The 56,270-nt window shown below is 69.1% G+C and carries 53 protein-coding genes and 1 pseudogene (2 of these 54 cut by a window edge); 28 read left to right on the forward strand and 26 right to left on the reverse strand.

What is annotated here, in order from left to right; all coding sequences use genetic code 11:
• Positions 1–415 (reverse strand): annotated as a pseudogene (locus tag NO931_RS16380) (zinc-binding dehydrogenase) (its annotated part extends 98 nt beyond the left edge of the window); the annotation flags it as partial.
• Positions 416–468: 53 nt separating this feature from the next.
• On the opposite strand from NO931_RS16380, the gene NO931_RS16385 reads away from it, so the two are divergent.
• The 4 genes from NO931_RS16385 to NO931_RS16400 all read left to right on the forward strand — a co-directional run bounded on the left by NO931_RS16385 (position 469) and on the right by NO931_RS16400 (position 3,807).
• A complete protein-coding gene (locus tag NO931_RS16385) occupies positions 469–1,143 on the forward strand; it encodes a MogA/MoaB family molybdenum cofactor biosynthesis protein (protein WP_256393432.1) in 675 nt (224 codons plus the stop codon).
• A 296-nt stretch (positions 1,144–1,439) separates the two neighbouring features.
• Positions 1,440–2,384, forward strand: a complete 945-nt coding sequence (locus tag NO931_RS16390) for a beta propeller repeat protein (protein ID WP_256393433.1) — start codon at positions 1,440–1,442, stop codon at positions 2,382–2,384.
• A 159-nt stretch (positions 2,385–2,543) separates the two neighbouring features.
• On the forward strand, positions 2,544–2,684 hold the full coding sequence (locus tag NO931_RS16395; protein ID WP_256393434.1) for a hypothetical protein: 141 nt from the start codon (positions 2,544–2,546) through the stop codon (positions 2,682–2,684).
• 175 nt (positions 2,685–2,859) lie between these two features.
• A complete protein-coding gene (locus NO931_RS16400) occupies positions 2,860–3,807 on the forward strand; it encodes a M48 family metallopeptidase (RefSeq protein ID WP_256393435.1) in 948 nt (315 codons plus the stop codon).
• Between the two features lie 24 nt (positions 3,808–3,831).
• Here NO931_RS16400 and NO931_RS16405 read toward each other — a convergent pair whose 3' ends face one another.
• The 3 genes from NO931_RS16405 to pyrG are packed head-to-tail and all read right to left on the reverse strand — an operon-like array spanning position 3,832 to position 6,736.
• Complete coding sequence (locus NO931_RS16405) at positions 3,832–4,155, reverse strand: DUF7126 family protein (RefSeq protein WP_256393436.1); 324 nt, start codon at positions 4,153–4,155, stop codon at positions 3,832–3,834.
• Complete coding sequence (gene guaA, locus NO931_RS16410; RefSeq protein WP_256393437.1) at positions 4,155–5,072, reverse strand: glutamine-hydrolyzing GMP synthase; 918 nt, start codon at positions 5,070–5,072, stop codon at positions 4,155–4,157. Before guaA ends, NO931_RS16405 begins: the two co-directional genes overlap by 1 nt.
• Positions 5,072–6,736, reverse strand: a complete 1,665-nt coding sequence (pyrG, locus tag NO931_RS16415) for a glutamine hydrolyzing CTP synthase (RefSeq protein ID WP_256393438.1) — start codon at positions 6,734–6,736, stop codon at positions 5,072–5,074. The genes guaA and pyrG overlap by 1 nt, the downstream gene beginning before the upstream one ends.
• Before the next feature lie 306 nt (positions 6,737–7,042).
• On the opposite strand from pyrG, the gene NO931_RS16420 reads away from it, so the two are divergent.
• Positions 7,043–8,488, forward strand: a complete 1,446-nt coding sequence (locus tag NO931_RS16420) for a PAS domain-containing sensor histidine kinase (protein WP_256393439.1) — start codon at positions 7,043–7,045, stop codon at positions 8,486–8,488.
• A complete protein-coding gene (locus NO931_RS16425) occupies positions 8,485–9,912 on the forward strand; it encodes a PAS domain-containing sensor histidine kinase (RefSeq protein ID WP_256393440.1) in 1,428 nt (475 codons plus the stop codon). The genes NO931_RS16420 and NO931_RS16425 overlap by 4 nt, the downstream gene beginning before the upstream one ends.
• 10 nt (positions 9,913–9,922) lie before the next feature.
• Here the strand turns inward: NO931_RS16425 and NO931_RS16430 are convergent, their stop codons facing one another.
• Positions 9,923–10,537, reverse strand: a complete 615-nt coding sequence (locus tag NO931_RS16430) for an alpha/beta hydrolase (RefSeq protein ID WP_256393441.1) — start codon at positions 10,535–10,537, stop codon at positions 9,923–9,925.
• Between the two features lie 106 nt (positions 10,538–10,643).
• Here NO931_RS16430 and NO931_RS16435 point away from each other — a divergent pair, with 106 nt between their 5' ends.
• The 4 genes from NO931_RS16435 (at position 10,644) to NO931_RS16450 (ending at position 15,034) form a co-directional block, all read left to right on the forward strand.
• Positions 10,644–11,513, forward strand: a complete 870-nt coding sequence (locus NO931_RS16435; protein WP_256393442.1) for a PspA/IM30 family protein — start codon at positions 10,644–10,646, stop codon at positions 11,511–11,513.
• Between the two features lie 151 nt (positions 11,514–11,664).
• Positions 11,665–12,711 carry a DUF7972 family membrane protein gene (locus tag NO931_RS16440; protein WP_256393443.1) on the forward strand — a complete coding sequence of 349 codons (1,047 nt, stop codon included), beginning with the start codon at positions 11,665–11,667 and terminating at the stop codon, positions 12,709–12,711.
• Between the two features lie 42 nt (positions 12,712–12,753).
• The gene (locus NO931_RS16445) at positions 12,754–14,487 is read left to right on the forward strand and encodes a threonyl-tRNA synthetase editing domain-containing protein (RefSeq protein WP_256393444.1); all 1,734 of its coding nucleotides are present in this window, start codon (positions 12,754–12,756) and stop codon (positions 14,485–14,487) included.
• A gap of 145 nt (positions 14,488–14,632) precedes the next feature.
• Positions 14,633–15,034, forward strand: coding sequence for a hypothetical protein (locus NO931_RS16450; protein WP_256393445.1), 402 nt, complete (start codon positions 14,633–14,635; stop codon positions 15,032–15,034).
• A gap of 25 nt (positions 15,035–15,059) precedes the next feature.
• Here NO931_RS16450 and NO931_RS16455 read toward each other — a convergent pair whose 3' ends face one another.
• Entirely contained in the window at positions 15,060–16,043 is a 984-nt protein-coding gene (locus NO931_RS16455; protein WP_256393446.1) for an aldo/keto reductase, read from the reverse strand.
• A 167-nt stretch (positions 16,044–16,210) separates the two neighbouring features.
• Here NO931_RS16455 and NO931_RS16460 point away from each other — a divergent pair, with 167 nt between their 5' ends.
• The gene (locus tag NO931_RS16460; RefSeq protein ID WP_256393447.1) at positions 16,211–19,102 is read left to right on the forward strand and encodes a G8 domain-containing protein; all 2,892 of its coding nucleotides are present in this window, start codon (positions 16,211–16,213) and stop codon (positions 19,100–19,102) included.
• A gap of 286 nt (positions 19,103–19,388) precedes the next feature.
• On the forward strand, positions 19,389–20,678 hold the full coding sequence (hflX, locus tag NO931_RS16465) for a GTPase HflX (protein ID WP_256393448.1): 1,290 nt from the start codon (positions 19,389–19,391) through the stop codon (positions 20,676–20,678).
• A gap of 8 nt (positions 20,679–20,686) precedes the next feature.
• Here the strand turns inward: hflX and NO931_RS16470 are convergent, their stop codons facing one another.
• Both NO931_RS16470 and NO931_RS16475 read right to left on the reverse strand, forming a co-directional pair.
• On the reverse strand, positions 20,687–21,727 hold the full coding sequence (locus NO931_RS16470; RefSeq protein ID WP_256393449.1) for a dipeptide epimerase: 1,041 nt from the start codon (positions 21,725–21,727) through the stop codon (positions 20,687–20,689).
• Positions 21,724–22,737, reverse strand: coding sequence for an N-acetyltransferase DgcN family protein (locus tag NO931_RS16475; RefSeq protein ID WP_256393450.1), 1,014 nt, complete (start codon positions 22,735–22,737; stop codon positions 21,724–21,726). Before NO931_RS16475 ends, NO931_RS16470 begins: the two co-directional genes overlap by 4 nt.
• Before the next feature lie 242 nt (positions 22,738–22,979).
• Between NO931_RS16475 and NO931_RS16480 the strand changes: the two genes are divergently transcribed.
• Complete coding sequence (locus tag NO931_RS16480) at positions 22,980–23,555, forward strand: DoxX family membrane protein (RefSeq protein WP_256393451.1); 576 nt, start codon at positions 22,980–22,982, stop codon at positions 23,553–23,555.
• A gap of 158 nt (positions 23,556–23,713) precedes the next feature.
• Positions 23,714–24,148 carry a universal stress protein gene (locus NO931_RS16485; protein ID WP_256393452.1) on the forward strand — a complete coding sequence of 145 codons (435 nt, stop codon included), beginning with the start codon at positions 23,714–23,716 and terminating at the stop codon, positions 24,146–24,148.
• A gap of 76 nt (positions 24,149–24,224) precedes the next feature.
• Here NO931_RS16485 and NO931_RS16490 read toward each other — a convergent pair whose 3' ends face one another.
• Both NO931_RS16490 and phoU read right to left on the reverse strand, forming a co-directional pair.
• Positions 24,225–25,271 carry a phosphate uptake regulator PhoU gene (locus NO931_RS16490; RefSeq protein WP_256393453.1) on the reverse strand — a complete coding sequence of 349 codons (1,047 nt, stop codon included), beginning with the start codon at positions 25,269–25,271 and terminating at the stop codon, positions 24,225–24,227.
• A 22-nt stretch (positions 25,272–25,293) separates the two neighbouring features.
• The gene (gene phoU, locus NO931_RS16495) at positions 25,294–25,965 is read right to left on the reverse strand and encodes a phosphate signaling complex protein PhoU (protein WP_256393454.1); all 672 of its coding nucleotides are present in this window, start codon (positions 25,963–25,965) and stop codon (positions 25,294–25,296) included.
• Positions 25,966–26,254: 289 nt separating this feature from the next.
• Between phoU and NO931_RS16500 the strand changes: the two genes are divergently transcribed.
• The 4 genes from NO931_RS16500 to NO931_RS16515 all read left to right on the forward strand — a co-directional run bounded on the left by NO931_RS16500 (position 26,255) and on the right by NO931_RS16515 (position 30,058).
• Positions 26,255–27,010 (forward strand): DUF7260 family protein, encoded by a 756-nt coding sequence (locus NO931_RS16500; protein WP_256393455.1) that lies wholly within the window; start codon positions 26,255–26,257, stop codon positions 27,008–27,010.
• 68 nt (positions 27,011–27,078) lie between these two features.
• Complete coding sequence (locus tag NO931_RS16505) at positions 27,079–27,612, forward strand: gamma carbonic anhydrase family protein (protein WP_256393456.1); 534 nt, start codon at positions 27,079–27,081, stop codon at positions 27,610–27,612.
• Between the two features lie 70 nt (positions 27,613–27,682).
• Positions 27,683–28,714, forward strand: coding sequence for an NAD(P)/FAD-dependent oxidoreductase (locus NO931_RS16510; protein ID WP_256393457.1), 1,032 nt, complete (start codon positions 27,683–27,685; stop codon positions 28,712–28,714).
• Between the two features lie 108 nt (positions 28,715–28,822).
• A complete protein-coding gene (locus NO931_RS16515) occupies positions 28,823–30,058 on the forward strand; it encodes an ornithine cyclodeaminase, nickel-pincer nucleotide-dependent (protein WP_256393458.1) in 1,236 nt (411 codons plus the stop codon).
• Positions 30,059–30,078: 20 nt separating this feature from the next.
• Here the strand turns inward: NO931_RS16515 and NO931_RS16520 are convergent, their stop codons facing one another.
• Complete coding sequence (locus NO931_RS16520) at positions 30,079–30,507, reverse strand: universal stress protein (RefSeq protein ID WP_256393459.1); 429 nt, start codon at positions 30,505–30,507, stop codon at positions 30,079–30,081.
• Positions 30,508–30,798: 291 nt separating this feature from the next.
• Here NO931_RS16520 and NO931_RS16525 point away from each other — a divergent pair, with 291 nt between their 5' ends.
• Positions 30,799–31,755 carry a phytoene/squalene synthase family protein gene (locus NO931_RS16525; protein WP_256393460.1) on the forward strand — a complete coding sequence of 319 codons (957 nt, stop codon included), beginning with the start codon at positions 30,799–30,801 and terminating at the stop codon, positions 31,753–31,755.
• 34 nt (positions 31,756–31,789) lie between these two features.
• Here the strand turns inward: NO931_RS16525 and cruF are convergent, their stop codons facing one another.
• From cruF to crtID, 3 genes are read right to left on the reverse strand one after another with little or no spacing between them, the layout of a single operon-like run.
• Complete coding sequence (cruF, locus tag NO931_RS16530; RefSeq protein WP_256393461.1) at positions 31,790–32,698, reverse strand: bisanhydrobacterioruberin hydratase; 909 nt, start codon at positions 32,696–32,698, stop codon at positions 31,790–31,792.
• A 58-nt stretch (positions 32,699–32,756) separates the two neighbouring features.
• Positions 32,757–33,653: a prenyltransferase gene (locus tag NO931_RS16535; RefSeq protein ID WP_256393462.1), complete on the reverse strand. Its 897-nt coding sequence runs from the start codon at positions 33,651–33,653 to the stop codon at positions 32,757–32,759.
• A gap of 10 nt (positions 33,654–33,663) precedes the next feature.
• Entirely contained in the window at positions 33,664–35,148 is a 1,485-nt protein-coding gene (gene crtID / locus NO931_RS16540) for a bifunctional phytoene desaturase/3,4-desaturase (RefSeq protein WP_256393463.1), read from the reverse strand.
• 108 nt (positions 35,149–35,256) lie between these two features.
• Between crtID and NO931_RS16545 the strand changes: the two genes are divergently transcribed.
• Positions 35,257–35,949 carry an SDR family NAD(P)-dependent oxidoreductase gene (locus NO931_RS16545; protein ID WP_256393464.1) on the forward strand — a complete coding sequence of 231 codons (693 nt, stop codon included), beginning with the start codon at positions 35,257–35,259 and terminating at the stop codon, positions 35,947–35,949.
• A gap of 26 nt (positions 35,950–35,975) precedes the next feature.
• Here NO931_RS16545 and NO931_RS16550 read toward each other — a convergent pair whose 3' ends face one another.
• A complete protein-coding gene (locus NO931_RS16550) occupies positions 35,976–36,221 on the reverse strand; it encodes a DUF8593 domain-containing protein (RefSeq protein ID WP_256393465.1) in 246 nt (81 codons plus the stop codon).
• A 171-nt stretch (positions 36,222–36,392) separates the two neighbouring features.
• Positions 36,393–36,938 (reverse strand): hypothetical protein, encoded by a 546-nt coding sequence (locus NO931_RS16555; protein WP_375142073.1) that lies wholly within the window; start codon positions 36,936–36,938, stop codon positions 36,393–36,395.
• Between the two features lie 180 nt (positions 36,939–37,118).
• Between NO931_RS16555 and NO931_RS16560 the strand changes: the two genes are divergently transcribed.
• Positions 37,119–37,304, forward strand: a complete 186-nt coding sequence (locus tag NO931_RS16560) for a DUF7501 family protein (protein ID WP_256393467.1) — start codon at positions 37,119–37,121, stop codon at positions 37,302–37,304.
• Positions 37,301–37,531 carry a TrmB family transcriptional regulator gene (locus tag NO931_RS16565; protein WP_256393468.1) on the forward strand — a complete coding sequence of 77 codons (231 nt, stop codon included), beginning with the start codon at positions 37,301–37,303 and terminating at the stop codon, positions 37,529–37,531. The genes NO931_RS16560 and NO931_RS16565 overlap by 4 nt, the downstream gene beginning before the upstream one ends.
• A gap of 225 nt (positions 37,532–37,756) precedes the next feature.
• Here NO931_RS16565 and ppc read toward each other — a convergent pair whose 3' ends face one another.
• From ppc to NO931_RS16610, 9 genes are all read right to left on the reverse strand, one after another.
• Positions 37,757–40,447 (reverse strand): phosphoenolpyruvate carboxylase, encoded by a 2,691-nt coding sequence (ppc, locus tag NO931_RS16570; RefSeq protein WP_256393469.1) that lies wholly within the window; start codon positions 40,445–40,447, stop codon positions 37,757–37,759.
• 246 nt (positions 40,448–40,693) lie between these two features.
• On the reverse strand, positions 40,694–40,945 hold the full coding sequence (locus NO931_RS16575; RefSeq protein ID WP_256393470.1) for a HalOD1 output domain-containing protein: 252 nt from the start codon (positions 40,943–40,945) through the stop codon (positions 40,694–40,696).
• 207 nt (positions 40,946–41,152) lie between these two features.
• A complete protein-coding gene (locus tag NO931_RS16580) occupies positions 41,153–41,344 on the reverse strand; it encodes a hypothetical protein (RefSeq protein WP_256393471.1) in 192 nt (63 codons plus the stop codon).
• Between the two features lie 82 nt (positions 41,345–41,426).
• Positions 41,427–41,756: a transcription factor S gene (locus NO931_RS16585; RefSeq protein ID WP_097010103.1), complete on the reverse strand. Its 330-nt coding sequence runs from the start codon at positions 41,754–41,756 to the stop codon at positions 41,427–41,429.
• Between the two features lie 178 nt (positions 41,757–41,934).
• Positions 41,935–42,492, reverse strand: a complete 558-nt coding sequence (locus NO931_RS16590; protein ID WP_256393472.1) for a DUF8135 domain-containing protein — start codon at positions 42,490–42,492, stop codon at positions 41,935–41,937.
• Positions 42,489–43,394, reverse strand: coding sequence for a hypothetical protein (locus NO931_RS16595; RefSeq protein ID WP_256393473.1), 906 nt, complete (start codon positions 43,392–43,394; stop codon positions 42,489–42,491). The genes NO931_RS16590 and NO931_RS16595 overlap by 4 nt, the downstream gene beginning before the upstream one ends.
• A gap of 115 nt (positions 43,395–43,509) precedes the next feature.
• Positions 43,510–44,343, reverse strand: coding sequence for an RAD55 family ATPase (locus tag NO931_RS16600; RefSeq protein ID WP_256393474.1), 834 nt, complete (start codon positions 44,341–44,343; stop codon positions 43,510–43,512).
• A gap of 134 nt (positions 44,344–44,477) precedes the next feature.
• Complete coding sequence (locus NO931_RS16605) at positions 44,478–46,880, reverse strand: methyl-accepting chemotaxis protein (protein ID WP_256393475.1); 2,403 nt, start codon at positions 46,878–46,880, stop codon at positions 44,478–44,480.
• Positions 46,881–47,066: 186 nt separating this feature from the next.
• A complete protein-coding gene (locus tag NO931_RS16610) occupies positions 47,067–48,065 on the reverse strand; it encodes a beta-ribofuranosylaminobenzene 5'-phosphate synthase family protein (protein WP_256393476.1) in 999 nt (332 codons plus the stop codon).
• 161 nt (positions 48,066–48,226) lie between these two features.
• Here NO931_RS16610 and ilvD point away from each other — a divergent pair, with 161 nt between their 5' ends.
• Entirely contained in the window at positions 48,227–49,969 is a 1,743-nt protein-coding gene (ilvD, locus tag NO931_RS16615) for a dihydroxy-acid dehydratase (RefSeq protein ID WP_256393477.1), read from the forward strand.
• A 286-nt stretch (positions 49,970–50,255) separates the two neighbouring features.
• Here ilvD and NO931_RS16620 read toward each other — a convergent pair whose 3' ends face one another.
• On the reverse strand, positions 50,256–50,939 hold the full coding sequence (locus NO931_RS16620; RefSeq protein WP_256393478.1) for a DUF7504 family protein: 684 nt from the start codon (positions 50,937–50,939) through the stop codon (positions 50,256–50,258).
• A 204-nt stretch (positions 50,940–51,143) separates the two neighbouring features.
• Between NO931_RS16620 and NO931_RS16625 the strand changes: the two genes are divergently transcribed.
• The 5 genes from NO931_RS16625 to NO931_RS16645 form a co-directional block, all read left to right on the forward strand.
• On the forward strand, positions 51,144–52,625 hold the full coding sequence (locus NO931_RS16625) for a sulfatase family protein (protein WP_256393479.1): 1,482 nt from the start codon (positions 51,144–51,146) through the stop codon (positions 52,623–52,625).
• A 317-nt stretch (positions 52,626–52,942) separates the two neighbouring features.
• Positions 52,943–54,073, forward strand: a complete 1,131-nt coding sequence (locus tag NO931_RS16630) for a 60S ribosomal export protein NMD3 (RefSeq protein WP_256393480.1) — start codon at positions 52,943–52,945, stop codon at positions 54,071–54,073.
• Positions 54,066–55,148, forward strand: a complete 1,083-nt coding sequence (locus NO931_RS16635; RefSeq protein WP_256393481.1) for a class I SAM-dependent methyltransferase — start codon at positions 54,066–54,068, stop codon at positions 55,146–55,148. Before NO931_RS16630 ends, NO931_RS16635 begins: the two co-directional genes overlap by 8 nt.
• 30 nt (positions 55,149–55,178) lie before the next feature.
• On the forward strand, positions 55,179–55,517 hold the full coding sequence (locus tag NO931_RS16640; protein ID WP_256393482.1) for a DUF6176 family protein: 339 nt from the start codon (positions 55,179–55,181) through the stop codon (positions 55,515–55,517).
• Between the two features lie 55 nt (positions 55,518–55,572).
• Positions 55,573–56,270 carry the beginning of a carotenoid oxygenase family protein gene (locus tag NO931_RS16645; RefSeq protein WP_256393483.1) on the forward strand. The gene runs 841 nt beyond the window's last position, so 698 of the gene's 1,539 nt are visible here — the first part of the coding sequence; its start codon is at positions 55,573–55,575; the stop codon falls past the right edge of the window.

Genomic DNA, 56,270 nt, shown 5'->3' on the forward strand with positions numbered 1-56,270 from the left:
CGCGGATCTGCACCTCGAACGTGCCGTCCCAGACGCGTTCGAGCGCGTCGTCGATCTCACCGGGCGACGCCATCGTCGAGCCGAGCACGCTGAGCTGGTTCCAGAAGATCCGGTTGATGTTCGTCTCGGGCGCGTGGCCGGTCGTCGCGCCGCAGGTGACCAGCCGACCGCCCTTCGCGAGGCTGGAAAGCGAGTCGGTCCACGTGTCGGCGCCGACGTGGTCGACGACGACGTCGACGCCGCGCTTGCCGGTCAAGTCGCGGATTTCGTCGGCGAAGTCGTCTTCTTCGTAGTTGATCGCCGCCTCGGCGCCGATCTCCTCGGCGTACTCGCACTTCTCGTCGGAGCCGCCGGTCGCGTACACCGTCGCGCCGGCGCAGTCGGCGACCTGGACGGCGGCGTGGCCGGCGACGCCGAACGTCCGACAGCGGCACAAGCGGTTTCAGGATCTCGCCCGAAACGCCGTTCATGGTCGACTTTCAGCAGCGCGACACCCGGCGTGACCTGCGAAACGGCGGCGATGACGACGACGCCGAAGCGGCGTCCGACGGGGAGACCGGAGACGCCGCCGACGAACCGGCGTCTCACGACGCGGACGCCGACGACGACGAACTCCACGACGCAGACGAGCCCGACGAACTCGACCCGGACGCGCTCGGCACCGCGGTCGTAACCGTCTCCTCGGAGCGGTCGCTCTCGGACGACCCGGCGGGCGACGCCGTCGTCGAGGGGATGGAGGCGGCCGGCCACGAGATCGTCACCCGCGAGCTGATCGAGGACAAGTACGACAACATCCAGCAGGCGATCAACCGGCTGGCCGACCGGGGCGACGTCGACGTCGTGGTCGCGACCGGCGGGACGGGGATCACGCCCGACGACGTGACGATCGAGGCCGTCGAGCCGCTGTTCGACAAGGAGCTGCCGGGCTTCGGCGAGCTGTTCCGCCTGCTATCGTACGACGAGGTCGCGACGAAAGTGGTCGCGACGCGCGCGACGGCCGGCATCGTCACGGACGTGCCGGTGTTCTGCATGCCGGGTAGCGAACGCGCAGCGCGCCTCGGAACCGAGAGCATCGTCGTCGAGGAGGCCGGCCACCTCGCGGGGCTGGCGTGCGCGGGCGACCCTGACAAGCATCCACGGTAACCGAGCGATCGTCGTCGTTTCAAGACCGTTTACGCGCGCCGAAGCGTCGTTTTCGACGGGTCTCATCGTGTGTGATCGACCGGTGTTGCCGAACCGAGCCGCCGCCGCTCGCGACTCGTCATCGATAGGACGTTCGAGGTGCTGAATTAACCGTTCAAAGCCGGCTCGAAACTGTCGGTTCTGAGCGACGGAAAATATGACCGCTCACCGCTATTTCAACCGGTTTTGAAGCGTCGTAAACGTCGTCAAACGTCTCCGGGCCTTACATGACAAGCGCAGAAAGCAACGACTGCGTCATGTCAGAACGCACCCGACGTTCGGTGTTGAAGGCTGCAGGCGCATCGCTTGCCGCGACCACCGTCGCCGCGGGCGCGGGAGCGGCCGCATCCGACAGCGAGTGGGCGGTCGCCGAGACCCCCGTCGACGGTGCCCTCCACGACGTGCAGTACACCGCGCGCGGCGCCCACGCGGTGGGCGGCGGCGGCGTCGTGCTTCGCCGGACCGACAGAGGGTGGCGCAAGCTGCTCGACGGCGGCCCCACCGGCAACGGAAACAACCTCTACGGCGCGGCCGCGACGGACGACGGGAAACGCCTCTGGTTCGTCGGTGCCAGCGGCGCGATCGGCGAGTACGACGTCGAGACGGGCAACCTGGAGGACCGCTCGGCGCCGATGGACGTCACGAACAACTTCAACGACGTCGCGGTCGTCGGATCGGCCGGCGACGCCGAGGTGTACGTCGCCGGCGACTCGGGCAAGATCTACTACAGCTTCGCGAACGGCGAGGAAGGCACCTGGGACTACGTCACGCCCGGGAGCGGATCGGCGCTGCCCGCGATCGAGACGTTCGGCGCGCGCTCGGCCCACGCGATCGACACGAACGGGCGCGTGTTCGAGACGACCGACGGCGTCACCTGGGAGCCGATCGGCATCGAGGACGCCGACGTGACGTTCTACGGGCTCGACAGCGACGGCCGATCGGACGTGACGGTCAGCGGCGGCAACGCCAGCGTGTTCGAGTGGAACGGAAGCCGGTGGACCTCCGAGAGCCTCAGCGACGCCGATCTGCTCGACGTCGAGACGGCGGGCGGCGACGGCGTCGCGGTCGGCGGCGGCGGCACTATCTTCGAGCAGTCCGGCGGGCGCTGGTCGCTGGTAGACACCCCGACCGGCGCGAACCTGAAGGCGGTCGCCGGTGACGATGTCGCGGTCGGTGCCGGCGGCGTCGTTCTGGAGCGATAAGCGCCCGACGACAACCGGTCCCCTGACCGCGGCCTAATCTTTTAGACCGGGAGCTTTTTTGGGGTACTGACGTACTCCGGGGCAGATGTACGTCGATGAGGAGTCTCCTGAGGGGATCGTAGGGGGAACGAACCGAACGGCGGCGCGGGGTGTTGGTCGATGAGCGAGCCCGGGCTCTCGGACGAGGACCGCGAGCGGATCGAACAGTTCCTCGATACGCCGGCCTACGAGCGCGACCCCGAGCAGCTGACGCCCGGGGAGCGCGACGACGAAGAGAAAGACGACGAGAGCGGCGACTAGTCGATCACCGATTCGCGTGCGGTTAGCGAGGCCCTTTTGTTCCTGCGGACGGTCGCGAAAGGTAGCTGTGGCTCGGATGAGTTGGACGCGCGATCGGGGGTTGGTTGTCCGGATAGCACTCTCGTTTGCAGTGCTGTCGGCCATCACCGGCGTGTTCGCCCTCTCTATCGCAAGCATGGCGAGGCTCGTAACGCTCGTCCTGCTCGGCGGCGTCCAGAACGATGTCGTCGGTGCCGTCCTATCGTATCGCCCGCGGGGACTGTCGCCGTGGCTCACGATCGCTCTCCCCGCGATGCTCACCGTCGGGCTCTTCGCAGGACTCGTGGCGCTCGATCGCTGGCGTCGAGGGCTACTCCGTCGTCGGTTCGAGGCGGGGTTACGGGACCCGCCGGACGACGTCGAACGCGCGCTCGCGAACATCTCCCAGATCGCGAACGTCCCGACGCCGACGGTGCGGGTCGCCGAGACCGCAGTTCCGACGGCGTTCACGACGGGCGCTCGACCCGGCTCGGCCCGGATCACGGTTACGAGAGGGCTGCTCGAACGGCTGAGCGACGAGGAGCTCAGAGCCGTACTGGCACACGAGCTAAGTCACATCAAGAACCGCGACGTGAGCGCGATGACGGTCGCGATGGCACCCGTCGTCGTCGCTGAGGGGCTCTGGACGATCGCGACGGAAGACGAACGATCGGATCGGCGCTCGGCGGACGGGCGCGCGTCCCGAACCCCCGGGCGATTCAACGGTGTTTTGTCGGCGATCCTCGGCGTCACCGCGGGCCTGTTCTGGATCGCCGCTCGGCTGGCGACGGCGCGGTTGGCGCGGTACCGAGAACTCGCCGCCGACAGGGGCGCTGCGGCCGTCACCGGCGAGCCGTCGTCGGTCGCCGCGACCCTCCAGCGGCTCGACGGCGGCCCGGCCGCGACCGACCTCCGCGCCGTCGGGGTCGAAGCGTTCGCCGTCGCCCCGCTTTCGGAGGGCCCGAACTCGTGGGCGACGGGCTGGGAGACGCCGATGGCACTGCTGCCCGAGACCGTACGGAAGCGGCTGGCACCGGCGTTTCGATACCATCCGGAGATGGAAGCCCGAATCCGGCAGCTGCAAGCGCTCGAAGGGGACTCGTAGAACCGCGACGGCAGAAGCGGATCGTTACTCCGCTGCCAGTTCTTCCGCGACGGCGTCGGCCCCGAGCAGTTCGGGGTCGACCGCGAGGTCGGTCTGGCTCGCGACGAAATCGGGCAGCGAGTTGCGGTCGTAGACGACCGCACGGATGTCGTCGTTGAGATCCTTCACGATCGGGATCGCGGTCGCCTGACCGACGTCGGTCAGCACGAACAGGTCGGCGTCGTGGGCGCCCGCCTCTTCGAGCTTCGGGCGCGTGGCGACGTCCTCGATCGGCGTCACGTCGACGCCGTTCTCGCCGAGTCGCTCGCCGAGGTCGTCCGCGTCGGGGCCGGCGAGGATGGCCTTCATCACTCGTACTCGATGGTCGCGGGCGGTTTGTGGGTGACGTCGTAGACGACCCGCGCGACGTTCTCGTGAGAGCCGGTAATCCGCGACTGGATGCGCTGGAGCGTCTCCCAGTCGATCTCCTGGGCGCGGGCGGTCATCCCGTCGCGCGATTCGACCGAGCGCACGGAGACGACCCAGCCGTGGACGCGGTTGTCGCCCTTGACGCCGGTGGCCTTCCCGATGACGGCCGCGAGCGCCTGCCACGGCTCGTACTCCTCGAGTTCCTCCTCGACGACGTGGTTAGCCTCGCGGGCGACCTCGAGTTTCTCCTCGGTGACGGGCCCGATGATCCGCACCGCGAGCCCCGGGCCGGGGAACGGCATCCGCTCGGCGATGATCTCTTCGAGGTCGAGCTCGCGGGCGACCTCGCGGACCTCGTCCTTGTAGAGGTCGCGCATCGGCTCGACGATGCCGTCGAAGTCGATGCGTTCGGGCAAGCCGCCGACGTTGTGGTGGGACTTGATCGTCCCTTCGGACTCGATGCGGTCGGGGTAGATCGTCCCCTGAACGAGGTAGTCGGCGTCGACCTCGCGGGCGACGGTCTCGAACTCCCGGATGAACTGCTCGCCGATGATGTGGCGCTTCTCCTCGGGGTCGGTGACGCCCTCCAGCTCGTCGAGGAACCGGTCTTTGGCGTCGACGATCCGCAGGCTCTCCATGTAGTCGAACGTCTCGCGGATCTCCTCGGTCTCGCCCTTGCGCATGAGGCCGGTGTCGACGTACACCGCGGTCAGCTGGGTGCCGATGGCCTCGTAGGCCAGCGCGGCGGCCGTCGAAGAGTCGACGCCGCCCGAAAGGCCGATCACGGCGTTGGCGTCGCCGACTTCCTCGGCGATCTCGTCGATCTTCTCGGGGATGAAGGAGTCGACGTCGACCATCAGACCTCCACCTCCTTGTGGTCCTCGACCGCTCCGTCGACGCCGGTCAGGTCGAGCACCGCGTCGAGGAAGCCGACGAACGGCGGGCTCGCGCGGGTCGGTCGCGACCGGAACTCGGGGTGGAACTGCGTCCCGAGGAAGTAGGGGTGGTCGTCGAGTTCGACGATCTCCATCCGGTTGTTGGACTTGCCGGAGAAGACGAGGCCCGCCTCCTCCAGTCGCTCGATGTACTCGGGGTTGACCTCGTAGCGGTGGCGGTGGCGCTCGGTGCAGGACGTCGACCCGTACACCTCGTGGGCGAGAGTCCCGGTCTCGATGTCGGTCTCGTGGGCGCCCAGCCGCATCGTCCCGCCCATGTCCTCGACCTCGTACTGCTCGGGCAGGATGTCGATGACGGGGTAGGGAGTGTCCTCGTTGATCTCGGCGGAGTGGGCGTCCTCGAGACCCAGCACGTTGCGGGCGTACTCGACGACGGCCATCTGGAAGCCGAGACAGAGCCCGAGGTAGGGCACCTCGTTCTCGCGGGCGTACCGGACGGCCTCGATCTTGCCCTCGGTGCCGCGCGAGCCGAAGCCGCCGGGGACGACGATCCCGTCGACGTCGTCGAGCTGGCCGTCGTGACCGCCGGCGAGCTCCTCGGAGTGGATCCACGTCGTTTCGACGTCGACGCCGGCTTCGAGGCCAGCGTGCTTGAGCGACTCGTGGATCGACATGTAGGCGTCTTCGAGACCGTACTTTCCGACCAGCGCGATCTCGACTTCGCCGGTGCGCTCCTTGGTGACGAGGTCGCGCCAGTCGTTGTCGCGCTCGCTCTTGGGGAGCGCGTCGTCGGCGAGGTCGAGGCGTTCCATCACGTACTCGTCGAGGCCTTCCTCCTCGACGACCAGCGGGACGTGATACACGTCCTCGACGTCGGGGTTCGAGAACACGGCGTCGGTCGGCACGTCACAGAACAGCGCGATCTTCTCCTTCGTTTCGGGGTCGAGGTGGTCGTCGCAGCGCCCGACGAGGATGTCGGGCTGGAGCCCGATCGAGCGCAGCTCCTTGACGCTGTGCTGGGTGGGCTTGGTCTTCTGTTCGCCGTTCTTCGAGTAGGGGACGAGCGTGACGTGGGTAAAGAGAATGTCGCCCTCGTCTTCCTCGTGGGCGAACTGGCGGAGCGCTTCGAGGTACGGCATCCCCTCGATGTCGCCGACGGTGCCGCCGACCTCGATGAGACAGACGTCGGTGCCCTCGGCGGCCTCGCGGATGCGCCGCTTGATGTCGTTGGTGATGTGGGGGATGATCTGGACCGTCTTACCCAGGTAGTCGCCCGAGCGCTCCTTCTCGATGACGTGCTGGTAGGTCTTGCCCGTCGTGATGTTGTGATCGAAGGTCATGTCCTCGTCGAGGAACCGCTCGTAGTTCCCCAGGTCGAGGTCGACCTCGCCGCCGTCCTTGAGGACGTACACTTCCCCGTGCTGGTAGGGGTTCATCGTCCCGGCGTCGACGTTGAGATACGGGTCGATCTTGACCGCGGTCACGTCGAACCCGGCGTTCTTGAGGAGTCGGCCGGTGCTGGCGGCCGTGATCCCCTTGCCGAGTCCTGACATCACGCCCCCGGTGACGAAAATGAACTTGTTCCCGAGGGTCGGGTCGTAGTCGGTGTCCGATTCGGTCGGCATACCGACTTTCCGCGAGCGTTCGTCAAAACGATTTCGGAGAGCGCGCGGCGCGTGAAACGATGCCACGCGCGATCAGAACGTCGCACGGGGCGCTATCGTCGTAGACCGTGAGGGCCGCGGCGACGTCACGTCGACTCGGCGGACGAGCGTACGGGGGACCGCTTCCGCCGCCCGAACGTTTACTACGGATAACTCGCTGTAGTTCGATAACATGAGGCGCGCAGGACCGATCGGTCGAGCGGAGTCGCTCCGAGCGGCCGCGTCGCGATCGACGCTCTCCCGGCAGTTCCCCGGCCGCGTGGTACCGTGAGCGCCGGGCGCGGGAGCGACCGGTCGCTCTCGGACGCGTTCGCGACGGCCGTCGACGCCGCGCCGGGAACGGTGTACCGGCGGGACGCCGACGGCGACCAGCCGATCCGGGCGGCGAGCGACGGGATCGCCGACCTGACGGGGTACGACGCCGACGCGCTGACGAGCGAGGGCCGGGGCTGGCTGGAACTCGTTCACCCCGACGACCGCGAGGACGTCCGCACGGCGGTCGCCGACGCCGACGACGAGGCCCGCGAGACGACCTACCGGATCGAGCGAGCGGACGGCGGCGTCCGGTTCGTCCGCGACCGGTTTCTCGCCGCGCCCGACGATTCGGCCGCGGTGGAGGGGGTCGCCCTCGACGTGACCGAGACCGAACGGCGGCGGCGCGAACTGGCCGACGACGCCGAGCTGCTGGAGACGATCTTCGAGCATATCCCGATCCACGTCTTCGTGAAGGACTGCGAGGGACGCCACGTCCACCGGAGCGACTACCTCGATTTTCCCGAGACCGTGATCGGCAAGCGCGACATCGACGTCGACTTCATCAACGAGGAGTCGGCGCGGGCCGCCTACGAGGACGACATGCGGGTGATCGAGGCGGGCGAGACGGTGCTCGACCAGGAGGAACACTACCCGGCGGTCGGCGAGTGGGACCTCACCTCGAAGGTGCCGCTGTACGACGAGGACGGCGAGGTGATGGGCCTGCTCGGCGCCACCAGACGGATCACCGAGCGCAAGCGCGCCGAGCAGGAGCTCCGGCGCAAGACCGAGCGGCTCGACAGCTTCGCCGACGTGGTCGCCAACGACATCCGGCAGCCGCTGAGCGAGGCCCAACGCCGCGCCCGGCAGGTCGACGATCCCGCCGCCGACGACGCGCACGTCGAGGCGGCCCGCGAGGCGATCCAGCGCGCGGGCGCCGTCGTCGACGACGTGCTCGCGCTCTCGCGCGACGGCGAGCTCTCGCTCGATCCCGAACCGGTGTCGCTTCGGGAGGTGGTCGACGACGCCTGGAACCGCGTGGCCGACGACGGGGACGCGCTCGCGGCGCCCGAGGACGTCGAACTCCGCGCCGACCGCCCGCACCTCCGGCGGGCGTTCGAGAACCTGTTCCGGCGCGGCGTAGCCCCGGCGGCCGTCGAGGCGATCGACGAGGGGTTCGCCGTCGAACTCGCCGGCTGGACGGACACCTCGCGAGAGCGGCCGACCGGGAGCGATCCGCAGACGGCTGAGGCAGGACGGCGGAGCGACGGCGCCGGGCTCGAACTGGGGCTCGTCGAGGAGATCGTCACGGGCCACGGATGGTCGATCCGGGTGGCGAGCGGAGCGTCCCCGACGGACCCGACGCCCGAGGCCGCCGAGGCGCCGACCGACGGGACGCGAATCGAAGTCACGGGCATCGAACTGCGGGGACCGACCGACGACACGGAGCGATCGGAATGACCGGAGACCGGACGTTCGACGACGTGCTCGACAGGGTCGCCGGCGCCGCGTCAGGGGCGACCTACCGGCGGCGGCGCGACGGCGACCAGCCGCTGCGCTCGGCCTGCGAGGGCTGGTGCGAGCTACTCGGCGTCGAGCCCGAGGCGCTCGATGGGACTGATCGCGGCTGGCTCGACATCGTTCATCCCGACGACCGCAAGGACGTTCGCGACGCCGTTGCGAACCTGTCGTCGGGGGAGCGCGTCGACGCGACCTACCGCGTCCGACACGATGGAGGCGACGACCGCCCCCGATGCGAGGGCGGGGAGTACCGATGGATCCGCGACAGGGGAATCGTCCCCGAGGACGATCCCGACACGATCGAGGGCGTCCTGTTCGACGTGACCGACGAGCGAGAGGAGATCGCCGACCTCGAAGAGGACTCGCAGCTGCTCGACGGCATCTTCGAGAGCATCCCCGTCCACCTGTTCGTCAAGGACGACGACGGCGTCCACCTGCGGGTGAGCGACCAGCGGGAGATGGGCGAGTCGCTCGTCGGGAAGACCGACCTGGAGGTCGAGGGACGGCACGAAGATGCCAAGCGGAGGGCCTACGAGGACGACCTGCAGGTGATCGAGGCGGGCGAACCGATCCTCGATCAGGAGGAGTACCTCTCCGAGTTCGACCAGTGGAATCTCACCTCGAAGGTACCCTGGACGGACGACGACGGCGAGGTTGTGGGCCTGATCGGCGTCGCGCGGGACATCACCGAGCGCAAGCGCGCCGAACAGGAACTGGAGCGAAAGACCGAGCGGCTCGCCGAGTTCGCCGACGTGGTCAGCCACGATATCAAGAACCCGCTGACGGTGGCCAACGGTCGCCTCGAACTCGCCGCCGCGACCGGCGAGTCCGAGCACGTCGAGGAAGTCGTCGAGGCGCTGAACCGGGCCGACGCCATCGTCGACGACGTGCTCGCGCTCTCGCGGCACGGCGACGCCGAGCTCGACCCCGGCCCCGTCTCGCTGCGCGCGATCAGCCGCGGCGCCGGCCACTCGGTCTCGGCGCCCAGAGCAGATATCTCGCTGCCGCCCGACATCGATGTCGTGGCCGACCGCTCCCAGCTCCGGCGGCTGCTGGAGAACCTGTTCACGAACGCGGTCCAGCACGGCTGCCCGGACGTCTCGATCGACGTCGCCGTCACCAACGACGGGTTCACGGTCGCCGACGACGGCCCCGGCATCCCGCCCGAGGAGCGCGAGCGGGTGTTCGAGACGGCCTACACGACCCACGAGGACGGCACCGGGTTTGGCCTGTCGATCGTTCGGGAGGTCGCCGACGCCCACGGGTGGTCGGTGTCGATCGGGGAGAGCGAGGCCGGGGGTGCGCGCTTGGATATCAGCGGCGTCGAACGCGCGGACGCCGACGATCAGAAGCCGGACGCCTGAGCGGCGCTACTCACGAGTTCTCGCCCAGTTCGGATGCCAGGAACGCCGCGGCGAGTTCGCCGACGCGGTCGTGCCGGCCCACGAAAAAGTGATCCGCCGGCAGCCGCTCGACCTCGCGGCCCAGTTCGGCGGCGCGCTCGGCGATCGGCGCCCAGTCGACGGTGTCGTCGCGCTCGCCGACGGCGATCTGGATCGGACAGTCGATCCGGTCGAGCACGGCGACGGCGTCGAGGTCGGGGCCGAGGCGCGCGGTCGGCGCGAGCGCCGAGAGCGCCCGCAGGTCGAGATCGGTCGCCGCGCACAGCGCGACCGAGGCGCCGAAGCTGTAGCCGAACAGGCCGACGGCGTCGTACTGGTCGGCCGCCCACGCGGCGGCGTCGCGTGCGTCCGCACGCTCGCCGACGCCCTCGTCCCACGGACCGTAGTCGAACCGTAGACAGTCGACGCCCCGCTCGCCGAGCGCGTCCGCGACGGAGCGCAGGCGGGCGTCCGATCGACTGCCGCCGTGCTGTGGGTGGGGCGGGCACGCGACGACGACGGCGTCGCTCTCGGCGCCGTCCGCGCTCGCTTCGTCCAGTCGGCCCCGAACGTCGCGCGCGCCGGGGACGATCACGGGGCGGGTCATAGTTCGGGAGTGTTCGCCGGTCGTGGCATGGTTCAGGTGGGTTCGGTGCGGAAATATTCGATACTCGTCGGTGGTGTTTTTACTCGCCGGGTGTTCAAGAGTTTGTATGGGAGTACTCTCGCGCGCCTCGTACGTCATCCGGTCGAAGATCAACGCCGTCCTCAACAGGGCTGAAGATCCCTCTGAGACGCTCGACTACTCCTACGAGCAGTTGCGCGACGAGCTGCAGGACGTCAAGAAGGGGATCGCCGACCTGACGACCCAGAAGAAACGTCTGGAAATGCAGAAGCGACGGCTCGAGGAGAACGTCGAGAAGCACAACGAGCAGGCCCGGCAGGCCGTCTCGCAGGACCGCGAGGATCTGGCCCGGCAGGCGCTGGAAAAGAAGAAGACGAAGATGACCCAGATCGAGGAACTGGAGAGTCAGATCGCCGACCTCCAGAAGACGCAGGACGGGCTCGTCGAACAGAAAGAGACCCTCCAGCAGCGCATCGAGGAGTTCCGCACGAAAAAGGAGACGATCAAGGCGCGCCACGAGGCCGCCGAGGCCAGCGCGCGCGTCTCGGAGGCGGTCACCGGTGCCGGCGACCAGTTCCAGGACGTCAACCGCGCCATCGAGCGCGCCGAGGAGAACACCGAGGAGTTGGAAGCCCGTTCGGCCGCGCTCGACGAACTTCAAGAGGAGGGCGTCCTCGAAGACCAGCTCTCGGACAAGAGTGATCTCGAACGCGAGCTCGAAGACGTCACCACGCAGGGGCAGGTCGACGCCGAACTGGAGACGCTGAAGGCCGACATGGGCGAGGAGACCGAGTCCAGCACCGACGGCGGTTCGGTCGACGAGGAGCCGTCGGCGACCGACGAAACGACGGCCGACCTCGAAGCCGAGCTCAGCGAGAGCGACGGCGGCGCCGACGTCTCCGACGAGGAGATCGAGTCCGAGTTGAGCGACCTCAAAGAGCAGAACGACGACGCCTGAGCGGAGCCGGCGGTCGGCTGCGATCTCTTGTCCACCCACGCTTTTGTGGCGCGTCGCTGACACCCGTACGTACCGTGTCCGGGCAGGACAGCGGCAGGTGCGGATCGGACGAAGCTGACGGCGACGAGCCGAGAGCGGAGGCGCCACTCGCGTGAGCCGAGCCGACATCGACTCGCCGCCGGCGGATACGATGCGCGAGCGGGCCGACGCCGGGCGGCTGAAGATGTGGTTCCTGCTCACCGGCAACCGGCTCGCGGTCGCCGCGGTAATCTTGCTGGTCGGGTGGGCGATCCTCGTCGCGCTCGCGGTCGTGGGCCCGAGTTCGATGCGAAAGCTCGTGACCACCCAACTGGCCGGCGGGCTGTTCAGCTCGGTGCTCATCGCCGTCGTCACGACCGTCACGCTCGTACTGACGGTGTCCCAGCTGATCCTCTCGGAGGAGATCCGACCGCTGGGCGAGGAGCGCGCGGAGATGGACGAGGAGTTGTCGTTCAAAGGATACGTCGAGGAGGTCATCGCTGCACCGGTGAGCCCGCCCGGCCCGGCGTCGTTCGCGCAGGAACTGGTCGAGGCGGTGCGTGCGAACGTCCGCGAACTCGAAGCCGCAGTCGAGGAGAGTCCGAGCGACGAGGGCGTCGCGGAGATCAGGCGGTTCGCCGAGACCGTCGAGGCCCACAGCGACGCGGTGGCCGAGCGTCTGGAGGATCGAGAGTTCGGCGGGTTTCAGGTGCTCGAACCGGTGCTGGACTACAACTACGCCTGGAAGCTGTTCGCCGCGCGGGATCTCAGAAACACCTACGCCGACGCCCACGGCGACGACGTCGAGGCGGCGTTCGCGGGCGTCGTCGGCGCACTGGGGCTGTTCGGGCCGGCCCGCGAGTTCTTCAAATCGCTGTACTTCCAGTGGGAGATCATCGACGTCTCGCGGACGGTGCTGTACAGCTCGATCCCGCCGCTGGCGATCGTCTCCTACATGAACCTCGCGTTCGACCCCAGCGCCGTCCCCGGCTGGTGGTTCGGACTCAGCGGCGCCTTCCTCTTTACCAGCCTCGCCTTCGGCGTCGCGCTGTCGCCGTTCGCGGTGCTTTTGGCGTACTTGCTGCGCGTACTGACCGTCGTCCGCCGGACGCTCGCGGTCGGCCCCTTCATCCTGCGAGACACCGAGCAGGCGGTGCGTGCCGACCGCGAGGAGCGATAGCCGCTCCGTGCGATTTTTTGCGATCCGCGGCGAGGATCGGCTATGCGATTGCTCGCGGTCCACGCCGACAGCCTGTCCTTCGAGGCGGTCCAGCCCGCGAGCGAGGGCGACGCCGCTCCGGCCGAAACTTCCGGCCCGGACGGGAACGCTCCGAAATCGGGATCGATCGGCGAGTGCGTCGTCGGCGTCGTCGCGATCGATCGGGGCGATCGGGCCGACCTCGACGCGGTCGCGGCCGACGCCGCCGCCGAGCTGGACGCCGTCGCCGACCGGCTGAGCGTCGAGCGGATCGGACTGATCCCTCGCGAGGAACTCGTCGACGATCCCGCGGACGCGGCCGTCGCGGCGACGGCGCTGGAAGCCATTGCCGACCGGCTGGACGCCGAGCGCGAACTGCCCCGGGCGCCAGTGGGCTGGCGGCTCGCCAGCCAGATCGAGCGGAAGGGGCACCCGTTTGCCGAACAGGCGATTCGGGTCGTGCCGCGGCGGCAAAGCGGCGACGAGACGCCGCGCGGGAGCGGCGAGACGCCGAATCGAAGCGCCGAGACGCCGAGCCCGAGCGCCGAGACGACGACCGAAGCGCTCTCGGCGCTCGGGTTGGCGACGCCGGACCCGGCGGCCGACGGCGACGCCGTGCGCTGGCTCCCGCGGGGCCAGTTCCTCCGTGACGCGCTCCGCGAGTACGCCGAGGACGCGCTGGCGGGCACCGGAGCGGCGCCGGCGTCGACGCCGTCGATCGACGTCCACGCGGCCGCGGATCGGCGAGCGGCGGCCGAAGCGACCGGCCCGATCGTCGGCCCCGCCGACCATCACCAGATCCTCCGACCCGGCGATCACGGCGGACTGCTGTCGTTTTTTGCGGACGCTGCTCTCGATGGCGCGCCCGTTCGGGTCGCCGAGACCGCTCGCTGGTCGACCGAGTCGGCCGCGAACCGGCCGCCGGCGACGTTCGACCGACGCGTCAGGCCCGAGTACCACGCCGCCCTGCCGGACGACGCCGCGGCGGTCGACGAGTTCGAGCGCCTCGCGGGCGTCGCCGCGGAGGCGTCGGCGGCGCTCGGCGCCGATGCGGCGACGCTGACGCTCGCCGAGGGGTTCGCCACGGACCGGCCGGCGTTCGGCGATCGGATCGCCGCCGCGCTGGACGATCCGGTGGCAGTCGAAACGGTGCCGGACGAGGGCCGATACTGGGCGGCCCGGCTATCGTTCGTCGTGACTGACGGGGATGGCCGGGAGCGCACGCTGGGGAGCGTCGAACTCGACGCCGCGACGCCGAAGCGATTCGACATCGGAGGCGACGACGACGACGAGACGCCGACGCTCGTCCACGCCGCGCCGATCGGCGACGTCGAAGGCGCGACCGCAGCGCTGGCCGCCCGCGCAGCGGCGTCCGACCGGAGTGAACTGCCGATCTGGCTGGCGCCGACGCAGGTTCGGCTGGTGCCGATCGACGACCGCCACGTCGAGCGCTGCGACGACGCCGCAGCCGAGTTGCGTGCGGCGGGCGTGCGCGCCGACGTCGACGCCCGCGAGGTGACCGTCGGCGAGCGCCTCGACCGGGCCGACCGGGAGCGGGTGCCGTACGTCGCCGTCGTCGGGGACCGGGAACTTGACGGGGCGGCGCTCGCGGTTCGGCGTCTGGAACCCGGTCGCGAGGACGAACTGTCCGTGGGGGCGCTCGGCGAGCGCGTGCTGGCCGACTGCGGAGAGCGGTCCGCCCCGGTCGGACGGCTACCGACCCGAATCGAACGCGTCCCGGCAGACAGCGATGTGTAGCGACTCACGGTTGTCGGTCTCAACAGTTTTGCAGCACGCGACGTCGCAGAACCGAACCCCGTAGCACCGGTCCTTGGTCGTTCGTCGAGGAGACGTTGGCAATCAAATACATAAGACTCCGGACTGCTCATAGTAACAGCCCCACATGACGCAAGCGCGATATCGAAACGGACGGCGGGTCATCGATCGCTGGGACGACGTTTTCGCGGCGCTCTCGGCCGAACCGCGTCGCCAGATCGTCCTATCACTGCTCGACGCCGCGCCCTCAGAGTCGGTGCCGCTGCCCGAGAGCGCGGTGAATCCCAACGTCCCGCCGGATCCCGAGAAGCTGCGCCGGGAGCTGCATCACCGCCATCTGCCGATGCTGTCCGATCTGGAGTTCGTTACGTGGGATCAGGATCCGCTGGTCGCCGTTCGGGGCCCCCGATTCGAGCAGGTGGCCGCGGTGTTCGACGCGCTGCAGTCGGCGGCGACCGACGTGCCGGACTCGCTGGTCGTGGGCTGCCAGCGACTCGAACGGGAGCGACGAGACAGCTGCGACGGGTAGCGGACCCGCCCGCGAACGCGCGGCGCTACCAGCGCTGGTGGACGTGCTCGCGAACGTGCTCGTCGTAGATGTCCCGCACCGCGCCGTGGGTCTCGTGGGAGAGCGAGTCGAAGCCGGCGGCCGCGACGTTCTGGGCGACGTGATCGGGGTCGGTCGAGCCGGGGATCACGGTCGAGACCGCGTCGTGGTCCAGGATCCACCGGAGCGTGAACTGAGCCATCGTCATCTCCTCGGGGACGTGGGGGCGAAGCTCGTCGACGGCGTCGAGCCCGACCTCGTAGGGGACGCCCGCGAACGTCTCGCCGACGTCGAACGCGTCGCCGTCGCGGTTGTAGTTGCGGTGGTCGTCCTCGGGGAACTCGGTGTCGCGATCGAGCTTGCCCGTCAGCAGCCCCGACGCGAGCGGGACGCGCACGATGACGCCGATGTCGCGCCGTTTCGCCTCCTCGAAGAACAGCTCGGCGGGGCGCTGGCGGAACGGGTTGAAGATGATCTGGACGGTCTCGACGCCGGGGTACTCGATGGCCTTGAGCGCCTCCTCGACGCGCTCGACGCTGACGCCGTACTGGTCGATCTTGCCCGCGTCCGCGAGGTCGGCCAGCGCGTCGAACGTCTCGGGCTGATAGTAGACGTCGGTCGGCGGGCAGTGCAACTGCAGCAGATCCAGCGTCTCGACGCCGAGATTCTCCCGGCTACGGTCGACGAACCGCTCGATGTGCTCGCGGTCGTAGTCTGCGGCGACGTGGGGGTCGAGGCGGCGGCCCGCCTTCGTCGCCACGGTCGGCTGCTCGTCGCGCTCGTCGAGGACCTCCCGGATCAGGCGCTCGCTGCGGCCGTCGCCGTACACGTCGGCGGTGTCGACGAAGTCGACGCCCTCGTCCAGTGCCGCGCTGATGGCCGCGCGACCCTCCTCTTCCGAAACGTCGCCCCAGTCCGAGCCGACGTTCCACGTTCCGAGACCGATCTCCGTCACGTCCCAGCCGGTGTCGCCGAGTCGTCGCCGTTGCATACCCGAATCGGTGGGCCGGCAGCCTCGTTACCGTTTGGGTAGCGTCAGGCTATCTTGTCGGGATCACTGCACAAAATATACGGACTACGGGCCAGTTGGTTGCGGCAACGAACACTCGAACTGCGGCCGGTTTCACGGGAACCACCGGCCGCGGTCGATACCGAAACATGACAGGAGACGACGGCGGCGCGGACGGCGATCGGGGGACAGAGCGACTGCCGGACGTCGAGACCCTCCGAACCGTCGATCGGCGGACGCTACTGCGAGCGACCGGCGCGACGGCCGGGGCAGGGCTGCTGGGCGCCGCCGCGTCGCAACTGCTCGACGGCGACGGCGGGACGGCGGCGGCCGAAGGGATGACCGACCGCGAGGCCGCGATGGAACTGGTCGAAGAGGGGGCCGTGACCCACCGGGCCGTCGCGGACGGCGCGTGGACCGAGCGCACGACCTGGGACGCCGACGAGGCGCCCGACGACGGTGCGCGCGTCCACGTCCCCGAGGGGACGACGGTCAAAATCGGGGCGGAGCTATCAGCGCGGGTCGAGAGCGTCCGCGTCGACGGTAGCTTGCGCGTCGATCCGGCGACGGACACCCGCCTCGGCGTCCAGACGCTCGTCGTCGCCGAGACGGGGACGCTGGAGGTGGGGGCGCCGGAGACGCCCGTCGGACCGGCCGCGACGGCGACGATCGAGTTCCTCGACGGCGGGCCGATCGACGAGGACGACGACCCCCGTCGAGTCGGCCGCGGGCTGATCGCGATGGGACGGACCCGAATCTGCGGGAGCGAGCGGACGTCGTGGACCGCCGCGGCGACCGCGCCCGAGGCCGGCGACGCGACGCTCGAACTCGACGCGGCGCCGACCGGCTGGTCGGCCGGCGACCGGATCGTCGTCGCCGGGCTCTCGACCCGGTCGGACGAGGACGAGAAGCGGACGATCGCGGCGGTCGACGGCGATCGGGTAGAACTGGACGAGCCGCTGCGCTTCGATCACGTCCCGCCCGCCGAGGACCTGTCGGCGTACGTCGGCCATCTCGACCGGAACGTTCGCCTGCGATCGGAGACCGACGAGACGCCGCGGCGCGGCCACGTCATGTTCGCGACGCCGGACGTCGAGGTGCGACACGCCGGCTTCTACGATCTCGGACGGACGGAGAAGCGCCGGCCGTTCACTAACCCCGCCAACGGCGTCCCGCCGCGGGACGTGGAGCCGAACCCGAAGGCTCGCTACGCCGTCCATTTCCACCACGTCGGGGTCGACATCGAAGACCCAGCCCGGATCGTCGGCTGCGCGGTCTGGGGGAGCCCCGGCTGGGGCTACGTCAACCACGGCAGCCACGTCGTCGTCGAGGACAGCGTGAGCTACGAGGTGACGGGCGCGGGGTTCGTCGCGGAGGCCGGCAACGAGATCGGCGCGTTCCGGCGGAACCTCGCGCTGCGCTCGCGGGGGTCGGGCCAGCGCGTCGACGCGCGCCAGTTCCGCGAGGACGCGGAGCCCGATCCGGAGAGCCGGCGAGCGTCGATCGACGACTTCGGCCACGGCGGCCACGGCTTCTGGCTGCAGAGCCCCGCCGTCGCCGTCGAGGAAAACGTCGCGGCCGGCCACCGCCACTACGGCATCGTCTTCTGGAATCGGGCGCTGGCCGAGACGCCGACCGATCCCGAGAACATCGGCGGCGTCGTCGGGGAGCGCCCGAACTTCCCGATCGAGAACCTGGAGGGGCAGGCCGACCTGGCGACCTCCGACCGCGTCGTCGACGGCAAGGTCCCCTCCAGTTTCGTGGCGCTGCGCTCGTTCCGGGACAACGTCGTGTTCGCCTGCGGCGGGGGCGTCGAGATCTCGCGGCACATGTTCACCGAACCCCACCGACGCTACGACGAGTACGCGGTCGTCGAGAGGCTGACGGTCCACAGCGTCGGCGACTTCGTCACGCAGTGGAACCGGGCGCTGGAGGACTCGGGCAACCTCGGGCTGAAAGTGCGCTACAGCGCGAACCTCCTGTTGCGGGACTGCCGCCTGCTGGGCGTCGACGGGACCGGGACGGGGATCGAGCGCAACCACGCCGTCGAGAACCTCACGATCGAGAACTCGACGATCGACGGGTGGGACCTGGGCCAGCGCGCGCCGACGCGTGGCGTCGCCCACCTCCGTGACTGCGCGTTCGACAACGATCGGAACGTGCTCGTCGAGACGGGGGCGACGAGCAAGTGGAACCCCGCCCAGCGCCTGCGGATCGAGGGGACGACGCTCGCGGGCGGCGAGGACGGAAACGTCGAACTGACGCTCGACGACGATCCGGAGTTCTGGGGGCTGCTCGGCGACGAGAGCCGGATCGCGATCGAGGACCGGGAAGCGTACCTCCGCGGGCAGGCGTCCGACGCCGTCCCGTTCCCCGACGAGAGCGCGCTCGAAGAGATCGACGGCGCGGACAAGCTCGGCGAGCTGACGGGCGAGGAGGGCCTCGATCCAGCTGCGCTCGTCGGGAAGTCGAACCGCGAGCTACAGTCGGCCTACGGCGTCTCGCTGCGGGGTGAGTTGCTCCCCGACGACGCCGTCGAAGACGAGCGACTCCGGGGCGCCCTGCTCGGGCCGGCGGGCGAGACGCCCGAGACCGTCGTGGTGCAGGCCGACGCCGGCGCGGTGAGCGACCCGCTCTCGGTCGGCGAGGACGAGACGGCGTCGAACGGCCGCTACGTCGCGCCGGGCGGCGCGAGCAGCGTCGACTACCCGCCGCGGTCGGGCCAGACCCGCGTCGCCTTCGAGGCGCCCGCGGGCGAGTACGCGCTGTGGGCCCGGGTCGTCACCCCGCGGAAGGACGCCGACTCGTTCTGGGTGACGATCGACGATCGCGACTGGCTGCGCTGGGACTGGATCGGCCGCGGGCACACCTGGCACTGGGAGCGCGTCCATGACAGCGACGACGACCACCGGCCGGCGACGTTCGATCTCGATGCGGGCGAGCACGAACTGCTGGTCGCCCACCGCGAGGCCGACACGAAACTCGACCAGTTGCTGCTGGCCGACGGCGACTACCGGCCGTTCGGCCCCGACCCGTTCTGAGTCGACCCGCGGCCACGTGGAGAACTTTTTTGTGGGATCGACGACAACTATCGAGCGAGATGGAGACCCTTTCTCCTCGCCCGTGACCGCGACCGGCGCGGCTCCCGCGTAGCGGAGCCAGGACGGACAGCGGTGCGGTCACGATTCGACCGGACGGACCCGACAGCCGCCGGTCCGTCCGCGGGATCGAGGACGACTGCAGTCGCAGCGACGCCGACCGCGGGTCCGTCCGCCGCGGCCCGGCAGCTGCGACCCTCAGCGGGCCGACGCGAGCGCCCGACGACACGTGATACGACAAGCGATCATCGCAGCACGAGAGACGAACGAGCGACCGGACACGGCGGAGATCCGCGGCCTCGCCGAAGCGGCCGAGTACCGGATCGTCGGCGAGATCGACCAGCGCCGACGCGAGGACCCGAGCTACTATTTCGGACGGGGAAAGGCCGAAGAACTGGCGGCACTCGCCGACAGGACCGAGGCCGACGCCGTCGTCGTCGACGGAGAACTCTCGCCGGGACAGACGGCGTCGCTCGGGGAGTTACTTCCCGACGGCGTCGAGGTGGTCGACCGCCATCGGCTGGTGCTCGGCATCTTCGCCGACCGAGCCGGCTCTCGGGCGGCCCGGCTGCAGGTTGAACTGGCTCAGTTGCGGTACTGGAAGCCGCGGCTGGAGGCGATCGTCGGGCAGGACGCCGCCGCCGAGGTGCGGTACCACAACGAGAACGACCGCCGGGTGCTGGACGTCGAGCGCCGGATCGAGACGCTCCAGCGGACTCTGGAAGACGTGTCCGACGCTCGCTCGGACCGCCGCGAGCGGCGTCGATCGGAGGGGTTCGACCACGTCGCGCTCGCGGGCTACACGAACGCCGGCAAGTCGACGCTGCTGCACCGGCTGGCCGACGAACTCTCGGTCGACGAGCGCGCGCCCGACCACGAGGACCTGACGGCAACGGCGAGCGTCGAAGACCAGCTGTTCGAGACGCTGGAGACGACGACCCGTCGGGCGACCGTCGGAGGCCGCCGCGCCCTGCTGACCGACACCGTCGGCTTCGTCGAGGGGTTACCCCACGATGCGGTCCGGTCCTTCGAGACGACGCTCAGGACGATCCGCGACGCCGACGCGACGCTGCTCGTGGTCGACGCCTGCGATCCGCCCGACGCCGTCGCAGAGAAGGTCGCAGTGACGCTCTCGACGCTCGGCGAGACGAGCGGCCCGGTAGTGCCGGTGTTGAACAAGGTCGACGCCGCGGCGGATCTCTCGGCGAGCCGCGCGGCGCTGCGCGACGCCGCGAGCGAGCGGGGCGGAGCAGGTCGCGATCCGATTCCGGCGAGCGCGCTGACCGGCGAGGGCGTCGACGACCTCCGGGCGGCCCTGCGCGACGCGCTGCCGACCGCCGAGACGGCGATCGAGGTGCCGAACTGCAGCGGGGCGCAGGCGCTGCTCTCGTGGGCGTACGACAGCGGACGCGTCTCCGCGGTCGCCTACGAGGGAGCGCGGCTATCGTTCCGCTTCGCGGCGCGGCCGGACGTCGTCGAGAAAGCGGAGCGAAAGGCGGCGACCGTCGGCGAACGATAGTTGGTGGGCTAGCGCTCGCGGACGCCGGTGCCCGGCCGGCCGACCCCGGCGAGGTCGATCTCGCCGCCGGGCATCGGGACGCCCTCGAAGGGGTCGTCGGCCAGCAGCAGAGAGCCGTCCAGGTCGACGTAGTCGGAAAGCGGCGCGAGGTGGGCCATCGCGGCGATCGAGGGCTGAGCCTCGACCATACAGCCCAGCATCACGTCCAGCCCCTGGGCGTCGGCGGCGTGGATCATCCGCCGGGCCTCGCGCAAACTCGCGCACTTCGAGAGCTTGATGACGATCACGTCGGCGCGATCGGCGACCGCGGGCACGTCCGGCAGCCGGACGCAGCTCTCGTCGGCGGCGATCGGGAGCGAAGCGCGCTCGTACACCCGGCGCAGGGCCTCGGGCTCGTCTGCGGGGACGGGCTGTTCGAGCAGCTCGACGCCGAAATCCGCCAGAAAGTCGGCCATCCGAACCGCCTCGGCGCGCGACCAGGCCTCGTTGGCGTCGACCCGCAGCGCGGCGTCCGGCGCGGCCGAGCGGATAGTTCGAACGATCTCGCGGTCCCGGTCGGTGCCGAGCTTGACCTTCAGCGTCGAGAACCCCCTGTCGACGGCCTCACGGGCGTGCTCGGCCATCGCCTCGACGTCGTCGAGACCGATCGTGTAGCAGGTCTCGGGCGCCCGGTCGGGATCGAGCCCCCACAGGCGGTACAGCGGGAGATCGGCGCGCTTCGCCGCGAGGTCGTGGAGCGCGACGCTAACGGCGCCGCGTGCGGCGGGGTTCCGGCGGAAGAGCTCGCCGAGTCGGCGCTCGATCCGGTCGAGCGCGTGAGGGTCGCCGATCTCCTCGACGGCGTCGAGCAGGTCCGGAAGGGCGGCTGTCGCCGTCGCCGCGGTCTCGCCGTAGTGGCGCGTCGGCGCGGCGCCGCCGATCCCCTCGTTGCCGTCGCCGTCGCGGATCCTGACCAGCGGGTACTCGACGGTACGAGTCGTCCCGCGGGCGATGGTGAACGGCCGTTCCGTGTCGAGCGAGAGCGTCTCGAACTCGGCGTCGAGCGTCACAGCAGCGCCTCCAGCAGTTCGTCGGTGCCCTGTCGGATCGGGTCGGCGGCGGGCGCGTCGAGGGCCTCCGAATAGTCGGCGACGGCGTCGACCGCGGCCGTCTCGGGGTACTCCGAGGTGTTGAGCGCGCCCGCGGCGACGTCCGTCTCGCGGACCGGCGCCGCCAGCCCCTCGTACAGGTCGACGTACGTCTCGATCGGCGGAATGTCGAACGACTCGTAGCCGTGGATCGCCTCGCGGCCGGCCTCGTGACACAGCACGAGCTTGTCGGGCATCGCGCCGTGGAGGATGCCGCAGGTCACCGCGGAGTACGCCGGGTGGACGATGCTGCCCTGGCCCTCGACGAACAGGTAGTCGTGATCGTCGCCGACCTCTCGGATCATACGCTCGACCGCGCCGGCGGTGAAATCCGAGATCGTCCGGTCGATCGGGATCCCCCAGCCCTCGATCATGATCCCGGTCTGGCCCGTGGGAACGACGGCGGCGTCGTGCCCGGCCTCGGCGGCGGCGCGGGCGAGTTCCATCGTCGTCGTCATCTTCCCGGTGTTGCAGTCGGTGCCGACGGTGAGAATCACCTCGGCGTCGACCTCGTCGGTCCGCCCCTGACTGACCGTCAGGTCGTCGGGCGGCTTGCGCACGTCTCGAAGCTCGCCGCCGTGTTCCTCGGCGAGGCGGGCGAACTCCTCGTCCTCCGAGAGGAAGTAGTGCAGGCCGGCGATCACGTCGCAGCCACGTTCGAGGGCGGTGACGACGTCTGCGCGCCAGGACTCGTCGAAGCCGCCGCCGATCGGCGCGACGCCGATTATCAGCGCGTCGATCGAGGCGTCGACCGCGCTCATCCCCGAGACGATCGGAGCGTCCTGCACGTCGTCAACGTGATCGTCGACCTGCGTCCCGGCGCTGTCCCGATCCAGCACCGCGACGACGTCGTGGTCGCCGTACCGCAGGACCCCTAGCGCCGTCTTCGCGTCGCCGGGGAACTTCTCGTGGGCCAGAATTGCCACTCGCATGGCAGGGGCTACGCGCCGATGCTTAACAGTTGTATGGGAACGATTCCGCGCTCGTTCGGGCTCGCTCACCGTCGCCTCGGTCGATCGGACGGTACCGGCGAGGGCGGCGCGGTGACGATAATCGACGCTACGGTCCAGACAGTTGAATATGCACCACATAAGTTATAGAGATGCGTGCTATCTCTTATCTCGATAACTTAATATACGTACCCGACCTTTCTAAGAGTAGGAGTGTTTTACAAATGACATCCTCGACCATCAACCCCGAAAGCAGCAACACGTTCGCCAGCACGATCCGCGGCCACACCGTCACCGGCCGGGCGCACAGCCTCAGCGCGTGGTTCGTCCTCTCGCTCCGGCTCATGATGGGCTGGGCGTTCGCGTACTCGGGCTTCACGAAGATCGTCGCCGCCGAGCCGTTCGACGCTGGCGGCTACCTGGAGTTCAGCGCGGCGACGAACGGCAACCCGCTCGCGGGGCTGTTCGCCTGGATGGGCTCGACGCCGTGGTTCGTCGAGTTCGCGAACGTCGCGGTCCCGTGGGGCGAACTCCTGATCGGCCTGGGCCTGCTCGTCGGCGCGGTCGTCCGCCTCGCGGCGTTCTTCGGCGCGCTCATGATGCTCATGTTCTACTTCGGCAACTGGGACATCGCCCACGGCGTGATCAACGGCGACTTCGCGTACATGCTCGTGTTCCTCGCGGTCGCCGCGTTCGGCGCGGGCCGCATCCTCGGGCTGGACGCCTACATCGAGCAGTACGAGGTTGGCGGCGAGCCGCTCGTCGAGAAATACCCCGCGCTCGACTACATCCTCGGCTGAGCGGGGAGAGCACCACCTGCCGCTCCGTCCCGTCCTGCTCGTTCTTTCGCCGATTTCGATACCGCCGAGCCCGGGGCTCGCGTCGTCACGACCGCCATCGGGGTTCCGATCGGCAGGAAGTTTATGCTACGGCGAGACAAACCATACCGGTCGAGGAGATGTACGACGACATCCTGGTGCCGACCGACGGGAGCGACGGAACCGAACAGACGCTCGAGCACGCCGTGGAAATCGCCCGGAACCACGGCGCGCGGCTGCACGCGCTGTCGGTGGTCGACCGCCGGGTGTATCTCGCCGCCGAAGGCGAGGAGCGCGAGGAGGTGATGGCGAAACTGCGCGGTGAGGCCGAGGACGCCATCGCGCTGGTCGAGGATCGGCTGGCCGACGCCGACGTGGCGGTCACCGCCGAGATCGTCGACGGGACGCCGCACAAGGAGATCCTCGAGTACGCCGAGGACGCCGACGTGGATCTGATCGCGATCGGCACCCACGGCCGGACGGGCCGGGATCGCCTGGAGAACCTCGGCAGCGTCACCGAGCGGGTCGTCGAGGACGCCGACCGGACGGTGCTCGTCGTTTCGATCGACGAGTGACCGGCCGTCTCGGGAACTGATTACGGAAGAGTGACCGAGCGTCGCGGGGGCCGGGCGGGACAGTTCTATCGCTCCGTCAGTTCGACAGCGCGTCGTCCTCGTCGCCGTCGGGCGTTCGCAGCGCCGACTGGAGCCCCATCTCGGCGACGTTGGCGCCGTACTCGGCGGTCCGCTCGACGCTGTCGAGCACCGTCGCCAGCAGGTGGGCGTCGGCGATCTCGCCGTCGTACAGCCGCCGGTCGATCGCGCGGACGTCCTCGACGACGGCGTCGCGCCGCTCGGCGACGGCCTGCAGCCCCGACAGCGACGGCTCCTCTAGCTGTTCGTCCATCGCCGTCCGGACGATCTCGCGGGAGCGCTCGCCGAGTTCGTCGAGTTCGTCGCCGAGTTCCGCGGGCGGGGCCGCCGACTGTCGGCGCGCGACGCCGGCGATCTTCTCGGCGTGGTCGGCGACCCGCTCCAGTTGGCGGGCGATCCGGTAGTACGCGAACGCCTCAGTCCGATCGACGTCGAACGTGACTGCCTCGCGGACGTCAGAGAGCCCGCGGTGGAACTGCCGGCTGACCAGCCCGAACAGCCGGTCGACCTCGTCGTCCTGATCGGCGACGCGGCGGGCGAGTTCGGCGTCGTGCTCCCGGACCGCGTCGATGGCGTCCTCGTGCATCGTCAGGGCGGTCAGGCGCATCTGGACGACCGTCTGGCGCAGCGACACCTCGGCGCCGTCGAGCAGGCTGCGGATCGTGATGCGCGTCGGCGTCTGGGAGTGGATCTCGATGCCGACGAGACGGGTCACCGCGGCGCGGACGGCTCGCCGGCGCTCGGCGTCGAACTCGATCGGGCTGGTCAGGACGATCTCGTCGTAGCCGGCGACGTAGGCGGTCAGAACGGTGTCCGCGAGCGCGTCGGGGCCGAACTCGGCGGCCTCGATCTCGACCGTCCGGCCGTCGTCGTCGGTCTCTCTCGCGGCGACGAGCCTGTCGTCGGAAGCATAGAGGAACAGCGGCGTCCCCGTCTCGATGCCGTTCTCCGTCGCCCACTCTTTGGGCAGCGAGATCGTGTACGTCGACCCGCCGGTGAGCTGGACCTTGCGTCGGATCGGTTCGTCGGTGCCGTTCGTCGTCATGGTGTCGGGGTGGGAATCTGCATCAGTAGATCAACTCGTCGTCGTTCTCGACTGCATAGAGCGTCCGCGCGGCGACGTTGACGGCGTGGTCCCCGACGCGTTCGAGGTCGCGGATCGTCAGCAACAGCACGGAGACGTCGCCGAGCAGTTCCTCGATCGGCCGGTCGTCGCCGAACTCCCGCTCGATCAGATCGCGGACGATCAGTTCGCTGGCGCGCTCGCAGCGCTCGTCGACCTCGTCGTCGCGGGCCGCGATCTCGTGACAGGCGTCGGGATCCTCGTCGGCGTAGGCCGCCATCGCGTCCTCGACCATCGCGGCGGTCAGCGCGCCGATGCGCTGGAAGTCCACGTCGGGAACGGTCTCGCGGTCCATCTCCAGGGCGTAGCCCGCGAGGTTCGTCGCGAGGTCGGCGATCCGTTCGAGATCGGTGAGGATCTTGAACGATGCGACCACGAGCCGAAGGTCGCCGGCGACGGGCTGCTGGAGCGCGAGCAGGTCGACGCAGGCGCCCTCCAGATCGAGGTACCGGCGGTTGATCTCCGCGTCGCCCTCGACGACCTCCCGGGCGAGCGCCTCGTCGCCCGCGTCGAGCGCAGATAGCGCCTGCAGCAACCGGTCGAGCGCGGTCTCGCTCAGATCGAGGACGGCCTCGCGCAGCGCGTCGAGTTGCTCGCGGTACTCCTCGCGGGGCACCGTCAGCGCACCTCCGTTCCGTCGGTGTCGACAGTCGCGGCCGGCGCGTCGTCCGGTCGAATCTGTGACATCACCCGGAGGGAGGCGACAGTGGAGTAAGTAGGCTGCTATGAGGGGTACACCGCGGGCTATGGCGTCTCGTACCAATATATACCACTATATAAAACGCTCCGCTCGGATTCTCCGGAAACGAGTCGTCTTGACTACGTAGCTCTCGGTAGTCGGCCGGTCCCTAATATATAATATTTTAGATAGTTTTAAGCGGCGGGAACGCCGACATCCCGCCATCGTGAGCCCCGAACTACGCGCACACTCTCTCGACGCGGCCGAGCGAGCCGTTCGACGGGAGCGCCGACGGCTCGTCGACGAGCGACGGGCGTTCGAGGAGTTCACCGAGCGGGTACGCGGGTTCGACGCCGAGCGACCGCGGACGACCGGCGGTCAGACCCTCGTGTGCCGACAGTCCGGCGGTCTCGACGCGGTGCGAGACGCCTACGAGGAGACGGTGATGAGCGTTCCCCACTACCGCGACGAGTACGACGAGCCCTACGCCGTCAACGTCGCGGGCGAGCTCAGCCAGGAGCTCGCGGCGGCGCTGGGAAGCGACGGACAGTTTCACCCGCCGCTGAAGCGGAGGCTCATCGAGGCGACGGGACAGGCCATCGCGGGTCGAGAGCGCCTGATCGGGGTCGTCGACGCGGAAGCAGCGGCGCTCGAATCGGCCGAGGACGACATCGCCGCACTGACCGAGGACGTGGCGTCGCTCGGCGACCAGCCGCTGGCCTCCATGGAGTTCAACGCGCTCCGGCTCACGCGGGAGCGGCTTCGGGACGCGCGCGATCGCTGCGACGACCTCGCCGCGGACCGCCAGTCGACGTTGCAGGACCAGCGACCAACACTCCCGGTCGAGATCGACGATCTGGGCGAGTATCTCTACGCCGACTGCGAGACGGCCTACCCACTGCTGGCCGCGTTCGCGGACCTGCGCCGGCGTATCGACCGCTTGCTGCGGGAAATCGATCGGCGACTGGCGCGAGCGGGCTAACCGCCCCGCCATTCTCGGAAGGCCGACAACTACCAACAGTTACGTTGCGCTAAATGGTATCGTGCCACATGCACGACTCCAGAGACTACGCGTTCGAGGACGAGCGCCCGGACATCCACGAGAGCGCGCGGGTGAGCCGCGAGGCGACGCTGGTCGGCAACGTGACCGTCGAGGCCGATGCCAGCGTCTGGCCGGGCGTCGTCCTGCGCGGGGACGTCGAACCGGTCCGGATCGGCCGACAGGCCCACGTCGGCGACACCGCGGTGCTCCACGCGTCGAGCGTCGGCGAGAACGTGATGGTGGGCCACGGCGCCGTCTGTAACGACGCCGTCGTCGACGACGACGCGCTCGTGGGGTTCAACGCGACGCTGAACTCCGAGGTCAGCGTCGGCGAGGGCTCGATCGTCGCCTCGGGGACGGTGATCCCGCAGGGCTACTCGATCCCGGCGGACTCGTTCGCCCGGGGCGTCCCCGCCGAGGTGACGCCGCTGTCCCAGACGACGATCGACACCGACCGCATCCACGAAGAGTTCGCCTCGGGCGCCTACACCGACCTCGCCGGCCGCCACGAGGAACTGTTCGCCGCCGACCCGGAGCGGTGAGCCCGGCGCCGCCGCGGCGTCGACCCCGAGAGGGACGCCTTTTTGGCTCGCTTGCCCTGACATTCGGACGATGACACCACGAGTCGCCGTCGTCGGCGGAGGCGTCGCCGGCGCCGCCGTCGCGTACGCGCTCCGAGAGAGTCCCGTCGAAGTGACGCTGTTCGAGCGCGCCGGCCGGGTCGGCGGCCGCACCGCGACGCGACGCCGCGGGGAGACGGTGTACGACTACGGCGCGAACTACGTCACCGACGACGACGAGCGCGTCGCCGACCTGCTCGCCGAGGAGTTCTCGAACGGGCTCGTCGACACCGAGGGCCCCGTCTGGACGTTCGACGCCGACGGCGAGATCGGCGAGGGCCGCGGGAACGGCCGCAAGTGGACCTACGAGGGCGGCGTCGAGACGCTCGCCGGCCGGCTGGTCGACCGGAGCGACGCCACGGTCGAGACCGACGCGGAAGTGATCGAGCTTCGGCGTCGCGACGAGGCGTGGACCGTCGAGACGGCCGACGAGCGGACGTTCGAGCCGTTCGACGGCGTCGTCCTGACGCCGCCGGCGCCCCAGACCGGCGACCTGCTCGCGGCGGCGGGCTGGAGCCACGAGCGAGCGAACGCGCTCGTCGAGGCGCTCCGAGACGTTCCCTACCGGACGATCTGGTCGCTCGCGCTGCACTACCCCGACGAACTGGACCGGCCCTACTACGCGCTGGTCAACACCGACCGCGACCACGAGATCGGCTGGCTCTCCCGCGAGGAGTGCAAGCCCGGTCACGTCCCGGACGGCGAGTCGCTCCTGATCGTCCAGATGGCGCCCGACTGGTCGGCCGAGCGCTACGACGCCGACGGGGCGGCCGTGATCGAGGAAGCGCTGCCGATCGTCGCCGACCTGCTCGACGACGACCGACTCGCCGATCCCGAGTGGACCGATCACCAGCGCTGGGGGCTGGCGCTGCCCGACGACGGCGTCGACGCCGAACTGCTGGACGCCGTCGCCGAGGACGGGCTGTGGTTCGCGGGCGACTGGGTGGCCGGTGAAGGCCGGTCGCACGCAGCGATCAGGACGGGACTGGACGCGGGCGATCGGATTCGAGAGCGATTCGAGTAGGACTGCACAGATCCGTGGGCTGCGTTGACTCGGACAGGATATCCACAGTCGATCGATCGGCTCCCGATCCCACAACCCTCTTGCCCCGCTCCCGCATCTACCTAGCCAATGAGTCCCACGCGTACCGTCGAACTCGAGGGCCACATCATCGACTCGGGGACGATGGGTCGATGTTTCGGCCTCGTGATGGACATGGGCGGCTCCTTCGAAGTCGAGGAGTTCGAGATCGGCCGCCACGAGCACGAGAAGTCGTACTGCCGGCTCGCGGTGTCGGCCGACAGCGAACCCGATCTCCAGCAGATCGTCCACGAACTCCACCAGAACGGCGCGACGCTGTCGGACCCGTCCGACGCCGCTCTCGAACGGGCGCCCGACGACGCGGTCGTTCCCGTGGACTTCTACTCGACGACCAACCACCCGACGTACGTCCGGTACGAAAGCGAGTGGGTAGACGTCGAGAACGTCGAGATGGACTGTGCGATCGTCGTCGAAACCGAAGGGGAGGAAGCGCCCAGAGCCCACACGAAGGTGCTCAACGCCATCGAGGAAGGCGATCTCGTGGTGACCGGCGACACGGGAATCCGGGTCGAGCCGCCCGAGCGCCCCCGTGACGGCGACAGCTCCTTCGGCTTCATGCAGGGCGGCGTCTCCAGCGAGCGCCCCTCCGAGTCGCTGATCGGCGAGGTCGCGGACGCGATCGCCGAGACCAAGGCCGAGGGCGGCGACGTGCTGGCGGTCTGCGGGCCGGCGGTCGTCCACTCCGGCGGCGCCGACCACCTCGCCGAACTGGTGCGCGAGGGGTACGTCGACGCCATCTCGGCGGGCAACGGCTTCGCGGTCCACGACATCGAGCGCGACCTCTACGGCACGTCGCTCGGGATGGACGTCGAGACCTTAGAGCACCCGCGCAAGGGCCACAAGCACCACATCTACACGATCAGCGAGATCAGTCGCCAGGGCGGCATCGAGCAAGCCGTCGAGAACGGCGCGATCCAGAGCGGCGTGATGTACGAGTGCGTGACCAACGACGTGCCCTACGTGCTGGCGGGGTCGATCCGCGACGACGGCCCGCTGCCCGACACGATCACCGACTCGATCGAGGCCCAGAACGCGATCCGCGAGCAGGCCCACGACGCCGACATCGTGATCATGCTCGCGACGCTGCTGCACTCGGTGGCGGTGGGCAACTGCCTGCCCTCGACGACGAAGCTCGTCTGCGTCGATATCAACCCCTCGACGGTGACCCAGCTGATGGACCGGGGCAGCGCGCAGGCGATCGGGATGGTGTCGGACATCGGGACGTTCCTGCCGATGCTGGCCGAGCAACTCGTCGACGAGGAGTAAGCAACAGCGCGAAATCCGCCCTACAGCTCTTCCTGCGGGACGACGACAACTGGCCGATCGGCGTCGCCCAGCACCGCCCGCGCCGTCGATCCGACCGCGCTCTCGGCGCCGGGCTCGCCGCCGTGCACCCCCAGCACGATCTCGTCGGCGTCGAACTCGGCGGCCGCCGCCAGCAGTTCCACCGCGGGCGAGCCGGAGCGCTGCTCGGTCTCGACCTCCGTGACGGCGCCGAGCCGGACCGTCGCGACGTTCAGCGCCTCGCGACCGTCGCGCGCGTCGCCGGCGTCCTCGCGAGACGAAGTCGAGCGCGGGCTCGACGAGTCTCGCTCGCCGGTGTCGGCCTGAACGTGGACCACCCGGACGCCGTCGTCCGGCCCGGCCCGCTCTTGCAGGTAGTCGCAGGCCGCCGCGGTGGTGTGGACGGAATCGGTCGCGAGCAAGTAGCGCATGCCTGGAGGTTCCGCGCGAGCGACCTAAAGCCCCCGATCGGAGCGCAGACGGCCGCCGAGAGGCGATGTGTGCCGGTGGCGGGAGGTAGTTGCCGAAGCCGCCGAAGGGGACGATGGACGGTTGCTGGAGGGCAAATCATCGGCGCTGGAAAGGCCCGGAAGTCGTCCGACGTCAGCCGCGCTTTTTCCGTCCGCTACACCAATCATTATACTGCAAGCGCCCCTAGAACGGTCACACATAATGTCCGAGGGCCGGGATCACCTGTCAGTCGTGCGCCGACCGGAACAGGCATGGTAGAGGACAGCCAGATCGCGCAGTCGAAAGCGATCCAGCGCCGCACCGGGCGGACGTTCCACGTAGCGACGCGGTTCCTGCCCGAACGGGTCCGCTATCCGACGTACGTGCTGTACGCGTTCTTCCGGGTGGCCGACGAGATCGTCGACGACGCCGAGGGCGTCCCGCCCGAGGAACAGGCCGCCGAACTGGAGTCGCTCCGCGCCCAGGCGCTGGGCGAGCAGGAACCGGAGGGGCCGGTGCTCGCCGCCTTCCGCGAGATCGCCGACGAGCACGGGATCTCCGACGAGGAGATCGACACCTTCCTCGACGCGATGAAGTCGGACATCGAGACGAGCCGCTACGAGCGCTACGAGGACCTGGAGACGTACATGCGCGGCTCGGCGTCGGCCGTCGGCGTGATGATGACCGAGGTGATGGATCCGAAGCGCCCCGAGGAGGCCATCCCCCACGCGGTCGCGCTGGGCGAGGCGTTCCAGATGACGAACTTCATCCGGGACGTTCGCGAGGACGTGATCGATCGCGACAGGATCTACCTGCCCGAGGAGACGCTGCTGGACAACGGGGTCCAGCCCGAACAGATCGCGCGCCTGGAGTTCTCGCCGGGCGTCGCCGACGCCGTCCGCCACGAACTCCACCGGACAGAGCAACTGTACCAGAAGGGCGTCGCGGGCATCGAGTACCTGCCCGAGGACTGCCAGTTCCCGGTCGTGCTGTCGGCCGTGCTGTACGCCGACCACCACCGGCTGATCCGGGCCTGCGAGTACGACGTGGTCAACAACGAGCCGAGCCTCTCGACGGCGCGGAAACTGTGGCTCGCCGCCCGGACGCGCTGGCACTGGCAGTGGAACAAGGATCCCGTCGCGGTGTTCCACCGGGCGAGCGCGGTGTCGCTGCCGGAGCCGCCACACTCGGGCCGCGGCGCGGTCGACGGCGTTCCCACTCCGGACTGATTCTCCGCACGCAGTACGGCCGTCAGCCGTCCCCTCAGTCGTCGGTCGGGGTCGGGCCTCGACTCGCAGCTAACCCAGCGACGTCGAACCGATCGGCGCGAACCAGCACGGCCAACAGCGCGACCGCCAGCGCGACCGGGACGTAGTTGCCGAAGTAGAGATTGACGAGCCCCCAGAGGACGCCGAAGCTGATCAGGTCGTCGAGCACGTACTCGCAGCGGTCCAGACGCTCCGCCAGGTCGTCCTGGTCGAGCGACAGGGTGAGCACCCCGACGGCGACGATTCCCGAAAGGATCCAGCCGACGTAGTTCTGCGCCGGCACGCCGTAGTAGGCGCCCGGCGTCTCCCAGCCCCAGAAGCCCAGCGCCACCGCGCCCGGATCGAGCACGAGGTCCATCCCGACGACGACACAGAGGACGGCGAGCAGGCGCGCCGCGGCGCCGAGACGCTCTCCCGACAGCAAGGTCACAAGCAGGTAGCTGTTGAGCAGGATCGGGAAGTAAAACACGGGGAGTGCGAGAGGGACGGCGCCCAGCAGCATCGGCCCCAGATCGATCAGGTACTCGAACTCGCCGTAGAGGACGCCGGTGTAGACGCCGACGAGTTCGACGCCGTAGGTGAATCCGGCGAGGACGCCGAGGCCGACCAGCGCGCGGCGGTCGACCAGCGGCAACAGCCCGCCGATCAGCGGCAGGCGCATCACCAGCACTGCGCCGAGCAGCAACAGCGGGTTGAACGCGATCCGCTGCGGAATGGCGCCCTCGGCGGCGGCGATCAGCAGGACGACGCCGACCAGCGGGAACGTGATCGCGATCGTCACCCGGTTGTCCCGGACGAGGGCGTCCAGCCGGCGCTCGATCGTCCGCCGGGTCGTCGGCCCCTCGCCGTCGCTCGTCGCGCCGATCTCACCGTCGCTCGCTGCGCCGACCTCCCCGTCGGTCATCGGCTGACACTCCGGTCGGTGGACACATCAACGCGGCGGTCGCGGCGTCGATCGGGAGTCATACCGCCAGCCCTCCGGTAAGCACCCACAGCCCGCCCATCGTCAGCTCGGCGCCGACGACGGTGTTGATCGCGGGAAACCACCAGTACGCACGGTCGACGTCGATCCCCAGAAGCGGGACGCCGACGGCGAGCAGCGGGTAGATCGCCAGCGCGGCGCCGAGCAGCGAGTCGATCGCGCCGAACGCCGCGGCCGCGAGCGTCCAGCAGACCGCGCAGTAGGCGAACGTCGCCGTCTCGCCCAGCCGCGTGGCGGTCGTCTCGATGCCAGCCCGCCGGTCGGGCTCGATGTCGGGGATCGCCGAGAACGTGTGCATCCCCATCGCCCAGAGCCAGCCGCCGGCGATCGCGAGTACCGGTGGTTGAGCGCCCGCCAGCGCGGCGTAGGCGGCGATGCCGGGAAGCACGTACAGCCCGTTCGAGATCGAGTCGAGCAGCGGCGTCGTCTTGAATCGCAGCGGCGGCGCGCTGTACTGCGAGCCCAGGATGACGAACCCGGCGATCCAGAGCTGTGCGGGGTCGGGCACCAGCGCGATCAGCAGGACGGCCACCAGCGCGCAGACGACCACGGCGTAGACGACGAAGGGCTCGCCGCCGAAGCGCGCCTCGGGCGCGTCGGCGTCTTTCTTGGGGTTCGCGGCGTCGATATCGGCGTCGTACACGTCGTTGATGCCGTACAGAAAGACGTTCGCCGGGACGAGGAAGTACGCGAACAGGGCGACGAGAACCGGCGACGCCAGATCGGAGAGTTCGCCGGCGCCGTACACCGCCCCGACCAGCACCGGCCCGGCGAGGTAGAGCCAGAAGCGCGGGCGCGAGAGGACGAAGAGGCGCCGGAGCTTCGCGCCGAGCGTGGCGTACTCGTCCGCGGCGTCGGTCTCGGTAGTCGGGATCATCGCTGTGGGGTCACTCGCCGTAGTCTTCGACGACCTTCGCGGCGGCGTGCTCGCCGCTGATGAGGCACATCGGGACGCCGATGCCGGGGTTGGTGTAGGAGCCGGCGAAGTACAGTCCGTCGACGGCGTCCGACCGGTGGTTCGGACGGAACAGCGCCGTCTGGGTGAGCGTGTGGGCCATCCCGAGCGCGGTGCCGTCGTAGCTGTTGTACCGGTCGGCGAAATCGGAGACGGTGAACGTCTCCTCGACGACGATCCGGTCACGCAGGTCGGTGCCGGTGTTCTCCCGGATGTCGTCGAGAACGACCTCGCGGTAGCGCTCGCGGGTCGCCTCGTCGTCGTCGAGGCCGGGCGCGATCGGGACGAGGGCAAAGAGGTTGCTGTGGCCCTCGGGCGCCTCGTCGTCGTCGGTTTTCGAGGGGACACAGAGGTAGTACGCCGGGTCGTCGGGCCACTCGGGATTCTCGAAGATCTCGTCGAAGTGCTGGTGCCAGTCGGTCGGCAACACCAGCGTGTGGTGGGCGAGTTCCGGCACGTCGCCCTCCACGCCGAGGTACAGCAGGAACGCCGAAGGAGCGAACGTCTTGTCGTCCCAGTAGTCGGCGTCGTGCTGGCGGTTCTGCGGGTGGAGCAGCTCCTGTTCGGTGTGGGCCATGTCGGCGTCGCTGACCACCAGATCGACCTCGTGGGCGCCCCGCTCGGTCTCGACGCGGAAGGCGTTCTCCCGGCCTTTGATCTCGGTGACGGCCTCGCCGGTCCGGTACTCGACGCCGAGTTCGTCGCCCAGTTCGACGATGCCGTCGACGACCGCGCCCATCCCGCCGTCGGGGTACCAGACGCCGAGATTAAAGTCGACGTGGCTCATCAGGTTGTACAGCGCTGGCGTGTTGGTCGGCGAGCCGCCGAGGAACACCAGCGTGTACTGGACGATCTGCTGGAGCTTGGGGTGCTCGAAGTAGTCCTCGACGTGGTCCTGCATCGAGCCGATCAGCGAGAGGCCGCGGGCGTTTTTGACGACGTTCTGATCGATCCAGTCGCGAGGCCGACTCCGGTCGGTGTAGACGAAATGTTCCATGCCGACCTCGTAGTTCTCGCGGGACTGGTCGAGATAGCGCTCCAGGGCCTCGCCGGCGCCGGGTTCGTAGGACTCGAACGTCTCCTTGTTGGCGTCGAGGTCGGGCAGCATGTCGACCCGATCGCCGTCTTTGAAGAAGATCCGATAGTGGGGGTCGAGCCGTTCGAGGTCGTAGTACTCCTCGGGGTGGCGATCGAAGTACCCGAAGAAGCGCTCGAAGGCGTCGGGCATCAGGTACCACGAGGGGCCCATGTCGAACCGGAACCCGTCGCGTTCGAGCGTGCTCGCGCGCCCGCCGAGCTGGTCGTTCTTCTCGATCAGGGTTACGTCCGCTCCGGCGTCGGCCAGGTAGCAGGCGCTGGACAGTCCGCCGAACCCGCCGCCGACGACGGCGACGGAGCGGCCCGACAGGGGTTGCATGAGCGAACGGTAGGGCGGACGAAAGTTAAAGCCAAGTAGTCCCGGCAGGGCGGACGGATCGCCGGCCACGGGGTCCGGATTTACGGCTGTTCGCGACGTAGGACCGGTATGGACGACGCAACGGCGGTCGTCACCGGAGCGACGCGGGGCATCGGGCGAGCGGTGGCCGAGGAGTTCGCGGCGGCGGGCGCACACGTCGTCTGCTGTTCGCGCGAGGCCGACGACGTGAGCGCGGTCGTCGAGGCGATCGAGACCGACGGCGGGACGGCGACCGGCATCCGCGCGGACGTCCGCGACGAGTACGACGTCGAGCGCCTGATGGGGACGGCCGCGCGAATCGGCGGCGAGATCGACGTCGTCGTCGCCTGCGCCGGCGTCTACCACGGCACGCCCGGCGAGACGCCGATCGACGGCGAGGCGTACTCGGCGTACGACGACCACCTCCGGACCAACGCCCGCGGGGTGTTCGCGACGCTTCGCGAGGCGGCGCCGCACCTCGCGCCGGAGGCTCGCGCGCTGGTGCCGACCGGGAGCGTCGCCCGTGACGGGACGCCGGGGATCGGCACCTACGCGGTGTCGAAGGCCGCCGCCGAGGCGATCGTCCGCGGATTCGCGGCGGATCTGGACCAGACGGTCGGCTGCGTCGATCCGGGACAGGTCGCGACGGGACTTTCGGGCGAGCACGGGCGCGATCCCGCGGACGTCGCGCCGATGTTCCGCTGGGCCGCCGTGGACGCGCCGGCCGAGGAGCTCGACGGGACGGTCGTGGGACTGCGCGAGTGGAAGACGGCGACGCGCTGACGCGAAAAAAGCGCTCGACGGCGGGTCTACATGTCGCTGCTGACGTGGATCTCGTCGTCGGTGATGTCCTCGATCATGTTCTCCTGGAGCGGGTACGCCTCCTCGTCGGCGTCCGCCCAGCCGAGTTTGGACTTGAGCGAGTCGGTCAGCCCCGGGTCCGGGTCGACGTGAGCGGTCCCGTGCTGAACCTCTACGACCTGACCGATCTCGTCGCCGCGGTCGTTCACTACCTTCTTCCCCTGGTCGTCGTCAGTGATGTCTGTTCGTGCCATAGTTGGATCCGGCGGACGCTCCGAAGAGATCGCCCGCCGCATCCGAATCGACCACGAGCGCACTCATAAACCGCTGCCGTGGTCGTTCGAAAAGTCTCCCTGAGTGAACTGATTACCGGGCGGTAGGACGACGCTGGGGGATGTCGACGGAACGTCCGCGGGCCCGCGGCGCTACAGCTCTCGGTCGCTGGCGGGATCGTCGAGATCCCAGAGCAACTCGGGGAGGAAGGCGTCGAGGTTGTCGATCACTCGGCGTTCGCTGACGTCCAGTCCGTCGCAGTGCTCGTGGGCCGAATCGCGGATGCCGACGTGGATCTCGCCGTCCTCGACCGAGACGGCGAGCGGGAACACCGAACAGCGCGCGGGCTTCCAGTCGTGCTCGTCGTGGAGCGCACAGAGCCCGTCGTCGCGCAGGAAGTAACACGCCTGGCCGTCCTCGCCGACGTGCTCGTCGCGCTCTTTGTCTTCTTTCCGGACGAAGTCCTGGCCGCGGAACTGCGTCGTCGTCTCGTCCAGCGGCGCGCGCTCGGCGAGTTCGTAGAAATCCTCCTCGTAGAGCAAGACGCCGTGCTGACAGCACCAGGTGCAGTCCTCGACGCACTCGAAGGTCAGGTCGGGGTCGAAGTCGACGACGACCTCCCGTCCGGGGTACACCTCCACGCGAGGCTGGTCCCCGCCCGCTGCGCCGTCGGCGTCGGCCTCGGATGACACGGGCATCTGTAGCGGACGGGGAGCAAAAAGGGACGCGCTCGCAGCCGCGGCGGAACGCCGCCTCCGATACCGACACTTGTTGCCAAACCCTTTGATGGACATAGTGTGTCATTCTAGGAGCCTAGTACGATTTTAAACATACCCCGGATAGGCTTATATGGGAAATCGCCGAATCTTCAGGTAGCCATGAACGGCACCGCACCCACCACGAACTGGACCGACCCCTCGACCTGTCCGTTTTGCGACGCCGCCCTCGCCGACCCCGGCGCGGGCTTCATCGACCACATCCACGACAGTCCCGACTGCGAGTCGGGCTTCGACCAGTGGCGCTCGAACGTCAGCGGCGACATGGGCGGAGAGTGGTCCGGATGAGCCTGGCTACGTCGGTTCAGGAGACCCGCACCGAATCGCTGCCCGAGGGCATCGAGTCCCCAACCGCGAAGCTAGTCTACCTCGCGCTCGACGCCAACGGCACCGCGACCGTCGACGAGCTCCGGAACACGCTCGATCTCCAGAAGCTGGTCCTGTTCGAGACGCTCGGGACGCTGGAGTCGAAAGGGCTCGTCGCCGCCGACGGGCGCTACTACCTGACGACGTAGGCGAGTCGACGACGGGTCGCGATCTGCGGATCTGCCGGCCGCCGCGGCCGGGCTGCCGTTCTCTTCGTTCGTTTTTCCGACGCGCTGTCGGCGGTGATCGTCACCGCGCTCGCCGAACTCCCGGGCGCACGCTTATGAAGCCGCTTTCAGAGGACACGCGCATAGCAGACAAAAGACCGGACGACGCCGCCGCGGCGTCCCGACGCAAAAACGAGGGCTACGAGATTATCCGGTGTTCTTCATGCCCGCCGCGATGCCCTTGACCGTCAGGCGCAGCGTCTGTTCCTCCAGATCCGTCCGGTGGGTCTGTTTGAGCAGGTGCGTCTGGAGCAGGTTCAGGGGGTCGACGTAGGGGTTGCGCCGCTCTAAGCTCTCGCGGAGCCACTCGCGGTCGATCGGGTGGTCGCGACCGGTGATCTCGACGACGTGGTCGACCGCGCGCTCGTACTCGTCGGTGACCCGCGGGAAGAACTGCTCGCGCAGGTCGTCGGTCGCCAGATCGGCGTACTCGGCGGCGATCTCCATGTCGGTGCGCCCGATCGCCATCGCGGCGTTGTCGAGCTTCGTGCGGAAGAACGGCCACTCCTCGTACATGTCCTGGAGCGTCTCGACGTCGCCGCCGTCGTCGAGGTACGCCTCGATGCCGGTCGCGAGCGCGTACCAGCCCGGCAGGATACACCGGGACTGGGTCCACGAGAACACCCACGGGATCGCGCGCAGGTCCTCGACGTTGCGCTCGCCCGAGCGCGAGGCCGGGCGCGAACCCATGTTGAGGTTCTCGATCACCGTGATCGGCGTCGCCTCCTCGAAGTACTGGACGAACCCGTCGGTTTCGAGCAGATCGCGGTACTCGTCGCGGGCGGCGTCGGCCATGGTGTCCATGACGTCGAACCACTCCTCTGGCACGTCCTCGACGGGCTGCTCCATCGAGCGCTTGCGCGACCGGAGCTGGGCGTTGAGCATCTGCTCGACGTTGCGCTCGGCGATGCGCTGGTTGCCGTACTTCTCGGCGATCGCCTCGCCCTGCTCGGTGAACTTGACCTGCCCGGTGACCGTGGAGTTGGGCAGGGAGAGCAGGGCGTCGTTCATCGGGCCGCCGCCCCGCGAGATCGAGCCGCCGCGGCCGTGGAACAGCCGCATCGTCACGTCGAAGTCGTCGCAGATCTCGGCGAGACGCCGCTGGTTCTTGTACAGCGACCAGTTGGCGGCGAGGAACCCGTTCTCCTTGTTGGAGTCGGAGTAGCCCAGCATGATCTCCTGGGTCTCGTTCCGGGCCTCGAGGGCCATCTCGTAGGCCTCGTTCTCGTAGAGCGTGCCCATGATCCGGCGGGCGCCCGACAGCGCGCTCTCGGTTTCGAGCAGCGGGACGATGTCGAGCCCGCAGTGGCCGGGCAGCTCGACCACGTCGGCCTGGTCGGCCAGGAACAGCACTTCCATGACGTGGCTGGGCTCCTCTGTCATCGAGATGGCGTACGTGTCGATCGCCTCGATGCCGAACTCCTCCTGCCAGTCGGCCAGCCGGTCGAACCGTTCGAGGACGCGCGCGGCGTCGTCGGAGACGTCGGACTGGTCTTCGAGGTCGATGACGCGCTCGTCCTGCAACACGGCGTCGGTCAGCGTCTCCATGCGCTCCTGTTCGTCCATCGACTCGTAGTCGATGCCCTCGCGGGCCAGCGCCTCCGAGACCGCCGCGGTGTGCATCTGCTGGTGGTCGCGCAGGTCCAGACTGGCGAGACTGAAGCCGAAGGTGTCGACCTTGCGGGCCAGCGGGTCGATGTGAGCTTCCGCGACCGAATCGGCGCCGTTCGCGCGCAGGCTCTGGGCGAGTACGTCGAGGTCGTCCTGCAGTTCGGCGATGTCGTCGTAGCCGCCGGGGCGGACGTCACCGACCCGGCGCAGGCGCTCGCGCATCAGCTTGAGCTTCTGGCGGTACGGCTCGTCGGGGTAGCGCTCCTCGACCTCCTCGGCGAGGCCGGGCAGGCGATCGAAGTCGGCGGCGAGCGACTTCTCGAATCGCTCGCCGACCTCGATGCGGGCGCCGTCCTGACTCAGGACGCCCGAAAGGCGCTTGAGTTCGCCGGCGTACCGGTCGAGGACGACTGCACGCTGGCGCTCCAGGGTGGTCTCGGTGACTTCCGGCGTCACGAAGGGGTTGCCGTCGCGGTCGCTGCCGGCCCACGAGCGGAACTCGAACAGCTTCGAGATATCCAGATCGTCGTCGAACTCGTCGACGAGCGCGTCCTCGAGCTCGTCGTACACTTCGCCGACGATGTCGAACAGGGTGTTTTCGAGGTACCACTGCACGTTGCGCGCCTCGTCCTCGGGCTCGGGCCGGCGGTTCCGGACCTGCGGCGTCTGCCAGAGGCTGGTGACCTCGGCGTCGATGTCGCGCTCGACCTGGCCCTGCTCCTTGCTGGTGAGCCGGCGCTCGTCGAGCGTCTCGAGGTGGTTCGACACCGAACGCAGCTTCGACTTGACGGTCTTGCGTCGCGCTTCGGTCGGGTGAGCCGTGAACGTCGGCTCGATGAGAACGTCGTCGAGGACCTGCTGAGCGTCCTCGACGTCCATCTCGGCCAGCTCCTCGGCGGCCGTCTCCAGACTGTCGTCGAGGGTCCCCTCGTGAGAGCCCGTCCGAATGGCGCGGACGCGCTCGCGCTCCTCGGCGAGGTTGATCAGCTCGAAGTACGTCGTGAACGCCCGCGCCACGATGCTCTCTCGGTCGGGCGTCAGCCCGTTGAGCTCGTCGTGGAGCGGCTGACGCGAGTCGAGCTCGCCGTCCCGGTAGTCGATCGCGGACGTTCGGAGCGTCTCGACGGTCTCGAACGCCGACCGCGAGGTCTGGTCCTCCAGCACGTCCCCGAGCAGGGCGCCGAGTTCGCGCACGTCCTGGCGGACGTCCCTGTCGTGTAATCGCATATCTCCCGAATATAACCCCTGCGGCTAAAACTCTCCGGAACGTCACCGGATGCGCCGGGTTCAACGGTCGATCGTGACGGATTTCGATCCGTGCGGGGACGCGCCGTCACGAGTAACATCCGGTTAGCGATCGGAACGGAGGCAGCCGTCATCGCGTAACGGCACCTTACGGGAGAATACGAAGACGCCGCGGTCGCACGGCCTCAGCCGCTGCTCGGGCGCGGGGCGCCGACGCCCGCTCGAAGCTCAAAACCCTTCGTCGACAGTCACGCGCCCGCCCTCGCGGACGGTGACCGTCTTGTCGTCGTACTCGAAGACGACTCGCAGGTCGCTGTCGGATCGCCGGAACAGCGCCCCGAGAGCATCCGGGTCCAGCGTCGAGTACAGCGGCGGAAGATCCGATATACGCCGGTCGTCCGCGTCCGCGACGCCTTCGAGAACTCGGAGCGCGATCTCGTCGCCGCGTCGGTCGACGTTCGTTCGGCCTGACCAGTCCATTGGCCGCGATTGTAGGGCTAGCGGCATAAATTGCGAACTCCGTTCAACGATCACCGACCGGAACCGTTCGCCGCCGGGAGTGCTCTGCGCGGGCCTACCGAACGGAGCGCCGATGGTCGCTGCGTGCTACCGGGCCCCAATTCGACCTTACGGAGCGAAATTCGACGGTGACTCGCCGGTCGGTTCTCGGCGGCGACGACGCCTCAGCTACAGGCGCTTGCGGAGCGCCGCTTCGGCGTCGTCCAGCAGTTTCTGTGCTTTTTCGAGCGCTCGCTCCGTCGTTCCGGACGCGTCGCGCCTCGCCGACTCCAGTTCGTGTCGCAACTCGTCCGCAGCGGAGCCGACCGCGTCGGCCGCACGGCTCGCGTCGCCACTTTCGGAACTGGTTTCGGTAGACATTGCGATCGTGGTGTTACGTCTGTCGACTGAAAAATCTGGTGGCGGTCGCGGCCGATCGACGGACGGTACGGCGTCGCGACGCTCAGTTGTACTCCCGCCAGCGGTGGCCACACTCCTTGCACTTGAAAAATCGCGTCGGCGGCTCGTCGGCCGAGCCGGTCTGCTTGATCGTGTACCAGGCGACGCCGTGCCCGCACTCGTCGCAGTGGACGTCGTCGCTGGTGGGCTTGCCCTCGAACTCGGCGCCTTCCTCGGTCTCGATCAGTTCGTCGCCGCTCTGGGCCTCCGTCGAGACGAACGACTCGGCGAGATCGTCGTCGCGCTCGGTCGTGGCGCCGCAGTCGTCGTTCGTACAGACCATCTCGCCGTCGACTGACTTCATCATCGAGCCGCAGGCGTCGCAAAACTGCATGTCTCCGGCTACGAGCGGCGCGAGGAAAAGCGGCCCGCTCTCGGATCGGTCCTGAAGAGATGCCGATGAGCGAGACTCATCGAACCCTGATTCGACGACCGCTCGTCAGGACGCCGATGAGCGGACTCATCGAACCCTGACTCGACGACCGCTCGTCAGGACGCCGACGCGCGGTCGGCTACAGGTCGCCCAGCCGCTCCTCCTCGGCGACCTTCGGGCAGTTGCGAACCCGGAACCGCTCCGTGTCGACCAGTTCGAGGATCTCCGTGCCCTCGTGGCCGCAGCCGACCGCCGGCGGCTCGGAGAAGAACTCGCACTGCTGGCAGAAACTCGCCTTCGAGACGACTCGCTCCTCGGTCTCGACGCCCGCCTGCTCGTCGTCGACGCCGTCGGACTCGACTTGCTCCCAGACGGCGTCGACGTCGAGGTCCGCGACCTCCTGGCTGGTGAAGACGTCGTCGAGGTCGGCGGCGTCGGCATTGTCGGCGGCGTCGCGGCGCCGCTCGACGTCGGCGGCCAGCTCGCCGAGCGGTCCCTCGCGGCCAGTGTCGCCCGGCAGCGCCGACGGTTCGCGATCGGTGTCGGCGTCAAGTCGGGGGTGACGCTCGGCATCGTCGCCTTCCTCGCCGCTGTCGGACGGGTGGTCACCGACGTCCGCGGCCAGATCGGCCAGCGGCTCCTCGGGGAGGTCGTCCGCCGGAGTGTCGCCGTCATCGTCGCGCTCCTCGTCGGTCACCGTTCACCTCCCCCGGTCCGCTTTCCTCCGTCTGCTTGCGCCCACTCGATCCCGTCGGGCACGTCGCGGTCCTCCTCGACGATCGCTTCGAGATCGGCGTCGAGGTCCGGTGCGTCGCCGCCGGTCAGCGCCGGCGCATCGCCCGTCTCCAGCACGTTCGGCTTCAGGAACCGCGATCCGGGCCGGACGTCGGTGAACTGGGTCGCGCAGTGGGGACACTCCGGCGCCGTCAGCAGCGCCACGTCGATCGATGCCTCGCAGGCGTCACACTCCGCCGTGCGGACGCCGTACTGGGACGCCGCGTGCTTGAGTTCCTCGACGCCCTCGCGGCGCGCTCGATCGGCGGCGATCCGCCGGAGTTCGCCGCGGAGTTCGATCACGGCCCGCGCGAGCGTGTCCGTTCGCTCGCGGAGCGAATCGGTCTCGTCGGTCAGGTACTGCAGAATGTCCTCGTAGTTCTCGAAGCCGGTCTCGACCTGTGTCTCGACGTCCTCGACGGCGTCGTCGAGCGCCGCCACGCGCTCGGCGGCGTCGGCCGCCCGCTGTTCGACGTCGTCGACGCGGGCGGCCAGTTCGGGGTGGTCGTGGTCCTCGGGCGCTTTCCGGTCGGTCTCGCGCTTGACCTGGATGACGCGCTTACGGACGTCCTCGATGAGCCCCGTGAACTCCTCGTCGAGGTCCGCGAGGCGCTCGTCGAGGTCGTCCTCGGAGACGCCGTCGCCTGACGGCGTCGGCTCCGTCGGACCGTCGCCGGTCGCGAGTTCGTGGTGCGCCGCGAGCAATCGGCGGGCGACCTCGTCGGCGCCCTCTCCGTCGCTCGTCGCACGCTCGTCGAGCCACTCGCGCACGTCCTCGGAGAGATCGATCGAGACCTCTCGGGTCGCCGACTCGTCGCTCGCCATTCGTACCGTTTTGGACAAGAACGATCTTAAGGGTTCGGGGCACCCGTCGTCCGTTGCCGGCGAAAATGTTCACGTTTCGTGACACATCTGTCGGGCGAGCGCGACGAACGGTCGATCAACGGATCTTGCGCACGTCGCTGATGTCGAACCCGCTGTCGGTGATGTCGGTCTCGAACTGGACGATGTTTTCGGCCTCCAGTCGCGAGAGGACGCCGCGGAACTGCTTGACGACCATCGTTCGGTCGCGCTCGCTGCCGCCGCTGGCCCACTCGAACAGCATGGCGCCGTCGGTCGCCTCCATCAGCCGGCCGAGTTGGGTGTCCGTGATGGAGTCGATCGAGACCAAAAGCAGGATCAGGCCGCCCCAGCGGTTCGAGGCCCGCTTGAGCCCCTTCAGCAGCATCGGAACGTCGTCCCACTGTACTTCCTCGGAGAGGCTGAGCAGGTCGGTGATCGAGTCGATCACGACAAGGCTGTCCGCGGCGTTGTCGTTGAGATAGTCACCCAGCGCGTCGAGCACGTCCTTGCGGTCGTGCTCGTCGCCGAGCGACGTGATGCTCCGGGTCCGCTCGGAGTACCACTCCGGGGGCACCTGGCTGAGCTGGAAGTACTCCGCCGAGAGGTCGAGAAACTCCATCGGCCCGGTGCCGGCCTCGACGAGATCCCGCTCCATCGTGTAGCGCATCTCCTCGACCAGTGCGGACTCGCTGGCGGTAAAGGAGAGGTAGCGGATGTCCTCGGGGAGCCGCGAGCGATCGTCGAGGTCGCCGTAGTAGAGGTCGAACTGCTCTGCATCCGCGCGGGCGAGCCCGTTCATCACCGCGCTCGTGTAGGCGAACTCCCGGCCGCCGGCACCGACCTCGCCGGCCAGCAGGACGACGCTGCCCGGCGGCGCGCCGCCGCCGATCATCGAGTCCAGGCGGGAGATGCCGAACGGAACGCGAGCCATACCTCGACGTGGGACCGCGGTAGGTTATCCTTTGTGGGTGAAACGGCGCCGACCTCGTCGGGTCAGACGCCGCGTCGACGCCGAAGCACGGTCGTCGTCGCTGCCGGGCTTCGGTCGGTCGTCGACGCCGAAGCTCAGTCGGTCGTCGACGCCGGAAGAGCGTGACCGTCCGAATCGTCGTCCGAGCCGTCGGCGTCGTCCGCCGCGGCGTCGTCGGCGTCCGGGAACTCGAACGCGGCGTCCTCTACGGTGGCGGTATCCTCGACCGTGACGTCCTCCAGCTGCCCGTCCCCGACATCGGCGTCCGCGGTCGCCTCGAACCGGTCCAGCGCCGTCCGCAGCCGGTCGGCCCGATCGGCGAGCCCGGAGGCGTTCTCGGCGACCTCGGACATCGTCGAAGTCTGTTCCTCGGCGGCGGCCGCGACTGTCTCGGCCTCCACCGTCGTCTGCTCGCTGACCGTCGCCGCCTCGCCGACCATCGAAACGACTTCTTCGGTCGTCGCTGCCTGCTGGCTCGTCGCCGCGCGGATCTCCTGAACGCCCTCGTTGGTCGCCTCGGCGTACTCGGCGATGCCGTCCAGCGCGTCGGCGGCGTCCCGAACCGTCGCCGCACTGTCGCGGATGTCGTCGCCCGCGGTCCGGACCTCGGTGGCGGTCGCCTCGGTCTGGTCGCGGATCGCCTCGATCCGCGCCTCGATCTCCTCGGCGGCATCCTTGGTCTCGTCGGCGAGCGATCGGACCTCGTCGGCGACGACGCCGAAGCCCTCGCGGTCGCCGGCCTCGGACTCGCGCGCGGCCTCGATGCTGGCGTTGAGCGCGACCATGTTGGTCTGGTCGGCCATCTCCGTGATCAGTTCGACGACCTCCTCGATCGCCTCCATCTGGGTCTGCAGATCGTCGATGGCGTCGACCGCCTCGCGCGATGAGTGCTCGATGGCGTCCATCTCCTCGATGGCGTCCTCCGCGGCGCCCCGGCCCTCGCGACCCGTCTCGGCCGTCCGCTCGGCGAGGTCGGCGACGTCGTCCGCGGACGCGGCGACCTGCTCGACGGACGCGGCGAGGGTCTGCATCTCCGCCGAAACGGTCCGGTACTGCTCGTGCTGGCGTTCGGCGCCCTCCGAAATTTCCTGGACCGACGCGGTGACCCGTTCGGAGGCCTCCCGAACGTCGTGGGCGCCGGCGGTCACCTGATCGCTGCGGACCGCGACGTCCTCGGCGAACCGGGCGACGCCCGCGATCGTCGTCTCCAGCTGGTCGAGCATCGCGTTGAACTCGCGGCCGACCGTCGCCATCGCCTCGCTCTCGTCGTCGGGATCGATCCGGCGAGTGAGATCTCCTTCCGCGCAGTCGGACATCACGTCGCCGTACTGGTCGGCGGTCGCTTCGAGGTGCTCGGCGAACTGCTCGGACTCGGCGCGCCGGCGATCGGCGTCGCGCCGGGCTTGCTGTGCCTCCTCGATCCTGTCGCCCAGCGAGTCACGCATGCTCGCGAAGCTGTCGTAGAGACGGCCGAACTCGTCGGATCGATGGGTCTCCAGTTCTACGTCGAGGTCGCCGTCTTCCAGTTCACCGGCGCGCTGGGCCAGATCGCGGACCGACCGGACGGTGTTGCGGCCGATGGTGAGGCCGATCGCGACGGCGCCGCCGGCCGCGACGAGCAACATCGCGAGCACGCCCCGCGAGATGTCGCTCTGGAGCGAGTACGCCGTCGCCGTCGGAACGCTGGCGGTCGTCACCCAGTCGGCCTCCGTCGTCGCGGCGTAGCCGACCGCCTGTTCCGTTCCGTCGCCGTCGGTCGCCGTGAGAAAGCCCTGCGAGTCGGATCCGGGGGTGACGTCGGCGTCGTCGAGAATCCGCGACTCGTCGAGCGAGAGCACGACCGTCCCCGACCCGTTGACGACGGTCGTCTCGCCGTCCGAGCGCCGCTGGAGCGTTTCGGTAGACATCTGCCGGACGTCGACGACCGAGACGACTGCGCGGTGCTCGTCGGTTTCGACGTTGCCGACGAACAGGAACACCGGCGACCCGTCCGCCGCGGCGCGGAACACGTTCGAGCGGGCGACCGTCGCCGTGGTGACCGTCGTGCTCTGGTCGTTGAGCGAGCGCACGCGCTCGTGACTGGCCGGGCGCAGGGAGCCGCCCTCGGCGATCAGCCCGTGACCGTACACCTCCAGAACCTCGCCGGACGTGACGTTCACGTGATAGACGCCCCTGATGCTGGCGTGCTGGTCGACGGTGGTCGCCATGCGCGCCTGGATCTCGTCCTCGTCGTCGATGCGCAGCGAGTGAGAACTCGCGAGTTTGGACTGCTGGAACTGGGTGTCTTCGAGCCACTGATCGACCTGCCGGGCGTCGCTCGCGGCTGCGGTCTCCAGCTCCTGTTGGGTGTCCTCCTGCAGGACGGTCCCGGTGTGGGCGTACACGACGCCGCCGACGGCGCCGACGAGCAGGATCACCGCGGCGAGCGCGATCCCGAACTTCGCAGCGTAGCTGTTCCGCACCGCACCGGGGAGGTGGTTTCGCACCCGTCGTTTCATCGAGTCGACGACGGCAGCATACCTTACTTATACTTTATATTTTTAGAACGTTGATAGATGTAGCGCTCCCACGAACTACGTACCGGGCTGTACCGAATCGCCGGTTCTGCCGGGCATCGAAGCCACCGGAGGGGCGTCGGCGTCGCGACGCCGTCGCCGGGTCGCCGTCGGATTGCTGCCCCGGCGTCACCGCTCGATCGTCGCGCCCGCGTTGCGGACGCCGGCGACCAGTACTCGACCGTCCACGCCGGCGGCGTCGAGCGCGTCCCGCGCTGCGTCCCGGGCGCGGTCCGCCGACGATCGGTCGGTCAGTCCGTACACCGTCGGTCCCCACGAAGACTGCCCGACGCCGGAGACGACGGGATGTTCGCCCAGTTCCTCGACGATCCGGCCGACCGGCGGGCGGAACACGCCGCCCTGCGCGTCGGTGTACCAGGCCCCGTTGAGCCGCCCGATCTCGGCGACGGCGCCGCCGAACGCCTCGCGGCGCCCGGCCGCGGCGGCGGGCAGGAGCCGCCGCGTGAGGACGGCGCTGATCTCGTCGGACAGCGTCGGATCGGCGCCCTCGACGACCGAGCGCATGCTGGCGTCCTCGTCGTCGCCGCTCCGCCCGGGGTCGGCGTCCGGCAGGACGAGCACGAACCGCCAGTCGTCGGGCAGGTCGTGGCGGGCAGTCACGGGCGGAACGGCCCACTCGCCGTCAGCCGGCCGGGCGGTCGTGAACTGGCTCGTGGGGTGGCCGCCGTCGACGACGAACCCGCCGCGCTCGAAGCCGGCGACGCCGACGCCGCTGCGGCCGCCGCGACCGAGTCCCGGCGCCGCCCCGCGCACGTCGACCTCCCGACCGTGGGCCGCCGCGACGGCGGCGTACACCGCGAGCGCGAACTGCGTGCCGCTGCCGAGGCCGACGTGGCGCGGGAACCGCTCGTGGACCGTCACCGCGGCGCCGGGAACGTCGAGCAGTTCGACCGCGCGGCGGGCGTACTCGCGGGCGAGATCGCTCTCGTCGCCCCGAGCGTCGGCGTCGTCCACGACGTCGATGCCGCCGGCCGGCCGGGCTCGCACGACGAACGACGGGCCGTCCAGTGCGACGCCGACGCCGCCGTAGAGGCGCTGGTGGGCCAGCGAGAGGTTCTGAAATCCGAAGTGGAGTCGAGCGGTCGCCTCGACTCGCGCGTCAGTCATGGGCCGACGTAGGGAGGCGCCCGAAAAGGGGGTTTCGACGGTGGCAACGAGCGAGCGTCGTCGAAGGAGCGTCAGCACAGGCCGCGGTGTGGCGCTCGATCCGGATTCGGGTACACGTTCGTGTGAAGTGACTTAAGGTGACGGAGCAGAATTTACACGACATGAGCCAGCAGGAAGAGCAACAGCGGACCGAGAAGGACCCCGACCTCCGGAGCACGGAGGTCACGGAGGGGTTCGAGAAAGCGCCCCACCGGGCGATGTTCCGCGCGATGGGCTACGACGACGAGGACCTGGCGGCGCCGATGGTCGGCGTCGCGAACCCGGCGGCGGACATCACGCCGTGTAACGTCCACCTCGACGACGTCGCCGACAGCGCCTACGAGGCGATCGACGCCGCCGACGGGATGCCGATCGAGTTCGGCACGATCACGATCTCGGACGCCATCTCGATGGGGACCGAGGGGATGAAGGCGTCGCTGACCTCCCGGGAAGTCATCGCCGACTCGGTCGAGCTCGTTGCCTTCGGCGAGCGCATGGACGGCATCGTCGCGCTGGGCGGCTGCGACAAGAACATGCCCGGAATGATGATGGCGATGATCCGCACGGATCTGCCCTCCGTGTTCCTCTACGGCGGGTCGATCATGCCCGGCGAGCACGAGGGCCGCGAGATCACCGTCCAGAACGTGTTCGAGGGCGTCGGGTCGGTCGCGCAGGGCGAGATGAGCGAGGACGAACTCGAGGAGATGGAGCACAACGCCTGCCCCGGCGCCGGCTCCTGCGGCGGGATGTTCACCGCCAACACGATGGCGTCGGTCGCCGAGGCGCTCGGCCTGGCGCCGCTGGGCGCCGCCGGCCCGCCCGCGGAACACGAGGACCGCTACGAGGTCGCCGAGCGCGCCGGCGAACTCGCCGTCGACGCGATCGAGAACGATCGCAAGCCCAGCGACATCCTCACCAAGGAGTCCTTCGAGAACGCGATCGCGCTGCAGGTCGCGATCGGCGGCTCGACCAACGCGGTGCTGCACCTGCTCGCGCTGGCCGCCGAGGCCGGCATCGACCTCTCGATCGAGGAGTTCGACGAGATCAGCCAGCGCACGCCCAAGATCGCCGACCTCCAGCCCGGCGGCACGCGCGTCATGAACGACCTCTACGAGATCGGCGGCGTCCCGGTCGTCCTCCGGCGCCTGCTCGACGCCGGCCTGCTCCACGGCGACCAGCTCACGATCACCGGCCGGACGCTCGCCGAGGAGCTCGAACACCTCGAACAGCAGGGCGCCCTGCCGGACGACGACGAGATCGAGGCCGACTTCCTCTACACCGTCGACGACCCGAAAAACGAGGAGGGCGCGATCCGTATCCTCACCGGCAATCTCGCGCCCGGCGGCTCGGTGCTGAAGATCACGGCCGACGACGACCTCCACCACGAGGGCCCCGTCCGCGTGTTCGAGGGTGAGGAAGCCGCGATGAAGTACGTCCAGGAGGGCAACATCGAGTCCGGCGACGTCATCGTCATCCGGAACGAGGGGCCCCGCGGCGGTCCCGGCATGCGCGAGATGCTCGGCGTCACCTCCGCACGAGACGGTCAGGGCCACTCCGACGACGTGGCGCTCATCACTGACGGGCGTTTCTCCGGCGCGACGCGCGGGCTCTCGATCGGTCACGTCGCCCCCGAGGCGTTCACCGGCGGCCCGATCGGCGCGCTCGAAGACGGCGACGTGATCACGATCGACGTCGCCGACCGGACGCTGGAAGTCGACCTCTCCGACGAGGAGATCGAGCGCCGCCTCGACGAGCGCGACGAGCCCGAGCCCAACTACACGACCGGCGTGATGGCGAAGTACGGCCAGACGTTCGGCTCCGCGGAGAACGGCGCCGTGACGAACCCCGGCGCCAAGCAGGACTGAGTCGGTCCAAAGCGTCCGGCGGCGACGCCGCCGGTTCACCGTGAGTGAGCGAAGTGAACGAGCGGTTTTTTGGCCCAGATTTTTGCGGTGAGTGGTGCCCGAACGAAGTGAGGGCACCCGAACCGGAAAAAGGTGGTACTGAACCCCGGCGCCAAGCAGGACTAAGAGAACCGAGAGCGTACGGCGGCGAAGCCGCCGTTTTACCGCGAGCGAACGCAGTGATCGAGGAGAGTTTTTGGCCTCTTCGCGAGCGCACCCGAGTCGGAAAAAGGTCGTAGCGTCGTCTCTAGACGATACCGGTGAACCCGGCGTCGGCGTCGCTGCCCCGAAGGTTGCGCCAGTCGGACCAGTCGTCCTCGACGCCCGAGCACCGAACCAGTCGGTCGCCGCCGCACTTGCGTACCTCGACAAGCGCGTCGAACAGGTGCTTGAGCCGCTCGACGTCACGGTCACTCGTCACGTTGGTGTGTACCGGGAACAGGCCGATCCCCTCCCGGTCGGCGACCTGCAGCGAGACGTAGTGGGCGTATCGCGCGGCCATGCTCGAATCAGCCGAGAGAAACGGCGTCGTCAGCGTGTCGTACAGGACGTTGACGGTCTGGCACCCGTCGGCCGCGAGCTTGTCGAAACACCGATCGATGCCCGTCGCCGTGCCGTTGAAGTCGACCGGCGACGAGACGTGCCAGGTGTTGGCGGCGGGGTCGGTCCGACGGCGGCCCGTCGGCGTGGCGTCGACGATGCCGACGCGCGATCGGTCCGGGCCGTCGCTGGGGCCCACGATCCGACGCGCGAACCGTCGCCCGGAGTCCTCGGTCGTTACGAGCAGCGCGGCGTCGTGGACGCCGACGGCCGCGCGAAGTAGCCGCCCGGGAAGACGGCCTAGCGTCTCGCGACTGGCCCCGGTCAACACCACGTTGCCGCCGGTCGGCAGGGCCGCGAGCACGTCGTCGACTGTCGCGATGGCGCTCACTGGCCGAACACGGGCGAAGTACCTTCCCGTATCGACTTAATTCTATTGTTGATCACCTCTGTTTAGATCCGGTAGCTATCCCGTACGAATCGGTTTGAATGCGCGTACGATCGGCGTGCTAGAATCGTACTTGACAGCTTGAGTCGCCGCTCGACGCAGGAACAACGCTTAATTCTCCGACACCCCCAGAACGCACGTCCTCGAATGCCTCCGAACGTCCTCCTCGTGCTGACGGATCAGGAGCGGTACGACCTCACGGCGCCCGACGGCCCGCCGGTCGAGACGCCGAACGTCGATCGCATCGCCGGCGAGGGGATGCGCTTCGAGCGGGCGTACACGCCGATCGGCATCTGTTCGAGCGCGCGGGCGTCGTTGCTGTCGGGACTGTACCCCCACGCCCACGGCATGCTGAACAACTGCCACGACCCCGACGCGATTCTGGAGAACTTCCCCGAGGAGATTCCGACGTTCGGCGAGGTGCTCGCCGAGAACGGCTATCGAAACAGCTACGCCGGCAAGTGGCACGTGGGGCGCGACCAGACGCCCGCCGACTTCGGGTTCGAGTATCTCGGCGGCGGCGACGGCGCCCACGCCGCCGCGGACGAGGACTTTTTCGACCACCAGCGCGACCACGGCGTCGATCCCGAATCGATCGAGCTGTCGGACGCGATCTACCATGACAACAACCCGGACAAGCCGATCTGCGCGACGGCCGAGCTGCCCGTCGAGGCGACGCGGGCGTACTACATCGCCGAGAAGACGATCGAGCGCCTGGAGCGTCTCGACGCCGACGACGAACCGTTTTTCCACCGTACCGACTTCGTCGGACCGCACCACCCCTACGTCGTTCCGGAGCCGTACGCCTCGATGTACGATCCCGACGAGATCGATCCCTGGGAGTCGTTCGCCGAGACGTTCGAGGGCAAGCCCCGCGTTCAGGAGAACTACCGCCAGTACCGCGGCGTCGACGGCCTGGAGTGGGACGAGTGGGCCGACGCCATCGCGAAGTATTTCGGCTTCGTGACGCTGATCGACGACCAGCTCGGCCGGATCCTCGCCGCCGCCGAGGACCTGGAGAACACGGTCGTCGTCAAGGCGGCCGACCACGGCGATCTCGCGGGCGGCCATCGCCTGTTCAACAAGGGGCCGATGATGTACGAGGCGGTCTACCGGATCCCGCTCGCGATCCGCTGGCCCGAGGTCGTCGAGCCGGGCTCGACCTGCGACGCGCCGGTGAGCCTGCTCGACCTGATGCCGACGTTCCTCGATCTCGCGGGCGCGTCGCCGCCAGAGCCGGTCCACGGCCGATCGATCAGGCCGCTGCTGGAGGGTCGACGCCCCGACGACTGGCCCGACGCCGTCGTCGCGCAGTACCACGGCGACGAGTTCGGGCTGTACTCCCAGCGCATGCTCCGAACTGATCGGTACAAGTACGTCTACAACGTGCCCGACGTCGACGAGCTCTACGACCTCCGCGAGGACCCACACGAGCTGGACAACCGGATCGACGATCCGCGGTACGAGCCGGTGCGGGCGGCGCTCCGGGAGCGACTGGTCGCTCGGATGGATCGTACTGAGGACCCGAACGCCGTCTGGGCGCGGCGGGCGCTGCTGGGCGGCGAGACGCCGCGCGACGATGCCGAGATCGACGCCGCGCTGAGCGACGCAAAAACGGGAGACACGTAGGGGGTGCGCCAGCGAACCCCCCGGACGCCGAGTGCGCGGCAGGTGGCGCCAGCATGAGACTCCAGCTGCCGGCCCGGCGGTGGCGCGGCCCAGCGTGCGTGACCCCGCTCGTGGGGGCGCGCCACGTGATACCCGTCTGGAGTGCAACACTTTGTTATGCGGAGCTAAGCGAGTTGACCCGTCAGTAAGTCCGATTGTACCGTCTGCGTGAACGGTCTGCGGCGCGACTGGACGCCGCGGCGGCGGCGTGACTCGGCACCACCCGGTTCGGGTCCGGAACGGACGGCTTAAACGCCGGAGGAACGTACCGACGGGCCATGAGCGAGACGCGCGCGTTCTGCCCCCGCTGCGGCGACGCCATCGACACGCCGCTAGAGGCCCGCGAGGAGCGCCGCGGCGACCCCGCGCTGTGTGATTCCTGTTACTTCGACGAGTTCGAGTTGATCGACGCGCCCGACCGCGTGCAGGTGCGGGTCTGTGCCACCTGCGGCGCGGTCCACCGCGGGAACCGCTGGGTCGACGTCGGCGCCGACGACTACACCGAGGTCGCCGTCGAGGAGGTCAGCGAGTCGCTGGCGGTCCACTTCGACGCCGAGGAGGTCGCCTGGAGCGTCGAACCCGAGCAGGTCGATCAGACGACGATTCGGATGCACTGCTTCTTCACGGGCGTCGTCAACGGCACGCCCGTCGAGGAGCAGGTGACGGTGCCGGTGAAGATCACCCGCCAGACCTGCGATCGCTGCGGTCGGATCTCGGGGGACTACTACGCCAGCATCGTCCAGTTGCGCGCCCGCGACCGGACGCCGACCGACGAGGAGGTCGAGCGTACCCGCGAGATCGCCAACGAGGTCGTCGACGAGATGGAGGCGACCGGCGACCGCAACGCGTTCGTCACCGACGCGAGCGAGGTCGACGCCGGGCTGAACCTCAAGCTCTCGACCAACAAGATCGGCATGAAGGTCGCCCGCCGGGTCGTCGAGGAGTTCGGCGGGAGCTACTCCGACTCCGAGACGCTCGTCTCGGAGGACGAGGACGGCAACGGCGTCTACCGGGTCACCTTCGCGGTGCGGCTGCCGCCCTACCGCCCGGGCGAGGTGATCGACCCCGAGGACGACGAGGGGCCGGTGCTGGTCACCAGCGCCCGCGGGAATCTCAAGGGTACGCGCCTGACCACCGGCGAGCGCTACGAGGCCTCCTACGAGGAGGGCGACGCGCCCGACGCCAAACGGTTGGGAACGATCGACGACGCCGAGGAGACCACGCTCGTCGCGGTCGAGGACGAGCGCGCAGTGCAGGTGCTCGATCCCGAGACCTACCGCGCCGAGACGATCGCACGACCGGACTATCTCGATACGGACGCCGACGCTGTCCCGGTGCTGAAGAGCCGCGCGGGGCTGCACGTGCTGCCCGAGGACGACCGAGCAGATCGCGGTGGCGAGGATGCCTGACGCGGGCGATCAACCGCTGGCCGTGGTGGTCGAGAAACCCCGCGCCGAGGTCGCGACCGAGCAGCTGCGCGGCGAGGGCGTCTACGACGACGGGCGGAAAGTCCGCGAGTACGGCGCCGAGACGGTCGCACTGCCGGTGACCGCATCGCCCGCCGAGACGGACGTGCTGGAGGTCGTCGTCCAGACCGACCCCGAACTGCGCGGGACGACGCTGCCCGACCTGCTGGCCGAGCGAGGCTGGACCGACGCCGAAATCGAGCGGGCGCCCGGCTCGTGGGCGGTGATCGGCAGCGTCGTCCTCGTCACGCTGGAAGACTGCCCCCGCGAGGCCGAACTCGGTGACGCCCTGCTGGAACTCCACGGCGAGGCCGACACCGTGCTGGCCCACGAGGGCGTCGACGGCGAGCGCCGCGAGCCCGACGGGCGCGTGATCGCGGGCGACCCGAGCACGGAGACGATCCACACCGAACACGGCACGCGCTACGCGCTGGATCTCCGGGACGTGATGTTCTCGCCGGGCAACAAGGCCGAGCGCGCGCGGATGGCCGACGTGATCGCGGGCGAGGCGGGACCGGCCGTCGGACCCGCAGACGGAACCGGTCCAGACGCCGAAACCGACCGCGACGGCCCCGAGCGCATCTTCGACATGTTCGCGGGGATCGGCTACTTCACGCTCCCGATGGCGCGGGCCGGCGCCGACGTGACCGCCGCGGAGATCAACCCCGCGGCGTACCGCTACCTGATCGAGAACGCCGTGCTCAACGACGTGCAGGACCGCGTGGAGGCGTACCGCGCGGACTGCCGGGACGTCGAAGTAAGCGACGCCGATCGGGTCGTGATGGGCTACTACGACGCCCACGAGTACCTCGATACGGCCGTCTCGGCGGTGGCGTCCGGCGGCGTTCTCCACGTCCACGAGGCGACGCCGGAGGCCGAACTGTGGGACCGCCCCATAGGGCGGATCGAGGCCGCGGCCGATCGGGCCGGGCGCGGCGTCGAGATCGAGGGGAAGCGAAAGGTCAAGAGCCACAGCGAAGGCGTCTGGCACGTCGTCGTCGACGCCAGGGTGGCGTAGAGTTTTGACGGCGGCGACGTGACAGCGAGTATGGACGACGTCACGCTCGTTCGGACGCGGATCGACCCCGGGCAGACCGAGCGGCTCCGCGAGTGGTTCGCGGAGCTGCGCGAGCGCGAGGCCGAAGTGCTGGAGACGCTCCGCCACGAGGGGGTCTACACCGAGACCGCGTTCGTCGATTCGACCGAGGACGGCGATTTTCTGTACTACTACATGGAGACGGCGGACCTCGACGAGGCGGTCGCCGCGGGGGACGCCGAGGAGTTCGACATCGACGAGGAGCACCACGAGGTGCTGGCGGAGACCCTGACGGACGAGCGCCGAGAGCTGGAGCCGATCGGCCACTTCGTCAATCCCGACCGCCCCTGAATGGCGGCGCCGACCTCGGGGGTACGTTGAGGTAGCTGGCCCCCGAACTCCGACCGTGACCGCCGACCACAGACTCGGGTTCCGCGACGCCGAGGCGTGCCCGCCGACCGAGCTTTCGGTCGAGGGCGAACTCCCCGAGTGGCTCTCGGGCGTCCTACTACGGAACGGCCCCGGGAAGTTCTCCGCCGGCGACCGGACGGTGAACCACTGGTTCGACGGATTCGCCCTGCTCCGGCGGTTCGCGATCCGCGACGGCGGCGTCGAGTTCGCGTCGCGATTCCTCCGGAGCGACGCCTACGAGCGGGCGCGGGCGACCGGCGACCTCCGGTACGCCGAGTTCGGCACCCGCCCGGACGACGGCTTGCTGGGGCGGGCTCGGCGTCTTCTCTCCGGCGAGTTGACCGACAACGCCTCGATCACCGTCACCCACCGTGATGGCGAGTTCGTCGCCGTGACCGAGCCGCCGCGAGCGTGGGCGTTCGACCCCGGGAGCCTGCGCACGCTCGATCCACGCCGATTCGACGACGGCGTCGACGCGACCGGTTCGACGGCTCATCGCCACTACGACCCGCGACGCGGGGAGACGTGGGGGCTGGCCACCCGCCAGGGCAGGAACAGCGGCTACGTCCTCCACCGCAGGGCCGACGGGAGTGACCGCCGCGAGCCGGTCGCAGCGATCGACGTCGACCGGCCGGCGTACATCCACAGCTTCGCGCTGACCGACCGGTACGCCGTCGTCACCGAACCGCCGTT

This window comes from Natronoarchaeum rubrum, from assembly GCF_024494695.1.

Bases quoted from the DNA above. Each gene is read 5' to 3' on its own strand.
- NO931_RS16385 (WP_256393432.1), top strand. From the start codon at position 469: ATGGTCGACTTTCAGCAGCGCGACACCCGGCGTGACCTGCGAAACGGC.
- NO931_RS16455 (WP_256393446.1), bottom strand. From the start codon at position 16,043: ATGCAACGGCGACGACTCGGCGACACCGGCTGGGACGTGACGGAGATC.
- NO931_RS16640 (WP_256393482.1), top strand. From the start codon at position 55,179: ATGGACGACGTCACGCTCGTTCGGACGCGGATCGACCCCGGGCAGACC.
- guaA (WP_256393437.1), bottom strand. From the start codon at position 5,072: ATGGTCGACGTCGACTCCTTCATCCCCGAGAAGATCGACGAGATCGCC.
- NO931_RS16560 (WP_256393467.1), top strand. From the start codon at position 37,119: ATGAACGGCACCGCACCCACCACGAACTGGACCGACCCCTCGACCTGT.
- ppc (WP_256393469.1), bottom strand. From the start codon at position 40,447: ATGCGATTACACGACAGGGACGTCCGCCAGGACGTGCGCGAACTCGGC.
- NO931_RS16555 (WP_375142073.1), bottom strand. From the start codon at position 36,938: ATGCCCGTGTCATCCGAGGCCGACGCCGACGGCGCAGCGGGCGGGGAC.
- NO931_RS16460 (WP_256393447.1), top strand. From the start codon at position 16,211: ATGACAGGAGACGACGGCGGCGCGGACGGCGATCGGGGGACAGAGCGA.
- NO931_RS16445 (WP_256393444.1), top strand. From the start codon at position 12,754: ATGCGATTGCTCGCGGTCCACGCCGACAGCCTGTCCTTCGAGGCGGTC.
- NO931_RS16490 (WP_256393453.1), bottom strand. From the start codon at position 25,271: ATGACGACGAACGGCACCGACGAACCGATCCGACGCAAGGTCCAGCTC.
- NO931_RS16435 (WP_256393442.1), top strand. From the start codon at position 10,644: ATGGGAGTACTCTCGCGCGCCTCGTACGTCATCCGGTCGAAGATCAAC.
- NO931_RS16510 (WP_256393457.1), top strand. From the start codon at position 27,683: ATGACACCACGAGTCGCCGTCGTCGGCGGAGGCGTCGCCGGCGCCGCC.
- NO931_RS16625 (WP_256393479.1), top strand. From the start codon at position 51,144: ATGCCTCCGAACGTCCTCCTCGTGCTGACGGATCAGGAGCGGTACGAC.
- NO931_RS16425 (WP_256393440.1), top strand. From the start codon at position 8,485: ATGACCGGAGACCGGACGTTCGACGACGTGCTCGACAGGGTCGCCGGC.
- NO931_RS16580 (WP_256393471.1), bottom strand. From the start codon at position 41,344: ATGTCTACCGAAACCAGTTCCGAAAGTGGCGACGCGAGCCGTGCGGCC.
- NO931_RS16430 (WP_256393441.1), bottom strand. From the start codon at position 10,537: ATGACCCGCCCCGTGATCGTCCCCGGCGCGCGCGACGTTCGGGGCCGA.
- NO931_RS16405 (WP_256393436.1), bottom strand. From the start codon at position 4,155: ATGAAGGCCATCCTCGCCGGCCCCGACGCGGACGACCTCGGCGAGCGA.
- NO931_RS16480 (WP_256393451.1), top strand. From the start codon at position 22,980: ATGACATCCTCGACCATCAACCCCGAAAGCAGCAACACGTTCGCCAGC.
- pyrG (WP_256393438.1), bottom strand. From the start codon at position 6,736: ATGCCGACCGAATCGGACACCGACTACGACCCGACCCTCGGGAACAAG.
- NO931_RS16595 (WP_256393473.1), bottom strand. From the start codon at position 43,394: ATGGCGAGCGACGAGTCGGCGACCCGAGAGGTCTCGATCGATCTCTCC.
- crtID (WP_256393463.1), bottom strand. From the start codon at position 35,148: ATGCAACCCCTGTCGGGCCGCTCCGTCGCCGTCGTCGGCGGCGGGTTC.
- NO931_RS16475 (WP_256393450.1), bottom strand. From the start codon at position 22,737: ATGCGAGTGGCAATTCTGGCCCACGAGAAGTTCCCCGGCGACGCGAAG.
- NO931_RS16605 (WP_256393475.1), bottom strand. From the start codon at position 46,880: ATGAAACGACGGGTGCGAAACCACCTCCCCGGTGCGGTGCGGAACAGC.
- NO931_RS16505 (WP_256393456.1), top strand. From the start codon at position 27,079: ATGCACGACTCCAGAGACTACGCGTTCGAGGACGAGCGCCCGGACATC.
- NO931_RS16390 (WP_256393433.1), top strand. From the start codon at position 1,440: ATGTCAGAACGCACCCGACGTTCGGTGTTGAAGGCTGCAGGCGCATCG.
- NO931_RS16485 (WP_256393452.1), top strand. From the start codon at position 23,714: ATGTACGACGACATCCTGGTGCCGACCGACGGGAGCGACGGAACCGAA.
- NO931_RS16525 (WP_256393460.1), top strand. From the start codon at position 30,799: ATGGTAGAGGACAGCCAGATCGCGCAGTCGAAAGCGATCCAGCGCCGC.
- NO931_RS16520 (WP_256393459.1), bottom strand. From the start codon at position 30,507: ATGCGCTACTTGCTCGCGACCGATTCCGTCCACACCACCGCGGCGGCC.
- cruF (WP_256393461.1), bottom strand. From the start codon at position 32,698: ATGACCGACGGGGAGGTCGGCGCAGCGAGCGACGGTGAGATCGGCGCG.
- NO931_RS16610 (WP_256393476.1), bottom strand. From the start codon at position 48,065: ATGACTGACGCGCGAGTCGAGGCGACCGCTCGACTCCACTTCGGATTT.
- NO931_RS16400 (WP_256393435.1), top strand. From the start codon at position 2,860: ATGGCGAGGCTCGTAACGCTCGTCCTGCTCGGCGGCGTCCAGAACGAT.
- NO931_RS16585 (WP_097010103.1), bottom strand. From the start codon at position 41,756: ATGCAGTTTTGCGACGCCTGCGGCTCGATGATGAAGTCAGTCGACGGC.
- NO931_RS16575 (WP_256393470.1), bottom strand. From the start codon at position 40,945: ATGGACTGGTCAGGCCGAACGAACGTCGACCGACGCGGCGACGAGATC.
- NO931_RS16600 (WP_256393474.1), bottom strand. From the start codon at position 44,343: ATGGCTCGCGTTCCGTTCGGCATCTCCCGCCTGGACTCGATGATCGGC.
- NO931_RS16545 (WP_256393464.1), top strand. From the start codon at position 35,257: ATGGACGACGCAACGGCGGTCGTCACCGGAGCGACGCGGGGCATCGGG.
- ilvD (WP_256393477.1), top strand. From the start codon at position 48,227: ATGAGCCAGCAGGAAGAGCAACAGCGGACCGAGAAGGACCCCGACCTC.
- NO931_RS16535 (WP_256393462.1), bottom strand. From the start codon at position 33,653: ATGATCCCGACTACCGAGACCGACGCCGCGGACGAGTACGCCACGCTC.
- NO931_RS16630 (WP_256393480.1), top strand. From the start codon at position 52,943: ATGAGCGAGACGCGCGCGTTCTGCCCCCGCTGCGGCGACGCCATCGAC.
- NO931_RS16450 (WP_256393445.1), top strand. From the start codon at position 14,633: ATGACGCAAGCGCGATATCGAAACGGACGGCGGGTCATCGATCGCTGG.
- NO931_RS16395 (WP_256393434.1), top strand. From the start codon at position 2,544: ATGAGCGAGCCCGGGCTCTCGGACGAGGACCGCGAGCGGATCGAACAG.
- NO931_RS16550 (WP_256393465.1), bottom strand. From the start codon at position 36,221: ATGGCACGAACAGACATCACTGACGACGACCAGGGGAAGAAGGTAGTG.
- NO931_RS16635 (WP_256393481.1), top strand. From the start codon at position 54,066: ATGCCTGACGCGGGCGATCAACCGCTGGCCGTGGTGGTCGAGAAACCC.
- NO931_RS16515 (WP_256393458.1), top strand. From the start codon at position 28,823: ATGAGTCCCACGCGTACCGTCGAACTCGAGGGCCACATCATCGACTCG.
- NO931_RS16565 (WP_256393468.1), top strand. From the start codon at position 37,301: ATGAGCCTGGCTACGTCGGTTCAGGAGACCCGCACCGAATCGCTGCCC.